Source organism: Synechococcus sp. CCY9201 (genome assembly GCF_034931105.1).
Taxonomy (GTDB): domain Bacteria; phylum Cyanobacteriota; class Cyanobacteriia; order PCC-6307; family Cyanobiaceae; genus CBW1002.
The window spans coordinates 1-57671 of the sequence record NZ_JAYGIC010000022.1; the positions used below are offsets into that span (position 1 = coordinate 1).

Sequence of the window (57671 nt, forward strand, 5' to 3'; positions counted from 1 at the left end):
CGCTGGAACTCAGGCAGAGACAGGCCCTTCTGGAACTGGATGCCGTTGCGCGCCATGGCCAGAACAGTATCTGCGTACCACTCTAGTCGGGACAAATGGCCTGCACGGAGCGAGCTGGGTAATCAAGAGCCATAAAGTCTCCAGTGATGGAAAACAAGTCCACTGTGTTAAGTAATTGCCATGCTCATATGACTAGACTCCGCTCGGAACGACAAGTCGTTGGTGACAAGATAACCACTTTGGACGTCCAGGTTTCCTCTCAGCCTGTTGGATACGCACCTTCTCAGAAGGCAGATCTTGCAGCCTTACTAGATGAGAAGTTGATCATCTCAGAATTCATTACTGAACTTCAGGGAGTGATTGATTTAGTTAAAGCCGATATCCACCGCACGCATTCTAATGACATACCAAGCCTTTCGCTTGGCATATGGCATAAACGCATAGGGTTGATTGGTGCGGTGAGTGAAGTGAATAAGGTGTTTTCTGAATCTCGGGGGAATGACACCTGGATCGTGCCCTTGGTCAAGTGCACCTGAGTGGCCCCACCGGCATCCTTGCGGCAATAGTAATCAATAGCCATCAAGGGTAATCCTGATTCCCGAGTGGACTCTTCGGTAGCGTCTTCCTCCGCTACGGCCTGTGCAGCTAAGGCCGAAGTGCCGATTAATTGATTTGATCAGGAATTGTGCATCTTTCCTGCTGGTTAGCATGTCGCCATGACTATGCAGGAGGCAAAGTCTGCATTGCCATAGCATCTCCGGAAGCTCGGAGTCTGGCGCGCAAAGGATCTCAGGGCACATTGTTGTGGTGCCGCTTGAAGATGAGAGATCCTCGTGAAGGCTGCTTGTTAGGAGGACGCAGTTGTACCCTGGAATTAGTAAGTAGTGATTTGTCTTCGGATGACCCTCTGGCTTGATGAAGTGAGATAGACCATCAAGTCGCGACCCTTCATCGCAAAGCTTTTCTAATACCGTATAGGAAAGTAATAACTTTCCATTTCTCGTGAATCTCACGGGAGGATTTTGTGTGTCGTTCCCTGGGGATAGGATTGAACTCTCGACCGTATTCCTCTTGGACTTAATGGTGGAGGTTGGGCTCGCTGAAGGCCCGATCCTGTGCCTAAGCAGCGGCAGGCAAGATAGATACTGAGTATAGTTTGGTGGATTGCTGAACTGCATTGAAAGTCGAGAATGCCTCAGGACTTCTTCAAGGCAAGTGGCCATGAAGCCGTGATAAGTAAACGATTTAAACTTCGCCGAAGTCTGTATCTCCGATAAAATAATGCTCGAAATCTCATGTGCTAAGCTGTCGTGCTCGCTATGCAGATTATGCTCTGTGAGTGCTCGGAAGTACTGCCTTCTATTCGCTCCGTGCTGAGTGATGAAATTCCGCAGATTCTCTCTGCCTTCCGTTCTGGCTGATATTCTTATGGGAAGGCGAGTTGGCACGGCCAACCCGAGGGTCAGTATCCCAAGATTGAGGTCGTCAAGCTTATCAAGGCAGTCACAGATCTGATGTGCTGACAGAGGGTGTTGTGTGGCACTTGTTGCTGGAGAAAGCAGGGGAGGCTGCTTTGCTCCCATCTTGCTTGCTAGCGCCTCAATAAGACGCTCCTCGCTTGTGATTATGTCTGAGGCAAAGCAAGATTCTTCTTCGGTGCGACCGAAGAACCTCTTAAGACTCTGGCCTCGAGCATTTCGTATCCACTCCGCAGTTGTCTGCCTGCTGGTTGATCCAGCCTTGTATAGGCCACAGGCTTTCGCTGCAGTGGTGGAATGGTGGCAGAAATGGGCCTGAACAATATAGCTTTGTGTTTTCATAAGACGTTCGTGTGGAGGCTTGAGAAAGACTGGTTGGCGGCACTCTGCGCAGATCCAGCCATCCCTGCTCTGAATAGACCCCCAATCCTGTAGTCTATGGACTCGGCTGTATGCCTCATCTGCTGTAATCAATCGCCTGTCTCTATGTCGAGAGCAAATAGCAATAAACATCCTAGTCTTTTAGGCCCAGCTCTTTTCCATGAGCTCCTTGACGCTGATCGGATTCAGTACTGACGAGCAGGTCTCCCAGGCTGCATCTTCTACTTTGCTGTACTTCTTGTCAAAAGGGTTGCGGGTGGCGGTGGTCTGATCGATTAGTTCGGCGATTTCGGCTTCGTCGTTGAGGGCCACCTTCACCCAAACGTCTTCGAGGGTGTCGGGGATCTGGCCGAAGAGTTCGTGGATGGCCTGGAGGCGTTCAGCCAGCACGCGGTGCACCTTGTCTTCCACGGAGTCGCGGTAGCGCAGGTTGGCGATCCACACCTGGTTGCGGGCCTGGCCGATGCGTTGGATCCGCCCCTTGCGTTGCTCCAGGCGGGTGGGGTTCCAGGGAAGGTCGATGTTGATCAGGGTGCCGAGGCGCTGAAGGTTGAGGCCCTCAGAGGCGGCATCGGTGCCGAGCAGCAGCTTGATCTTGCCCTTACGCACCCGGTCTTTGAGCAAGGTGCGGTCGCAGCGTTGGAAACGGCCGCCCAGCCAGAAGCCGGAACGGTTGCTGCCGGCGTAGAGGCCGATGGTCAGATCGCTGGGGATGTCAGGGTGTTTGGCTAGCTGCTCACCAACCCAGCGCACCGTGTCGTAGTACTGCGAGAAGAGGATGCAGCCCCGATCGACCCAACGCTCGGTTGCATTGGGGTTTGTGCCGAGCAGGTAGCCAAGGATGGCTTCGAGCTTGGGATCGCGGTTACCGCCCTGCTTGAGCAGGTTCAGGCAGCGCTCTAGGGACGTGATCTCATCGGTGGAGAAGTTGCGGAACTCGCTGTAGCCCTGCGGCTGCCCCTCGTTCCCGAAGAGGTCTTCGTCGGCGTCGTCCTCGTCTTCGTCGTCGCCGGTGTCTGGTGAAATGTTCAGCAGCTTGCCCACGGTGTTGCGGCCGGCCTCCATGGAGCTGCCCAGGCGGCGCAGCAGCAGGGTCTTGAAGAACCCAGCCCCGCGCATCCGCTTCTGCAACAACTCGCTGAACTTTTCGGCTTCCTCGTACGCCTCCCTGAGGTATCCGCCGAGGTTGATGGCGTCGTTGTCGTCTTCCCCGAAGAGCTTCACCTCCACCTTAGGGAGGTAGTAGCTGCCGGTGGCCGGGTTGATCTCCTGCTCCAGGTAGCTGCGGGTGCGGCGCACGATGCAGCGCAGGAGCGGGTTGAAGCGCTCGCCGTACTCCGGCAGCAGCTTGTTCTTCAGCTGCACACGGCGAATGGCATTGGGGAGCTTGTCGAGCGTTTCAGGGGTGAACTGCCATTGCCTGTCTTTTGCCCGCAGTTGCCGCCGGATCTTTTCGATGGCGGGGTCTTCCGTGGATGCCGGCAGGGGGTCACGCACGAACTCCCAACCCTCCACATCGTTATCGGCTGGCACGGTTTGCTCGCCGGTAGCGACCTGGATGGTGCGGTAAGCGCTGAACCAGCGGCTGGTCTTGGTGATGCCACCCAGCACGCCCTCGTTGCCGTTGGAGAGGATCGAGAGCAGGTCCCATGCCTCCACCGGATGCAACTGCACAGGGGTGGCGGTGGCGAGCAGCATGCTTTTGGTCTTTTCGCCGATCTGGCAAAGGAAGCTCATCAGCTTGTTGGGCTCTGCCTTCTCGTCCACCTCTGGTTGGCCGGCGTCCATCTTGGGGCGGTTGCGGCGCCTCGCCCGGTGGGCTTCGTCGACGATTACGCAGGTGTAGCGCTGGTTCAGCAGCTGGCGGATCGCCTGCGGCATCCCGCGCACGATCAGGCCCTGCGACACCAAGCCGATGCGGCGCGGGCATTTGCTGAGCGAGGTCACCCCTTCCGAGGGGTGCTCCACATCGTTTTCATCCACCCAGCTGCGGCCGTTCCAATAGGCCGACGGCAGCTGCAGGAGCTCCATCAGCTCATCGCGCCATTGCTGCAGCAGAGGCTTGGGCGCCAGCACCAGGATCGGGCCACCCTCCGGGTCTTCCAAGCCCATCAACAGCGCGGCCATGGCCAGCTGGATGGTCTTACCCAGGCCCACCTGATCGGCCAGCACCAGCCGAGCGCCGCCGAGGCGATGGCGTTCCAGTGCCAGGCTGGCGAAGTACTTCTGATGGGGCCAGAGCCCCTGCTCACGCCGGTAGATCGGGGTTTCCACCGCAGCCGCGGCGGCGGCTTCCATCACATCGACCTTTTGCAGGGCCTCAGGTTCCACCACCTGGCGGTGGATGATCCGCTGCACGTCGTTCTGAATGAACGGGCAGTCGGCCAGATCGCGGGCTCGGTGATCGTTCCAAAGGGCATCGAACTCCTCCTGCACCCAGGCGATGGTGTCTGGCTCATCGCTTTCCCAGAGCAGCTCGTAGTTGAGCTTCCAGGCGCTGGCGCTCTCGTTAACGCTGCCGAGAAAGGCAGTGCTGCTCCCGTTGGCGTAACGGATCACGCCGGCCTTGCCGTGGATCAACCCGAAGGCCGTGTCGGGCAACACGCGGATCTCGATCTTGTCGCTGAGCAGGGCGTCGTAGAGCGCCTTGTAGCGGGGAAGGGCATTGGGAGGCGCCAGCTCGGGCTGGCCGGCGCACCAACTGCGTCGGAGTGCTGCCTGGGCTGCAGTGGCGGTGGCCAGGTCATCGGGATCCAGGTCGGAGTTGCAAATGATCCGCACCTTGCCGCTCACCCCAGTGATCGCCTCACCGGCCACCTCCAGCAGGCTGGAGCGGAAGTACCCGGCGATGCGGTCGTAGCTCAACGCCCCTTGCAGGCGGTCGCTGAGAACGCCTTGATCGAGCCGGCTACGACGACTGGAGTGGTGCTTGAGCATCAGGCGTCATCGTTCCTCAGGCGACCGGCAAGGATGCGAGCCGCTTCTGAGTCTTTGGCCCAATCAGCGGTGTCCTCTGAGTTACCGAGGGCGGCGAGCCAATCCAGCAGGCGCACCATTCCTTCCCTGCGCCCCCAGTAGGTCTGCCCGAAGGTGTCTCGCAGGTACTGGCGCCCCTGGTTGGGGTCGTTGTCCGCTGCGGCGGTTTCGCAGACGGCGAACAGTAGGTGGCGCAGAGGGGTTGCAGCAAAGGGATGGGGGCCGCTGCTGCTGACACGGCCTCGCCGGGGCAGGGCAGCCGCCGTTGCAACCGCTCCGTCGATCGGTGCCAGAAGACTGGTCCCGAATCCCGAAGGCGTGTGCACACGGGTTCCGTTGGCCTTGTCGCTCTTGAGCAGCGGCTTGATCTCGGTGACGCCGAAGCCGCGGGCGAGTTCTTCGTACATGCCCTTGCGGCGCTCACCCCGGGATTCGATATCAACGGCGCGGAGGTAGTAGCGCTCGATCAGGTTGAGATCGCGCCAGGAATCGTGAAGACCTTTGGGGATGAGGGCATCGCAGGCGATGGTGATGGCGCGTTCGATGACCTGCTCAAATTCGCTTTTTTCGTTCTTAGAGCGCACGGCGAAGACTTCGTCTGCGACGTTTTTGCCATCTAGTGTCGAATATTGAGTCAGAACTTTCAGCGCTGCCGCGTAGGCGGCTAGTTGGTAGTCAGAATCCCCAAAGTTGGGCTCACCCTGCTCGTCCAGGGCCTGCATAGAGGCTAGTTGCTTGCGAACTTCGTCCTCCACCATTGGATAAATATCAAACAAGAATCCAGGCTCATCTTCGACTCTTTTTCGCAGAACAAGGCACACCGTTCCTTGAACGTAGTTTCCCTTCTTAAGCCCTGCGGCAGTCTCGGTGCTAATGGTCCATGCTGCAGTAGCTTTCAATCCAGAAGCCCAGAGAATCATGCCCAAATCAGCCCAAACTCTTGGATTTTGGTGGGTGAACATGACCACCTGACATCCATTTGCTGGCATTTTCAGTGTCAGATTCTTGTATACCTCCACCATCGACTGACGGAAATCCTTTCCGTCACCTCTTACAGCCAGCTCCGAACGCGAGTCTGCCTGCCACTCGTCAAAACTGGACTTGAGCAGCCTGTCTTGCCAAGCCAGAAAGAAGTCTCCCAGCTCATGGTAATTGACGGCATCTGCATAAGGAGGGTCTGTAACCCAGGCATCGCATTCATGATCAATATCTCTGGCGTCGACTAGCTCTACGGTTCCGGAGAGACGTTGGGCAGATGGGGAGCCAAGAGACAGGCCGGACGTCTTGATTGATGCAATAGATCTTGATTGATAGTTGTACAAGGTATTTAATGCCTGATTGGAGAAGGTCTGAACTCCGCCTCCTATGCCGCCTCCCTGTAGCGTCCCCCAGATGCATAGCTTTGAGTCAAAATTTGCAATGCGACCAAGCGCGAGAAGTGCCGCGGCCCTTTGCTCTCTGGAGCTTGACAGCCTGTTCCAGCACTCGCTAATGAGACCATGCAGAAGCAGTTGTCTTGGCGTAAAAAGATGATGCCAGTGCGTCCATCCGCGCTCTCGAAAGAGTCGATCCGTTTCGGCTCCAGTCTCGGGTATTCTTCTAGAAGGTATAAATCCTTTGTCTTGCCACTCCGCGAATCTCTCACGTAGTAATTGAAGGACCTTTGATTCGCGATCAAGGTCTGCCGTATCTGGCGCTGAGTAACGTCTCTCGCCCCTGCTGTTGATCCAGCGAATACAATAAAGTCGCTCTTGGAGGACATCACTTGGTCTGGGCACCAAGTCTTCGTTGTTCCAATGGCGAAGGCCGTCCGGGCCTCGCAATGCCTCTACAGACCAGGAGCGAGTTGGGTCTAGTGGATCAACAATGCGGCCGTCAACCAGGGAGGCACCTTTCTTGTTTTTATAGAGCTTGAACTCATCATTGCTGACAGATTGAACAGTTGGCATTAGGTGTTCAGAGTTATCAGCTCGCTCCCAGGTGGCAACAATGCGATATTTCTCGGCTATTACCCAGCTTGGCGCGACTGGAATGTAGTAGTCACAGCCCTCGGGCTTGACCTCTATGCAATACAAGTATGCGTCAGCTCTTTCGCCCTTGTCGTTATGTTCGATCCCCCACTCAGAGATTTGTTGATCAGCTTTAGCAAATGCTTTGTCTTGTATTGTATTGACTTCGCGCTGGATTTCCCTTCCCCCTCCGATTAAATTGATGCTGGCCCAGGTGAGCAGACCTGCGACTGGGTTGAGATCAGAGCCGAATGCTTCGCAGCCCATGCGGGCTGCCTCGAAGGGTATCGAGCCGCCCCCACAGAAAGCATCGCCAACTCGTGGAGAATGACCAAAGCTGCGGTTGCCAAGCTCTTCAACAAGCTCCGTCAGGCTTGACGCGCTAGTTCCAAGATGGGTATTGATTGCGTTCCAGGCTAATTCGGTTGGCCCCGATACATTCTCCGGTCGTTCACAGAGGTCAAGCCGCTCGGAATAGGGTAAAGAGTCAAATTCAGCACGATCAGAAACGGCACGCCTTCGCTGATCGTCCAGTTGTTGACGTTGTTGATCGGTGAGGCTCTCCCATATCTCGGCAAGCACAAACTCTTTTTCCTCATCGCTGATGCCGCGTTGAAACCCTCGTGCGCCGAAGTACTTGTCCTGAATCTCAGCGGGAGCGACTTCCCGCCAGGCTTTGACAGGGATTTCACCTTTCTGTCGCTGCCATGTGCCGTCATCATCCATCGTGAGGATCTTGAGGAAAATCTCACGATCTTTCTTGGGATCGTCCGACGCCGGCATCAGCATCCCCAGGATGCACGCACGCACCAGGATCAGCGGCTTACGACCCCACCACTTCCCAAGGCCCGTGAGAGTCTGGCCTGACACCGCCTTGCGCTCTTTGTACGACTCCGCTGAGAGCCGGGCGATGGGGAATTGGGTTTCGATGAAGGCTTTCTGCATCTCAGATCTCCAGAGTCAGTTGCGAGTGTCCAAGCAGTTCACGTCGTGCTTTGGGTGACATCCCCTCGCCCTTCACGAAGGGGTTGTCGGCGATGGCGGCGCGGAGGGCTTTGCGCCATCCCACCCCCTTCTTCATCGCCTGGCCCGTGGTGGCCACCGTCATCGTGTAGAGCCACCAACGCTCCTCGGGGGCCAGGGCTTCCCAGTTGCGCAGGGCGTTGGGGATGTCGTCGATCGAGGCTTCTTCCACCGCCCAGCACAGCACGCACAGTTCCTTCCCCAGCGATGGATGCACGGGGATCGGCTTGGTGGGGCTCTTGATGAGCTTGGCGGTTGCCAGGCCATTGGCCCGTAGCCGCCGGTTGGCCTCCTCCCAGAACGCCGGCGCTAGCGCCGCCCAGCGCCCTCGGTCCAGTGATACCCGCAGCGCAGGGTCCGACGGTGGTGGAGCTGGCAGGGAGGTCACCTCCGCTCCGTTGAAGCGATCGCCGCGGTACTCGCTGATCGAGATCATGTCGCCCTTGGCTGTGCCCTTGGGGATGTGGATCAAAAAGCCATGGCGGCTCTCCTCCGGCACAAAGCCCAGACCGATGCTCTTGCGCGTCGCCATGGGGGTTCTGGCCATGGCTCAGTCCTGGCTCACGTAGCTGAGGTTGAACGGCTCCTTCACCACGTTCAGCCAGTCGATCAGGGCCTGGCCCGTGGGGAAGCCCAGTTCGCCGATCTCCATTCGCAGCGTCCCGTCTTGCACGATGTCCTGGAGCTTGCCAGCCACTGTCTTCAGGTCGGTGCCGCCATAGCCGTTGGCCAACGAGCCGCTGTAGTCCACGATCTGCTCGCCATCGCTGCTCTGGGCTGAGAGCTGCACGTCGTAGGCCAGCACACCTGGGTTCTGCTCCAGCCGGGTGACCAGGTCCCACACCGCGCCAGAGTCATCGAGCTTGCACACCTTCTGCCACCGCGCCGGCCGTGTGGGGTCGATAATGGGTCGCTTATCCCCGCGCTTGGGGATATCTTGCACGATCCCCTGGGAGGTCAGCGAGTAGGCCGGGGCCTGCGCCACGGCGCAGACCTTGCGGCAGTTGCCCGGAACCCGGATCGGTCCGTCGTACACCGCCGCATTGGTGCCGATCGGCGAGGAGCCGTCCGTTGTGTAGTGGATGCTCACGCCATTGACCCGCGGGAAGGCCAGCAGCTCCACCTCGTAGTGATCGCCGCGGTCATGCAGTTGTTTCTTGAGCCTCAGGGTTGCGGTCCAGGTCTTCACCTCGCTTTGCCGCTCAGGGTTCTCGCTGTCGAAAGCCAGGAACTTGTATTGCAGGCCCTTGGCCTCAAACTTGGCCGCGGAGGGCACGGGAGATGAGGCGGTGGTGGGCTCGCTCTCACCGCTCTCGAACACGATGCTGTCGCAATGCAGCGGCACCAGTTGCAGATAGGTGCGGCCATCGCCGTCATCGTCGCGGCTGAGCTCCCGGATCTCGATGTTTGGAGTCGGCGGAGGGAAGGGACCCTTGCGTACGTAGTTGCCCTCAGGCCGCCAGCGATCGCGCTGGATCGCATCAGCCTTCACGTCGTCCAGCGCCGAGGGCTTGTGCAGCGGCCAGTCGGTGCGTGTCGCGGCAGCGCGCTTCACATCGGCCCAGAGCACAACGGCGCTGTCGGCGGAGCCAAAGAGCTTGGCTTCCGCGTAGCTGCGGAACGAGTCCTCGCTGATCTCGGTCGTGAACTTGCGAACAGTGATCAGGGTCTGTTTGACCGTGGCTTCGCCGTTGGTGTTGCCGGCAAAGGCCAGGTCAATGGCACTGGTCCGCAGGGCGGAGTTCACCGACGGATAGACAATCTGATCAAACGTCTCCTTGAGAGCTGATGTGAACTGGAGACCGATCCGATCACGGAGGCTGTCGAGCGCCCGCCACTGCGGATCATCCGGCGGAGTGTTCTCGCCTTTGAGGTCGTCCTCGATGCTCACCAGGGCCCGCGACTGGCGGGCGGCATCGAGGATCTTCATGTAGGTGTCTTTGGAGCCGCTCAGGAACAGCACCCGGTTCTTGAACGGTTGCTGCTGCCACCAGTCCTGCCAGTCCTGCGACACCGGCAGCCCATTGGCCTGGCCGCCGGGGCGGGTGATCACCAGGGTGGTCTTCTCCTGGTCGAGCTGAACCTCATCCGGGGGCGGCAGCACCTTCACCGCTTGGAAGCAGTCGCGCAGGCTGGGTGTGAAGTAGTCCTCCAGGTGCTCCCGCAGCATCCGCTCCACGGTTTCGTTGTGGAGCGACTGGGCCGTAGAGCGCAGCTTGGCCGCCAGGTTCTGCTGGTTCTTGAAGAACAGCCGGCCATCCGGTGAGTTGTGCAGGTACCAGGCCCGCGTCGCCAGCTTGTCGAGAACGTTGGTCTTGAACGCGGAGAGGTCGCGGCCGGGGCGCTGCAGGCAGTCCACCAGTTGGTACTCCCGCATCCCATGGATGGCGCCAGGGGTGGTGGAGAGGGAGGCCACCAGGATCAGCCGGGCGGCATCGGAGGCGTCGGTGTTGCCGTTGGCCTCATCGATCACCTCCACCTCGGCATCGCCGCCATGGGCGATGTCGTGGGCGATCGCTTCGCTGAGGCTGGGGTTGATCGTGCGCACCTCGGAGGCGAGCTCGTCCTGGTTGAGGTCGAGGTCGTAGGGGTGGATCAAATCCAGGCCGCCGGCCTTGCCAGAGTTCCAGAGGTCGGAAACGACCATCTGCATCAACCGGATCACGCCCCGGGTTTGCTGGAAGCCCTCGTTCTCCTTGAACTTGCCCACCAGCTCCCGCAGGTCGGGATGGAAGGGGTAGGAGTCCTGAATCCGGGTGAAGAGGGATTCCGGGGTGGTGGTGGTGAGCCCCATGTTCACGGCGTCGCGCAGCGCTTCCCGGTAAGAGCCGGCCACGCCATCAATGGCACTCGCGGGCGCCACCTCGGCGAACAGGCGCTTGCGCAGGATGTGATAGAGCTCATCGCCATTGGGGTTCACGGGCGTGATCGGCACCGCGATCCGCCGCGATTCCCCGCTCAGCTGCTGAATCGCCTTATCAACCGCCTGGTTGATGTTGTCCTGCCCGCCGGCGTAGTTCGTGCCGCCCAGATCAGAGAGCACCAGGCAGACGTTGGGCATCTCTGTGACGGCCACGAAGAGGTTCGCCAGCGCCGCTGTCGTCACCGTGGCCAGGTTGCCGTTGCCCACCGGCACCGCCACGGCATATTCCAGGTACGGCGGCAGCTCGTCCAGGAAGATCACCAGCGGCTGTTCGCCCAGCAGCTCCTTCCATGCTTCAGGGCCTGGCGCGCTCAGCAGGGGTGAGACGTACTTGGCGAACTGTTCGCCTTTGCCTAGCTGCTCAGCGATCGAACCCCAGATCCCGCCAGCTGCGTCGGTGCTGCGGCCGTTGAAACCCACCACCTGGCAGGCACCCAGGCTTGGGGCTGGATTCCCGCCTTCGATCTGGGTGAAGACCTGCTGACGGAGGTTGGGATCCCGGGCCAGCAGGCCCAGGGAAATCATGCTGTGGGTTTTGCCGCCTCCCATGGCCTGGGAGAGCTGGAACACCGAGGAGCCAGCTCCTGATCCACTGAGGTGCCGGAACGCCCGATCCACCAGGGTGAGCATCCCCCCGGTGAAGTAGTTCTCCTCAAAGAACGCCGCCCCATCGACCGCGCCCTTGAGAAAGGTGTCCAGGCTGAGCACCGTCGCGCGACGATCCGCCGCGAAGACCGACGGGCGTGGGGTGCAAAGACTCCTGAGGGGCATCGACGGCAGGTGATGGGCGACTTCGCGAGGCTGTGATTAACGAGGGGGATGCATGGAACCTGAGTTTACTTGAGTGGCCACTTAGCCGAGATCGACTTTTTTACCACTCTAGTAGAGAACTTCACTGAATGGCATTCCCACTTCAGGCTATCCCTGCGTCAGCCCGTCATGTCTTGGCCTCTTGATTCATAGACATGAGGAGGGGAGGGCATCTCCTCCTTGGATACTGGATCCTGCGCGCAGGGGGCAGCCAAGGCCAGCGCCAAGCAATGCTTTCGTCCAGCCCGTCTTGATTGAGTCCCCACGTTGCTTTTTGGGACTGATCTCTGTGTGACTGGCTGGTACGTCTTGGCTGCCTGAAGCCCCTGGCAATCAATGAAGGCTGAGATGTCGACTCTCGAAGATGTCCATTGGTGCTGGATGAACACCTGGATGGATCCCTCAAATCCTCGCTGATGCTTATCTCGTCGACCTGGATCCGCCTCGTATCTAGTGGTGAGGATCTCAGGAGTTCTGACCTGCTTTCCGCATAATGAAGAACCCGGGACCGAGCACCTTATCCGTAGCACCTTCTTCTCCAATGCCGCTACGTTAAATGGCTCCAGCACGCAGTCCAGACGGCGCAGCACCGTGAACGGCAGGATCACCTTGCCGTAGTCACTCTGCTTGTAGTCACCCCGCAGCAGGTCAGCGACCGACCAGATGAAAGCCGAGAGGTTCTGCTTGCCGGTGGGCTGGGGGCCGAGGGGGGCGGCGGTTGTCACGCTTGAGCGCTGCTGGGTGGAACGGCTGGGATCGGATGCTCTCCCGGCTGGCGTCGGGTGTCCAGTGCCGAGAGCGACTGAGCCTCCTCTGCCCCGACCAGGGACGATCATCCCAGTCGCCACCAGAGCCGCTCGCACTGCGTCATAGGTGCCTTCCTCCCAGCCAAGGAGCTCCAAGAGGCGTCCGTTGCCGGCTGAGCCACCCAGGGCTTCCAGGGCACCCAAGAACTCCTCTTTCAGGGGATCGGACTCGGGGGAGGCGCCCAGGGCGGGGGATGAACTGGCTTGCATGGCGGTGGGAGGTCAGACACAGCATGCCGTGGGCGTGGCTGTATGAGCAAGAACGGTCTGATGACTTCTCAGGATCGTGTCTTCTTGTTTGTAGTGAACGCAAGGGGTGTCGATGTAGTGCCTCCAGTGCCCTCCGAAGGCTCAATACTCAATAGGGAGTGGAATTGACATGCATCCGAGCGGCGATCAACTGATAAGCCATAGGCGCCTTTGCTGTCTACACCCTCATGCATTTGGATGCTAGCAACAACTATCGAGCATAGACTGTACATCTTCGCTAGCAATATCTGCCAAGATTTCCGCCAAAATGACGAGTAACCGCGACACGAATCAAGCAGCGGGCCACATCGCCTAGGTCCTTGTTCCACTGGCGCAGGGGATCTATGTGGTGTCTACGCCTATCAGTTGAATGGCAGCATTCAGCTGACTTGATGACTTGGACTTTGTCGCCAGCTTCCCCCGACTCACGTAATGACCAGCAACGAATCCCCGATTGAAGGCAATAGTGATTCTTCCAGTGACAACACTTCCGACACGGATATCTTCTCCGCTTCTGCTGTCGAGCAGCTCAGAGCGAAGGTCTATCCCGACGACTGGTCGTTCATCCCCGTCGCCGGGAAGGCGACCTACGTCAAGTCCTGGGCTCAACGTCGCATGACGTTCGATGAGCTGATGCAGGAGTACGACAAGGACCACCGGTATCGCGGGCTCGGGGTGATCACAGGCGAAGCCAGCGGCGGCCTGATCGCCTTGGACATCGACGGGCTGACAGCGGCGGCTCGGCTCAAAGCCGCGATCGGCGAGGAGAACTACGAGAAGCGGGGCCGGGAGACCACGATGGCCTGGACATCAGGCAAGCGGGGCCGGCGGCAGATTCTCTGGAAGGTCCCAGCCGCGCTGGTGCCGCAACTGCGGGACTTCAACACGCTGATCCTGCGGGAGACCGGTGACTGGGAGCCGGGGACCGGCGACAAGAACAGGGTCAAGCGGGTTGACGATCAACCGGCCTACGAGGAAGTGGTGCTGCGGTTCAACCGCTGCCAGTCGGTGTTGCCGGGAAGCCCGCGCCCTGGCAGCAACTACAGGCGCTACCGCTGGCTGAGCTACAACGAGGGGCGGCCCGCCGACGCGCCGCGCTGGCTGATCGAGCTGCTGCTACCGCACTGCAAGCCGGTCACCTGGCTGAACAGCGACGACCAGAAGCAGCTCAACGAGACGCACGGCGACACGGCTGTTCCCCCGCCGCAGATCCGGGGCTGGTTCTTCAAGGAGGAGGTCCAGGCCCTGCTGCGGCCGAAGCTCCGCGATCTGATCTACAAGCACCCGGTCTTTGACGAGTACGGCTGGCTCGACAAGGAGGGCGGCGAGGCGCACTGGATGTCGGGCTGCCCCTGGCACAAATCGGAGTCAGGGACTGCGTTCCAGGTCAACAAGAACTCAGGGGTCTGGTACTGCCACGCCTGCGCTGTCGGCGGTGACGTGCTGAAGTTCGTGCATGCGGCCAAGACCAACGACCCGTATGCAGAGAATCCGACAGGGCCGACGCTAGAGGGGTACGTCGCTGAAATTGCAGGAAAATTGGGGTTTACCTATCCAGATGATGTCCTGCCGACGCAACGTGTAGCGAATAAGGTGCCTACGGCGCAGGACTTGGAGGGGTTGTATAAAGAGTGTAGGAAGATCGACAAGGCCACTCCTAACAAGGAACAAGCCCGTCTGTTGATGTGGGCTCACGCCCAGGTCAGCGGTTTCTACCTCTTCAAGAACGGCCGCGAGATCTACGACAGCTACAAGCGCTTCTACATCGGTGAGCTGACCGCTGACATCAAGGTTCAAACGCCTGAGCAGCTTGGCGCCATCACCGAGACCGACTACATCATTCCTGATTTCCTCCGCTGTCCCAGCAGCGTGATGTTCCACGCCCGTGGCGGTCTCGGGAAGACCAAGCTGGCCTTGGCGCTGGCGCGGAAGGTCGGTCACGGGGAGCCCACCCGCATCAGGGGTGCTGACTTCGCACCGACGACCACGGGGAAGGTGCTGCTGCTGGGGAACGACATGACGCCCTCGGGGTACGTGGCCTACCTGAAGCAGCAGGGGATCGACATCCAGGGGAGGGACAGCCACTGGATGAAGGCGGTCTGGAACTGGGATGTGGAGCAGGAGCTGGAGCTGATCGATCTGCTCAATGAGCTGCAGCCAAAGCTGGTGATCATCGACTCGCTGTCATCGGCGAGCAACAACGCGGCGCACTCGGAGAACGACAAGGAGTACGCCAGGACGGTGTACGACATGGCGCGGTTCAACGGGGTGCAGTTTCCGCCGACGTGCTTCCTGTGGATCCACCACAACAAGAAGGACGGGACGACGTTCCGTGGCACTGATGTGCTGCGGAATGCGGTGGATGACACCTGGGAGTTGAAGGAGCTCGAGACCGAGGAGCAGGAAGCGTTCCCTGCGGGAAGCAAGATCCTCCAGATCGGCAAGTCTCGCGGCATGCGGGACGGGGCGCGGTTCCTGGTCTCCGAGAACTTCGAAGAGCTGCTGACGTTCAGTGATCTCACTCCGCTGGAGGAGCGGCGGCAGGGGACCGGCGATGTCACCGGGCCTTCGCTGGTGCTGTCGCTGCTGAAGGCGGCGAGCGAGCCGATGACGGCGACGGAGATCAAGCTCGGGATCGACGCTCGGGTGCAGGGGTCAGGCTCGGGGGACGGGCCAGTCAGCCGGCGCACGGTCCAGCGCTGGATCAAGAAGTGGATCGAGGCGAAGCTGATCGCTGAGGCCGGATGGAGGGAGGCCGAAAGAGCAGGCAGGAAGGAGCCGCAGTACCGCTGGGCCGGGTGCGACGTCGCGTCTCAGACTGAGTCGCAAACGATCAGCTTCCTGGCCCAGGTGTTCGGTGGAGGGGGAGAGGGGCGGCCCCCCGAGAGCGGAAACCCTCTAGAGAGAGATTGTGTCGTCAATTCGGTTTCTGCGGCCTCAGCATCCTCGGAATCCCTTCCAGCGCAAGGGGTTTCGGAGACGAATAATTGGCGACACGGGTCTTCGATTCCAGACGGTTCAGAGGGCAGTGTCGTCAATTATTCGGAGGGTGAAAGCCCGTCTCACGGTCTCGGGGTGGGAACGGGGGGACTATCCGCTGGACTTCCGAAATCTTCCACCAGTTTTGGTGAATCTGGTATCACAGCGATACCGGAAAAGGCCCTGGAATTGGCGACATCAGCCTCAGAATTGACGACACAGGGGGGTGAAACCACCAGTTTGGAGGGCGAAAATGGTATCGAGTTGATACCGAATTCTCAGAAACTGGTGGACGATTTCGACGGTTGTCGTCAATTATCTGAGGGAGAAATCCCTGAGAATCCCTCTGCTGCAAGGGGTTTGGCCGAAAGGGAATTGACGACACAAACGGGTCTCTCCCCCTCTACGCGTGCGCGTGCGCGTGCGGGCGCGAGGGACGAGCAGGAGCAGGAGCCTGAGGAGCTCGACATCGAGGCGATCCTGGCCTTGGAGCCTTGCGCGGACGAGGAGAACGTCGCAGCCTTCTCGGGCCTCGAACCGGAAGCATGTCGGCCAACCCCGTTCCCACACAGGGAAGGGTTGGGAATGGTGGCTTGATGGATGGTCATCCCGTGCAGATAGAACCCCTCCTGTCTCACTGATCGGGGAAGGGGGGGCTCCTGGCCTCCCCTGCCTCCCTCTACCCCCTTTGCTTTGTCAACAACCCTTCCAAATCAAGGCTCCTGAACTCAGTCCAGAAGCCGCAGCGCCGCCTCTTCGTCGGCCTCAGCCACGTCGATGTAGTTCTGAAGCTGACCAAGACTGGCGTGCCCCGTGAATCGCTGAACGGTTCTCAAGCTCGCGCCACGCTGCGCCATCGTCGTGGCCAGGCTTCTGCGGAAGCTATGCAGCGACACCCCTGACGGGAAGTCCGGTCCAAGGGCCGCCACAGCCCGCCGCAGGGCCTTGTCGGCCGCTTGGCGGGTCATGGGTTGGTTCTCGCTCCCAGGACTGAGGAAGAGCAGCGACCCGTTGCGGGCAGGGCGCCGGTGGCGCTCCTCCCAGTGAAGCCGGAACTGGTCCAGCTCCACCCCCAGGCGCGGTGCGATCAGAGGCTCGCGAGTGCGGCGGGTCTTGGTGGTGGCGGCTGCGAACACGATCCGGTCGCTATGGATCGCTCCCCAGTGGAGTCTCAGTGTCTCGGTGGTGCGACTGCCGGTGAACCTCATGACGCTCCACAGGGCTCGGTGCTCGGGGTTGGGCGCCGCCTCAATGAGTTGATCCAGCTGCTCCGGGGAGAGCACCCTGGCCTGGCCGGAGCCACAGGTTTTGGGCATCGCCGCTCTCGGGAGTTGTCCTTTATCATGATACGTCAACCTCCCAGAGCGCGCAACTGATCTCGACACCGGGCTTCCAGCAGGCCCTAGCCGCCTCGCTTCTTGATTCTCAGCTGGAGCCCCTATTGAGAATCCCGAGTTCTCGGCCTCCCCAGGTCGATTCTGTTGCCTTCTGCTGCGGGAAGGCCACCCCTGCCAAGCACCTATTCGTCAACAACAGCAAGTCACAGCTGCCCCTGGTGCAGTACCCCGAGGTCGCGAAGACACTTGCGCCTGCGCTCCTGATCACTCCAGCGACTGAAGTTACTCAGATGTATCCAAATGGCGCGTTCTCGGGTTGCATCAAGCAGCCAACATCCAGGCGCACGACCTCGGCGTGGCAGACCAGGAAGCGAACCACGCCGGTAGATCGGACATACCAGCGGATCAGTCCAAGGCTTGTAGCCAACCCTGTTGCAGTGGGCATACCAGGAGGTCAACCGTCCGATCATGGTTTGGCGAGGGACTCCGACAAGCTCGCAAAACGGTGTGATCGTGAGCCAAGAAGGTTGCTCGTATCCGCAAACGGCCGCCATCCCCTCGAGGTCGGTGATGGCTGCCGCCAAGACCGTTGGGTACACCGTTCCGTGACCGCACTTAGACATTGATCTTCCTGGAATTTCCGATTTCTTCCACGGGCAGAGCGGCGGGGAGCCGGCCATGCCGAGTGACTTCCGTTAATGATAACCATTCTCAATAAGGAGGATGGCTTATGGCTGCCCCCCGAGGCCGTCAATCACCACGCGCGCTGTCTCTCTCGCACTTGCTGGGGTGGGGAGGGGATCCGCGCGCGAGGGGACTGCCGCCTGCCCCAGCAGCAGACGCCGGAGGATCCGCGCGAGGGAGCGCTGATGGTCCGCACCGTGCATGGTCCGTGGCTCCGCCCTCGGGGGACAGACGGGCGGGCCTGGCGGGTCTACTGCGGGCTTCTCCGGCCCAGCCCGGCCCCCAGGAGCCCCAACCCGCGGGAAGACCCGTGCAGACCATCTGAAGGGCGTTCCAGGCGCTCCTGGGGGCGACCAGGGGCTCGAACAGCGGGGGCAGGGCATCCCCCCGAGAGCGGACCCTTCTCGCAGGGGGGGGCTGAGGAGCCTGTCAATCAGACCTCGGACGACTGGCTCAGGCCGACCAGGGAGCCGTGATTTCGTCGCCCAGGCCATGCGGGGCAGCTACTTGTCTGCCAGGAACCCGCATTTACTGGAAGCGATAATCATTCTTTCCTAGAGATCGCTTTACTGGTGCTTCGATTTGGCGCTCTCGGGGGGGTGACTTTTCTCCGCTTGGTGCAGCTGCTTGGATAGAGACGTTGGGGGCTGGAAAGGGATCTCCGGGATGTCGTCAGTGGGCTCACAGCGCGCCCTGGACTGACGTCACCAGCTCTCACCAGCTCTCAAATGCTTTGCCTGTCTCCCGAGATCGACTGCAATCACTGCGTCTTTACTTGTCTCACGCTGTACTCCCAAAGCACCCGCGCTACCAAGCTGCGCCACGCCCCGGTGACGAGACTCTAAACCTCAGCATCTGGCGCCTCAGGTCACGACAGCACCCTTGGATACGACAGCGCTTCCTAATTTTGGGGCCAGCGGCATGGGCGCAGTGGAGCGGGCGACAAGACAGCGCTGGTTCGTGAAGCTCGAGGAGGGCATCGTGGACAAGGCACGCTTCGATGCGGCGGTGCCGGCCCATCGGGGCTGGCTGGCTGAGCTGGAGGCTGCGGGTCATCGCCCCAGCAGCGGCTACTGGAGGGATCGTCAGGGCCTCAGTGGAGCTGGCGGGATGTTGTTGTTCATGGCCAGCGATCGCGACGAGGCCGAACGGCTGGTCTCCTGCGATCCGCTGGTGCGCCAGGGCTGCGTGCGCTGGGTTGTGCACGAGTGGTGCGTGGTGGCAGGCGAGCTCGCTGGTCCCCCTCAGGAGTGGAACAGCAGCACCAGCCCTGAGCTGAGTTGATGGAATTCACGTTCCTCCCGGCTCAGGTCAAGCCCCACCTGGAGACCTTCCTTGAGGGCGTCATCGAACGGAGGAGCCGATGGAGCCTCACCGGCACACCAGAGCGCAGCGATACCGACCGGGGTTGCATGCCAGCTGAAGCAGGGAGTCGTGCCGATGGCAGGTTCCTGCAGGGCGTCTTCGAGCAGTTCGCGGATGGGCATGGTGACCCGTAGCGGGAACTCCCAAGTGGTGGCCCCAGCTTCGACAGCTGACCCAGAGGGGGCAAGGTGCTGAGAGTTTTCGTGATGAAGGCCGCCTAACCTTCCCGCCATGACAGCCCTGCCCACCTCGATCGCGCTGGTGCACGAGTGGTTCACACCCCGGGCGGTGGGGGGGTCGGAGGCCGTGGTCGAGCAGCTCGATGCCCTGCTCCATCCCCAGCTCTTTGCCCTGGTGGATGGGGAGAGTCAGCGACCGGGGAGCTGGCTGCATGGCCGGCGGATTGAGACCTCCTTCATCCAGACGCTGCCGTGGGGCGTCAGCCATGTGCAGCAGTACCTGCCCCTATTGCCCCTGGCGATCGAGCAGCTCGACCTGGGCGGCTACCCGCTGGTGCTGAGCAGCAACCATCTGGTGGCCAAGGGTGTGATCACCGGACCCGATCAGCTGCATGTGAGCTATGTCCATACGCCGGTTCGATACGCCTGGGATCAGATGCATGCCTATCTGGCGCGCTCCGCCCTGGCGCGCAGTCCGCTCGGACCGCTGATCCGCGGCCAGCTGCATCGCCTGCGTCAGTGGGACGTGGTGAGCAGCAGCCGGGTCGACCATCTGATCGCCAATTCCCGCTTCACTGCCCGCCGGATCCAGCGCTGCTGGCGACGCACCGCCACGGTGGTGCATCCGCCGGTCGAGGTGGCTCGATTCCGCTGGGACCAGCCTCGCAGCGACACCTATCTCAGCGTCTGCAGGTTGGTGCCCTACAAGCGGGTCGATCTGGTGGTGGGAGCCTTCAATCGCCTCGGGTTACCGCTGGTGGTGATCGGCGATGGGCCCGAACGACGGCGACTCGAAGCCATGGCCGGTCCCAACGTCCAGTTCCTCGGCCACCGCCCCGCCGACGAGGTGACCACCTGGTTGCAACAGTGCCGTGCCTATGTCTATGCGGGGCTGGAGGATTTCGGGATCGCGCCGGTGGAGGCAATGGCGGCCGGCGCCCCTGTGATCGCGCTGGGGCAGGGCGGCCTGCTGGACAGTGTGCGTTGTCTGGAGAGTGGCGCGGCCCAGCCCACCGGGCTGTTGTTCCCCGATCAATCGGTGGAGAGCCTGGCAGCGGCCCTGGATCACTTTCACACGGAGCGGCTGTGGCGGCGGTTTCCTGCTGACGCTCAGCACGAGTGGGCCCTGCGTTTCTCCCCGGCCTGCTTTCGCCGCCGCATCCAGGAGCGGTTGGAGACCCTGTGGCTAGCCCATCGCCACCGCCTCGCCCATGCCAGGGCCCCTGTGCCTCTGGAGGAGCTGCCACCGATTGATGGGGCGGCCTGACTCCGATTTTTAGATTGCCGCCACCGCCGTGCGGCTTCGCTGCCGTCTGCCGCTACGTTTCTTGCCCCTGCCTCCCGACCTGCCAACGCAGGGTCTGCGACCATCTCCGCCGCACCCTCCCCTGCTTTCTCTGGGGGTGGTTCCCTGGTCGGTGCCTGGACGGCCCCGCCAGGAACCCTGCGGCGGCTGTCCCTGCCCTCCCCGCTCATACTGGTGAAGCGACCCTCCGCCCATCAGCTGATTCGCCTGCAGTCGAGGCGCTCGCGGGTGATCAAGCGCAGCGGCGACATCGTGTTTTCGCTGGCGGTGCTCAGCCTGGGTGCGCCGGTGTTCCTGCTGCTCGCCCTTCTGGTCAGGCTCACCTCCCGCGGGCCGGTGTTCTATGTGCAGCAGCGGGTGGGACGGGGCTATCGCAGCTTTGGCTGCATCAAGTTCCGCACGATGCGGCGCGATGCCGACAGGTTGCTCTCCGCCCTGCTGGCGGAATCGCCCGATCTGGAGGAGGAATACCGCAACGACTTCAAGCTGCGCAAGGATCCACGCATCACCCGCCTCGGCAAATTCCTGCGTCGCTCCAGCCTCGACGAGTTGCCCCAGTTCGTGAATGTGCTGCGCGGTGAGATGAGCGTGGTGGGTCCGCGGCCGATCGTGGAAAAGGAGCTGGATCGCTACGCAGACCGTATGGATGAAGTGTTGGCCGTGCGGCCCGGTCTGACCGGCCTATGGCAGGTCTCCGGCCGCAACAACCTCACCTATGCCAAGCGGGTCAAGTTGGATGTGTCCTACGCGCGGCACCGGAGTTTCTGGATGGACCTGCGCATCATCCTGCGCACCTTCAGTGTGATCCTCGACCCCACGGACCGCGGCGCTTACTGAGTCGACCACGGTGTCACGTCAATGCAACCGCCAAGGGCAAGGGCAATGGCGAGGGCCGACAGCAACCACAGCCCCGTGAGCCGTCTGGTGAGCTGAAGCATGCGGGTCACCGCCAGTGCATCGGCGGGCCTTCCGGCGGCATGGAGCACCGGCTTCAGCTTCGGTAGGCCGCCGTAATGGTTCAGCCCCCCCAGTTGCACATCCGCTGCCAGGGCATAGGCGGCTTGAGAGACGCCTGCATTGGGGGACGGGTCCGGCCTCCCCTGCAACAGAGCCCGGCGACAATTCACCAGGGCTGAACCTGGCCGACCCGCCGCCAACGGCAGGCTCAGGGCCACCAGCCGGCAGGGCAGCCAGGTGAGCAGATCATCGAGGCGGGCGCCGGCGGTGCCGAGCCAACGCAGACGGCCCTGGCGGTAACCGAGCATCGAATCCAGGGTGCTGGCCGCCTTGAAGCTCCAGGCCAGGCAGAGGGGGCCGGGCAGGACGACCAGAGCACGATCAGGCCAGGCGCACCAGAGCAGCGCACCCAGCAGCATCCAGAACAGGGGCGCGAACACACCATCCACCGCGTTCTCGCTGGCGGTTTCCGCGGCAGCCCGCAGGATCTCAGAGCGGCACAGGCCATCCACATCGCGGCCCACGATCCAGGCCAGCCGCTGGCGGGCCAGCTCCAGATCAGCGGGCGAGCGCCCTGACGTGAACGGCGGCAGAGCCGCGACGACGGCCTGGACAGCCTGCTCCAGGCTGCGGCCGGCCAGAGCACTGGCCAGGGCGATCACCAGCAGCGGCAGCGCGACCGGATGCACAAGGGTCAGCCGCTCGACCTGCCAACCAGCCAGGCCGCTCAGACCGACCACCAGCAGGGTGAGGCCGGTGCCAGCCAGGCGCAAGCGTCCGGGCCGATCGCCCGCCCAATCTTCAGCAACCCGACGGAACCATCCGATGCCCCAGCCGATCACCTGCACCGGGTGAAGCCAGCGCTGCGGATCACCCACCAGCCGATCCAGGGCCACGCCCGCCAGAACCGCGAGCATCGGGGCGAGGGGGACCAGACGCAGCAGCGGCGGCAGGACAGAGGCCTCCATCGCTCAGCTGGAGACCGCAGGCCGTGGCGGCCGGCCCAGCAGCAGCGCCATCGCCACAAAGGCGAGCACCTGCAGCGGAATGGCTTGGCCCAGGCCCAGCGACTGGGTGAGCAGGCCCATCGCCAGGCTGCCGGCCAGGCCGCCCACAGCGCCGGAGCGCTGCAAGGTCTGCCAGCGCAGGGGAGCGTCGCCCCGAACGGCCAGGCGATCCACCAAGGCTCCATCAGCGGCGGCAGCCAGAGCCCCGATGGGCACAAACAGCAGCACCGCCCCCCAGCCCGGCAAGGCTTGAACCTGGGTCAGCAGCAGCAAGCCAGCCATCAGCCCATAGCGGGCCCAGGTCGCCAGAACCGGCAGGCGGCCCTGAAGGCTGCGGCCCACGCCGTAGGCCGCCAGCACCATGGCGAAGTCAAAGCAGTTGCCTGCCCCCACGGCCCGCACCCAGAGGGGCAGCAGCGCGAAGAGGCTGCCGAACAGCAGCCCCTGCAGCACACAGTGGCGATCCAGGGGCAGCGGGGCCATCGAGGGCAGGACCGCAGCCGCGGCAGTCGCTTCCGCAGCGCCATCAGCCGAGCCAACCGGAGCCTGCTCCCGCGGCATCAGAGCAGTGGCCCCGAGGGGAAGCAGCAACAACAGAGCCGGCACGAACTGCCTCACGGCCGGAAACAACACGGCCGTGAGCAGGTTGCCCGCCAGGGAGCCGAGGTCACTGCCCTGCCGCAGGCCTTCGATCGAGAGTCCTGGCGAGCGCAGCAGGCGCCGCTGCAACGGCAGCTGGCTCAGTTCTCCGCCGATGCCGAATAGCAAAACCGCCAGCAGGGACGCCATCAGCAGCCCGGTGGCCGGCCAGCCGGAGAGCTTGCCCAGACTCACGCCCAGCAGCAGCATCACGCTGACCAGCTGCAGTCCATAGCCGGAGGCTCGGCGCCGCAGCGGCAACAGCACCGGCAGGGTGCCGAGGGCCGGCAACAGGCTGTTGAGCAGCGGCGACGGCGTCAGGCCGCTCACCATCCAGGCGGTGGAGGCCAGGGTGAGGCTGGTGCCGGCCTGGGCGCTGCCCCAGAGCAGGGAGAGGCGGAGCGAGCGCATGGGGCGGTCACGACAACGGTCCGTGCCGGCAGGGCACGGACCCAGAATGGTGACAGGCGCCGGGTCGGGATCAGGCGGCCTTGAGCCAGCTGAACATCGAACGCAGACCCTTGCCCACCTGCTCGATCGGATGGGCGGCGTCGCGATTGCGGGCCTTGGTCATCTCGGGCTTGCCGGCCTCGCATTCGGCCACGAAGTTGCGGGCGAAGGTACCGTCCTGGATGTCGGCCAGGATGCGCTTCATCTCGGCCTTGGTGTCGGCCGTGATCAGGCGCGGACCGCTCACATAGTCGCCGTATTCGGCGGTGTTGGAGATCGAGTCGCGCATGGCGGTGAGGCCGCCCTTCACCATCAGATCGACGATCAGCTTCACTTCGTGCAGGCACTCGAAGTAGGCCAGCTCCGGCTGGTAGCCGGCCTCCACCAGGGTCTCGAAGCCAGCCTTGACCAGCTCACTGAGGCCACCGCAGAGCACGGCCTGCTCACCGAACAGATCGGTCTCGGTCTCTTCCTTGAAATTGGTCTCGAGAATGCCGGCACGGGTCCCACCGATGCCCTTGGCGTAGGCCATCGCCAGGCCGCGGGCATTGCCGGAGGCGTCCTGGTGGATGGCGAACAGGGCAGGCACGCCCATGCCGTTCTGGTACTCCCAGCGCACCGTGTGCCCAGGGCCCTTGGGGGCGATCATCACCACATCCACATCGGCGGGGGGCTTGATCAGCTCGAAGCGGATATTGAACCCATGGGCGAAGCTCAGCACCTTGCCGGCGCTCAGGTGCGGCGCGATCTCCGCCTCATACACCGCTTTCTGGGCCTCATCGGGCAGCAGCACCATGATCCAGTCGGCCTTGGCGGCCGCATCGGCCACACTCAGCACCTCCAGGCCATCGGCCCTGGCCTTGTCGGCCGAGCGACTGCCCTCATACAGGCCCACCACCACGTTGACGCCGCTGTCCTTGAGGTTGAGGGCATGGGCATGGCCCTGGGAGCCATAGCCGATGATCGCCACCGTCTTGCCGTTCAGCAGGCTGAGATCAGCATCGGAGTCGTAGAAGAGCTGGGCCATCCGGCGGCGGGCAGGGCAAACGGCGAGTGTACGGCTGCGCCCAAGGGGATCCTTCAAGCAGACGTCACCAGGACCGTCTTTCTCGCAATCCATGCCGAAGCAGGTGGACCCAGGGATTCACCCCCGCTGCCTTCACATCAGGATTGACCGTCAGATAGTTCTCAGGAGTGAAGTCGGCCAACCGTGCGATCAGAGCATCGTCTTTCCAGTCGGGGATGGTGACTGGTCTGATCGCACCGGTCGCCGCATCCAGGGGCCTGCGCCAGGCGATTGAGCCCCATGGCCAGTCGCTGTGCAGAGGCGTGTAGTGAAGACAGTTTTCGAAGAAGTAATGGGTGACCTGGCTCCATCGCGTTAGGCCCCGATCCCTGACGGCCGCCCCCCCGTGCAACAGATTGGCCGCCCAGATCAACGCCTGACCCCGCCGAGGCGTGAAGGTCAGCTTCTGCAGTCCTTCACTGCGGACCATGGCCTGCCAGACAGCATGGAAAATCTCCTGAGTGGCTGGGAGGTCGTCCGACACCTGCTTGCCGATATCGCGAAGCTGGAGGTAGGGAAGCCGGTGACTGCATGGGAAGTACTCCAAGGGGCCTGAATCGGAGTGGATGTCTTCCAAGGCAATCCAGACTCCACACATGAATCCGGCTGGCTCACTGTGAAAGTGGACCGCATCACTGTGAAAGTGCTGCTGAGTTCCGACTGGAAAATTGAGGGTCTGAAAGGCAAAGGGTTTGCGCCCATAGACAGTCTCCAGAAGATCGAGGATTTCAGGAAGAAGCGCCAGGTGCCTCACGCTGGCTTCGTTCTTCCAGGCATCCTGGATGCGAAGGGAATGGTGATCCGTCGAGTGGCGCCAAGCAGCAAGATCGAAGCATGGCTTCAGGGAGCTGCAGATAGGTTCCGCAAAGGTTGCAATCGTGGCTTCATCAAGATCCACAATGGCATATCCTTTGTTGTGAAGGGATTCCGCTGCAGCGAGATATTGGCCAAACGCACCCTTGGATCGGAGAGTGGGGAACAACGGTGAATCGACCAGCGGCAGCCCCGGCAGGAGATTCCTGGTGGAATGAGCTGACGCCCCCTGCTCCTGTTCTGAGGATGCCGCTGCATCCTTCACGGCTCAGGCCTCGCTCGGGTGGGCAATCACACGATCAATCAGTCCATAATCCTTGGCCTCAGCGGCGCTGAGGAAATAATCTCGATCGGTGTCCTTCTCGATCTTCTCAAAGGGTTGGCCCGTCATCTCAGCCATGCTGTTATTCAGCATGTCCTTCATGCGCAGGATCTCCTTGGCTTCGATCTCAATGTCCGAGGCCTGTCGCTGACTGGTGCCGCCGAGCGGTTGGTGGATCATGATCCGGCTGTGGGGCAGCGCCAGCCGCTTGCCTTTCGTGCCGGCGGCCAGCAGGAAAGCGCCCATGCTGGCCGCCAGGCCAACACAGATGGTCACCACATCACTCTTGACATACTGCATGGTGTCGAAGATCGCCAAGCCGGCGGTCACCGATCCACCAGGAGAGTTGATGTAGAGATAAATCGGCTTGGAGTTATCATCAGAATCCAGATACAGCATCTGGGCCACCAGGGCATTGGCCACGGCATCGGTCACCTCGGAGCCAAGAAACAGGATGCGCTCCACCCCAAGGCGGGTATAGATGTCGACCCAGCGCTCGTACTGGCTGCCGGGCAAGCGGTAGGGAACGCTGGGGGTGCCGATGGGCATGACGACGTGCGAGTGGCGGAGGGGAACTGGGGGATGGCGGCCGGGGCCGCACTGGAACGAAACTGATCGGCTCAGCTGATGCCGGCCGCCTTGGCGGGGCCGGGCAGATCCTTCTGGCTGGTGAGCACCCGGTCAATCAGGCCATACTCCACAGCTTCCTCGGCCGTGAGGTAAGTCATGCGGTCGGAGTCGCGCGAGAGCTGCTCGACGCTCTTGCCGGTGTTGGCGGCCAGCATCTCGAGCATGGTCTGCTTGTTGTGCAGCACTTCCTTGGCCCGGATCTGGATGTCGGTGGCCTGGCCACGGGCGCCGCTGCGGGGCTGATGCAGCACGATCGAGGCATGACGCAGGGCGGCTCGGTGGCCTTTCGTGCCGGCCGACAGGATCATGGCGGCCGTGCCCATGGCCTGGCCGATGCAGATGGTGTGGACCGGCGGCTTCACATAGCGGAGCGTGTCGGCGATGGCGAAGGCCTCGGTCTCGAAGCCGATGGCATCACCCGAATACCAGCTGGTGCCGGTGGAGTTGATGTAGAAGAAGATCGGCTTCTCCGGATTGTCGAACTCCAGGTAGAGCAACTGGGCAATGATCAGCTCAGTCACGTCGATGCCCATCTGCCGCTTGGCATCGTCGTCGCTGAACAGGGGCAGACCGAGATAGACGATCCGCTCCTTCAGCAGGAGGCTGGGCAGGTCCGGCGGCGGCGTGCGCAGGACGGCTGAATCGCCGTAGTAGGGGGCCGACACCGACATCCGCTGAGCACCTGAGGCTTGGCCAGGAGCCTAGCGGGGGTTGGTCTGGCTGCCGCGAGGGGCTGTGGGGGTCGGCTTTCCGCCCGTCTTGCCGCCAGAGGGCTGCGGTTCGCAGCGGGCAAAGACCATGCGACCGGAGGGAGTCTGGAGAGCCCCGGTCACCACCACCGGCAGGCGTTCGCCGATGCGACCGCTGGCGTCTTCCACCACCACCATGGTGCCGTCTTCCAGGTAGCCCACCCCCTGGGCCGCCTCCTTGCCCTCGCGCACGATCTTCAGCTGCAGGCCGTCGCCGGGCTGCACCTCGGGACGCAGGGCGATCACCAGCTCGCTGAGGTTGAGCACCCGCAGCTGCTTCACCTGGGCCACCTGGGCCAGGTTGTAGTCGGCGGTCAACAGAGTGCCGCCGGTGTCTGCGGTGAGGGCGAGCAGCTTGTCGTCGGCGCCGGCGCCCTCGTAGCGGGTGCTGTTCACCACCAGCCGCCGGCCGTAGTCGGTGCGCAGTTCGGTGAGCAGCTTGAGGCCGCGGCGCCCCTTGCCGCGCTTCTCGGCATTGCCGGAGTCGGCCAGGGCCTGGAGCTCGTCGATCACGGCCTGGGCCACGATCACCTGGCCTTCCAGCAGCCCCGAATCCAGCAGGCCACGGATGCGGCCGTCAATGATCACACTGGTGTCGAGAATCTTGGCCGTGGCGGGCTGCAACACGCCATCGGCCACCAGCATCGCTTCGGTGCTGGACGGATTGAACAGGCGCAACAGGGTGCGGCCATGCACCTCGGCCAGGTTGTAGCCGGACACACCGAAGAACACGTTGCTGAGCACTGCCGCCAATGGCTTCACCAGCACCACTTCCCACGGCAGGGGCAGCAGCAGAATCGGAGCCAATAACAGGTTGGCCACCAGCAGACCGAGGATGAGCCCCACCGCCCGGCTGACCAGCAGATCGGTGGGCATGCTGCGCACCTGGGCCATCAGGCGGCGGCGCAGCTGGCCGAAGAAGATACCGGCGATCAGCCCGAAGAAGGCGCCGAAGCCCCCCATCACCCAGCGCAGACCTTCCAGGTTGGTGACCTGCAGCAGCAGCGGTTCGGGCAGCAGATCAACGCCCAGCCAGCCGGTGGCGGCGCCGGAGATCAGGAACAGGATCAGGATGAGGGTGTCCAGCATCCGCCCGGTGGGGCTCAATGTGCAGGTGCGGGCAGCATGCCGGATCCCCGCCTGTTTGGCTGCGCCAGGTAACCGCCCATGACGGCCCCATGGCCATGGCCACCGCGCAGTGCCTATCTGCACATTCCCTTCTGCCATCGCCGTTGCTTCTACTGCGACTTCCCGGTGGTACCCCTGGGGGATCGGGCCGATGGCAGCCGCTCACCCTCGATTCCCGCCTATCTGGCCCTGCTGGAGGCGGAGATCGCCGCGTCGCCCCCGGGGCCATCCCTCTCCACCGTGTACCTGGGCGGCGGCACACCGTCGCTGCTGACGCCGGAGCAGGTGGAGGGGCTGCTGGCGTCGCTGCAGAGGCGCTATGGGCTGGCGGCAGGCGCCGAACTCAGCCTGGAGCTCGATCCGGCCAGTTTCGATCAGACGCGGCTGGAGGGCTATTTGTCGGCCGGCATCAACCGGGTCAGCCTGGGGGGCCAGAGCTTCGACGACACCGTGCTGGCGGGCCTGGGGCGGCGGCACCGCCGTTCTGATCTGCTGGAGGCCTGCGGCTGGCTGGCCGCCGCCCGACGACGCGGCAGCCTGCGCAGCTGGAGCCTGGATCTGATCCAGGGTCTGCCCCTGATGCTGGCGGCCCCAGAGGCCTCAGAGACCGCTGCTGGGGCCGCTGAGGCGGTGCAACGCCACTGGCGGGCCCAGTTGGAGGCGGCGGTGGCCCAGGAGCCTCCCCACCTGTCGATTTATGACCTGATCGTGGAGCCGGGCACGGTGTTCGCCCGTCGCCTGGAGCAGGGGAATCTGGATCTGCCGGACGGGGATCTTGGTGCGGATCTGATGGAGCTCACCTGGGAGCGGCTTCAGGCTGCCGGCTACGGCCATTACGAGATCTCCAACTACGCCCGACCTGGCCATGCCTCGCGCCACAACCGCGTCTACTGGAGCGGAGGCGGCTGGTGGGGCTTTGGCATGGGGGCCACCAGCGCTCCCGATGGCGCGCGGCTGGCCCGCCCTCGCACCCGCGAGGCTTATGCCACCTGGCTGGCCGCGGCAGCCGATCCGAACAACGCCGATGCCGCAGGGGCCAGCCAGAGCATGGGGATGCCGCTGGATGAGCGCCTGCTGGTGGGGTTACGGCGGCGGGAGGGGGTGAATCTGGCCGCACTGGCCCGCTCCCATGGGCTGGCGGCAGCTGATCTGATCGCGTTGCAAGAGCGACTGCAGTCCTTCCTGGAGGGCGGGCAGCTGCTGATCGAGGGCCCCCGCTGGCGCCTGAGCGATCCCAAGGGGCTTGCCCTCAGCAATGCGGTGCTGCGGGAGCTGCTGGACTGGTATCAGGGGTGGGAGGAGCGGCAGGCGAAGCGTTCAGCCCCGCGACCCAGCCCCGAAGAGCTTCCACACTGAGGCCGCGGCCATCGATCAGCGGCGGGCTGAAGGGTGGCTGGCGGTGGGTCAGACCAAGCAGATCGGCGGTGACCCGCACCTGGCCATCGCAGCCATCGCCGGCGCCGATGCCGATCACCGGCAGCAGCAGCTGCCGACTGAGTTCCGTGGCCAGATCCGATGGCACATGTTCCAGCACCAGGGCAAAGCAGCCGACCTCCTGCAGCTGCCTGGCACGCCGCTTCAGCTGCTCCTGGCTGGCTGGATCGTTTGCCTGCTGGCGATAGCCCAGCTGGTGCACGGCCTGGGGGGTGAGCCCGAGATGCCCCATCACCGGGATACCATGACGCACCAACCGGTCCATCACGGCCAGGGTCTCCGGTTCGGCCCCCTCCAGCTTCACAGCGGCGGCCGGACTGTCCTTCAGCACCCGGCCGGCCGCCGCCATCGCCTGATCGGGACCGCACTGATAGCTGAGAAATGGCAGATCGCAGATCAGCAGCGGCTGATGGGCCGGCGGCCGCCGCAGACCCCGCCCCACCGCCCGGCAGTGGTGCAGCATCTCCTCCAGCGTCACCGGCAGGGTGGTGGGATGCCCCAGCACCACCATGGCCAGGGAGTCGCCGACCAGCACGGCATCGGCCCCCGCCTCCTCAACCATGGCCGCGGAGAGGGCATCCCAGGCGGTGAGGATGGCGATCGGCAGGCCGGCTTGCTTGCGGCTCAGCAGATCACCGGGGCGCAGGGGCACGGCGGAACGGCAGCGAAGGGCCCATTGCTAGCATTGCCTCGACTCGGACCCACGCGGCCCTGACGCCTAAATCTGGTCAGGACCGGAAGGGAGCAGCCACACGGGATGCTCAGAGCAGGCGTGGACTCCGGGTCACCCATTCGATTGCAACAGTCCTCCGGATAAGTCATCGGAGGGGAAACAGGAGAGTGAAGTCCGGCAACTTTTGGAGCGAGAGACTCCTCCAGCCGGAGTGATGATCCCTTCACTCAGTACCTGGCCTCTCAGACATTGCTCCGCTCAAGCGGTAGCAACCAGGAAACCAGGGAGGTTCCTGACAGCTGCCTGTTGAACAACTGCTGTCTGGACTGGAAGAGAACTCGTCTCAACCACTGGTTCAAGCGGATATCTAGGTTGTGAAAATTCTTCCCTGATCGCCTTCTGGCAGCAGGAACTCAGTCGGCGCGAGTCTGGCGCTTGAGCAGGAAAGCGGGGATATTGGCGCCTTGGTCTGAACTGTCGGCATTGAGAGTCTCGGCAGGGGTGAACTGGGTCACCGCCGGGCGCTCCACGCGGTAGGGACCGCCACTGTCGAAGCCTGTGGCGATCACGGTCACGTGAATCTCGCCCTCCATGGCTTCGTCCACCACGGCGCCGACGATGATGTTGGCATCAGGGTCGACCACGTCGTAAATCACCTCAGAGGCGGTGGTCATGTCCTCGAGGGTCATGTCCCGACCCCCACTGATGTTGATCACACAGCCGCGGGCTCCGTCGATGCGGGCCGCCTCCAGCAGGGGGCTGCTCATGGCGGCCTGGGCGGCTTCGATGGCGCGGGAGCGACCCGACCCCACACCAATGCCCAGCAGAGCAGTGCCGGCCTCGGACATGACCGAGCGCACGTCGGCGAAATCGACGTTGACCAGGCCAGGGCGGGTGATGATGTCACTGATGCCTTTGACGCCCATCCGGAGCACGTCGTCGGCGGCGCGGAAGGCCTCCTGCAGAGGAGCCCCGGCGATGGCTTCGCGCAGCCGGTCGTTGGGGATCACGATCAGGGTGTCCACATGTTCGGCCAGGCGGGCGATGCCCTCCTCCGCCTGACGCATGCGCTTGCGACCCTCGAAACTGAAGGGCTTGGTGACGATGCCCACCGTGAGGGCTCCGCATTCCTTGGCCACCTCGGCCAGGATCGGCGCCGCCCCGGTGCCGGTGCCGCCGCCCATGCCAGCGGCGATGAAGATCAGGTCCGAACCCTGAAGCGACTCCAGCAGCTCATTGCGCGACTCCTCGGCGGCCTTCTGGCCGATCACAGGATTGCCGCCTGCTCCAAGGCCGCGGGTGAGTTTCTGGCCAAGCTGCACCCGTTGCTGAGCCGCAGATTGAAGCAGCGCCTGGGCGTCGGTATTGAGAACCCGGTAGCCGACCCCTTGGAGGTCTGAGGCAATCATGCGGTTGACGGCATTGCTTCCGCCTCCACCCACACCGATCACCTCAATGCGGGCGGACTGACTGGGGACGATGCCGTTGCTGCTCACGAGTGTCTGTCTCAAGTCGGCGTCGACCTGTAGTCCAGCATGGCCGGAATGGGCCGGCAGGTGCAACTGTCGGTCCTGGTCATGCTGCATCGGAGGGCATGTGCCGTTGGTCTGCGGCTGCATTATGTCGGCGGAAGGCGTCCAGCACCGAATCGAGGTGAACAGATTCCTGTTGAAACCCTGAAATGACAAGGCCCTGTGTGGGTGTGCTGGCCAAAACCAGCCCGGGAAACCGCCGTAGGCCTCTCACTGGGCACCGATCGGTACCGGCGCCGGTGCCCCCGGAGCATTGGCGGCCGACGCACCACGGGCTGGAGCCGGCAGGCCCAGTTCCGGTTGGTTCGGATCGCTCAGATCAATCGATTGCACCCGTCGGCCCTTCACCTGGGCCGGCAGCTCCTCTTTCAGGTGGCGCAGCACCGCCAGGCGGCGCTCCAACTGTCCGTCCATCGGACCCAGGCGGATGCGGCCAAGACTGGCCGTATCCAGCCAGAGGGAGCCATCCGGCTCGAAACGGATCTGGCGCAGATCTGGCCCAATCGCCTGGCGATTCTCCAGCAGCTGCGTCAGGGAGCCACGATGGCGTTCGTTCCATCCCACCACCTTGAGGCCCATCACCTCGGCCGACGGGACGCCGATCTTCTGGCGGGCACTCATCCAGTTCCCAAGACGATCCACGTAACCCTGCTCCAGGCCCTTGGGCGTGCGGCGTTCGGCCCGGGCGACGGCCTGGCGATCCACCAGGTTGATGCGGAGTCGTGGCGGCAGCATCAGGCGACTCACCTGCACCTTCTCCACCGGCAGGGCCGCCGCAAGCCTCTCCATCAGGGCGTGGGGATGGACCGCCAGCAACGGCTGTGGGAAGCGCAGGCCGGCGGCCTGGATGGCCTGCTCGCGGCTCACCTGACGGCTGCCCAGTACCTCCACCTGATCAGGCCGGGTGAGGGTCCAGCCCTGGCGCAACAGGACGTAGCCCAGGCCGGCGGTGAGGCCGCTGAGCACCAACAGGCGCCAGGTGTTCCGGAGGCGTTCTTGGCGACGCTGGCGCCGCAGCTCACGCCGCCGTTCCACCCCCGGTTGCAGGGAGCCTGCCTTCACAGGTCGCAACGGGAGCGCGCCATCAGTTCATCCATCCAGCGGCGGGCCCGATCGGCATCGGAGAAGGGCAGATCCATCTGCCGGCCATCGCCCACCAGCCGCAGCCGGCAACTGCCATGGCTCTCATCGGTGAGCGGCGCTTCACCGGAATGGAGCGACAGCAGCTCCACCAGTTCGAGCTGCTTGATCGGGAAGGCATCCGCCTGCTTGAGGGTGCCGGCTTCAAAACGGCTCCAGCTCAGCACCCCCTCTTTGAGCCGTGCGGCACCACAGCCATCCAGCTTGGCCAGTTCCGAACCGGCGGCCCAGGTGCGGAAGAGGTGCTGGCGACGCCGCTCCAGCCAGCCAAGGGCCGGCAGGAGAATGAAGATCAGCAGCAGGGGAAGCCAGAGCAGGCCGTGCGTCATGGGGTTGGGTCTCCAGCTGCCGATGCCATAGCCCATTCTCTCGCGCCCTGCACCAGCTGATGCAACAACTCCTCAAGCGGTAAGCCGCTGGCCTGCCACAGCATCGGGTACATGCTCTGGGAGGTGAAGCCCGGCAGGGTGTTGATCTCATTGAGCAGCAGCTCAGCACCAGCCTCGTCGTAGAAAAAATCCACCCGGGCCAGGCCTGTGGCCCCAACGGCGCGGCAGGCGGCGATGGCGAGGTTGCGGATCCGCTCACTCACCTCGGGTGCCAACTCGGCTGGGATCACAGTGTGGCTGAGACCTTCGCTGTATTTGGCGGTGTAGTCGTACCAGTCGGCATCAAAGCGGATCTCGCCCACGACCGATGCCTGCAACGGCCTGGCTCCACCCCCCAGCACGGCACATTCCAGTTCCCTGGCCACCACGCCCTGCTCCACCACGAGCCGGTGATCCAGGGCGGCGGCCTGGCGCAGGCCCTCGATCAGGCTTGGCCTGTCGACCGCCTTGCTGATTCCCACCGAGGAGCCCATGTTGGCGGGCTTGACGAAGCAGGGATAGCCGAGCTGCTGCTCCAGGCGGGTCCAGAGGGCCTCGGAGTTCTCAGCGAGTTCGGCGGCATCGACGCAGGCGTAGGGCACCTGGGGCAGGGCGGCGGCGGCAAAGGCGGCCTTCATCGCCTGTTTGTCCATGCCCACGGCGGAACCCAGCACGCCGGAGCCCACGAAGGGAACGCCCATCAGGGTGAATAGGCCCTGGATGGTGCCGTCCTCCCCATTCGGGCCATGCAACACGGGGATCCACACCTCCACCTCCAGAGCACCCGGTGGAAAGCCCTGGAAGCCTGGGCGGGAGGGCGCCTGGGGCAGGTCGCCGGGTTCGGCAGGTGTTCCCTTGGCCAGCACGGCTTCGGCCACGTCCGGCGGCCACCAGCGGCCCTGGGGATCGATGTAAAAGCAGCTGAGCCGATAGCGCTCGGCGTTGGCACCGCGGCGCAGAGCCGACACCACGGTGTTGGCGGAGCGGATCGACACGGCGTGCTCACCGGAGGCCCCCCCGAACACCAGGCCGAGGTGGGTGGGCGCGACGACCATCGAGGCAGAGAAGAGGGGCCAAAGGTATCAGCGATCGCTTCAGAGCACGGCGCCGCTGAGTGAAAAGGCACGCACCTGATCGATCCGCACCGAGACCAGATCACCAGGAGCGATCACGCTGCCATCAGGCCGGCTGGACGGGAAGAACGTCAGCCGGTTGGTGCGGGTGCGCCCCATCATCTGAGCCGGATCCCTGGGATTGGAGCCCTCCACCAGGATCTCTTCGCAGCGGCCGGCGTAGCGCGCACTCCGCTGTTTCGCCTGGGTCTCGACCAGGGCGTTGAGCTCCTGCAGGCGCTCCACCTTGACTGCTTCGCTCAGCTGGTCCGGCCAGGCGGCGGCGGGGGTGTTGGGTCGGGGGGAATAGGCGGCGGTGTTGACCGCATCGAAGCCCACCTCCTCCACCAGATCGAGGGTGCGCCGGTACTGGGCATCGGTCTCACCGGGGAAACCCACGATCACATCGGCGCTGATCGCGGCATCGGGCATGCGCTCCCGGATCCGGTCGAGGATGCGCCGGTAGCGCTCCACCGTGTAGCCGCGGGCCATGGCCCGCAGGACGTCGTTGTCGCCGCTCTGAAAGGGGATGTGGAAGTGTTCGCACACCTTCTCCAGGTCGGCGCAGGTGTCGATCAGGCGGTCGGTGAAATAGCGGGGATGGCTGGTGGCGAAGCGAATCCGCTCAAGGCCCCGCACGTCGTGCACGAAGCGGAGCAGATCCGTGAGGGTGTGCTGACGGCGCCCCTCGGGGGTGATGCCGGGCAGATCGCGGCCATAGGCGTCGATGTTCTGGCCCAGCAGCGTCACTTCCCGGTAACCCCGCGCCGCCAGCCCTTCCATCTCCAGGCGGATCGCCTCGGGGCGGCGCGACTGCTCAACGCCCCGAACCGAAGGCACCACGCAGTAGGTGCAGCGCTCGTTGCAGCCATAGATCACGTTCACCCAGGCGCAGACCGCACTGTCCCGCCGGGCCGTGGTGATGTCCTCCAGGATGTGGTGATCGCCGGTGGCCACCACCTGCTGGCCGCTCTCCACCTGGCTCAGCAGGGTGTCGAGCCGGTTGGCGTGCTGCGGACCCATCACCAGATCCAGTTCCGGCACCCGGCGCAGCAGCGCTTCCCCCTCCTGCTGGGCGACGCAGCCCGCCACCACCAGGGTGAGATGGGGGTTGGCGCGTTTGCGCTGGGCCTGACGGCCCAGGTAGCTGTAGACCTTCTGCTCGGCGTTGTCGCGAATCGTGCAGGTGTTGTAGAGCACCAGATCGGCCGTGTGTTCATCACGGCCGGGGGCGTAGCCCATCGCTTCGAGGATCCCTGCCATCCGCTCGGAATCCGCCTTGTTCATCTGGCAGCCAAAGGTGGTGATCCAGTAGCTGCCGCGTTGCTGTGGCTTTGCCGGATCCAGCACAGGAGCAGAGAGCGGCTCTGCGGGGACGGGGTGTTGGGGGCGGGAGGGGGCCTGCATGACGCCAGTTTCGGACATCAACCGCCGTGGGGCTCTGGAAGGCTCAGCGCTGCTCCAGCAGCGAGAGCTGCTGGTTGGCACGCTGGAGCTTCAGGGCTAGATCCCCGTGCAGGGCCAGCAGGATCTCGATCACCAAATCCGGCCGCTCCTCATGCAACCGGTCAAAGGCCTCGCGCTGGAGCACCAGGCAGCTGCCATCTTCCTCGGCCACCATGTCCGCGGTGCGGGGTGTGCCATTGAGAAAGGCAATCTCCCCCACACTCACGCCGGTGCTGAATGTGGCAAAACGGATGCGTTTACCGGGTTGGAGTTCTTCACCGGCACTGAAGCAACCCGCCTCGATCAGGAACAGCTCCTGGCCGGCATCACCACGGCGGAACACCAGCTCACCCTTGGTGAAGGATCGCCGTTCCAGCAATGGTTCCAGGACCGCCCGACTGGCCTCCGGCAAAACCTCGAGCAGGTGGATCGTGTTGGACTCCAGGGCGTTTGGCGCGTCTTCCAGCCGCAGCTTCTCAAGGAGCAGGTTTTCCGCTGTTTCCAGGGCCGTGTCGAGGCTCGTGAACCAGTCGGGGGGAAGGGTGTCTGACTCCCCTGGCCAGAAACCCTCGAGATGCTCGCCCCGGCAGAGCAGGCAGCGGATGCCGCGCTGGGCCAGCAGCTCCAGTTGGTTCAGCACCAGGCCGGCGCTGATCGACGGCAGGCCCACCACCTGGGCCAGATCCATCACCACAAACGACTCGGAGATGACACTGGCCTCCAGGTGAGACAACAGTTCCTCCACCGCGGCGAAATCGAGCACCCCCTGCACCTGCAGCACCCGGATGCGCTCCCCATGACGATCGAGATGGCCGAATTCGGCGGCGCTCCGCCATCGGCGCGAGTAGCGGTTCTTGCCGGTGGCCGAGGAGCGGATCGTGGTGCCGCTGCGGGCGGGTTGGTCGAACAGATGGAGTTCCAGCCGATGGGAGAGCTCCTCACACACGGCGATGCCGCGGCTGGAGTTGCCGAAGGAATCGAGGGGCGGCGAGTAGACGGCCAGGCCCACCCGTCCGGGCACCACCGCCATCACACCGCCGCCCACACCACTTTTGGCCGGCATGCCCACGTTGTACAGCCACTGGCCGGTGTAGTCGTACATGCCGCAGCTGCCCATCACCGCCAGCACATTGGTGGTGATCGCCGGGTCCAGGGTGACCACACCGGTGCGTGGGTTGCGGCCCTGGCAGGCCAGGGTGGCCGCCATCACCGCCAGGTCCTGGCAGGTGACCTTCACCGCGCACTGGCGGAAATAGAGCTGCAGGCCGGGCTCCGGCGAGGCATTGATCACATCGAAGTTGCGCAGCAGATGGCCGATGGCCCGGTTGCGGTGCCCCGTGTCCCGCTCGGAACGGAATACCGCCTCATCCACCTCCAGGCGATGGCCGGCCATGTCCGAAAGGAAATCGAGCAGCATCGATTCGGCCCGCTCCGGATCGTGGGCCCAGATCTGGGCCGTGGTGGCAATGGCGCCGGCATTGATCATCGGGTTGCGGGGAATTCCGCTGACCGGATGGAGGCTGATGGCGTTGAAGGCGTCGCCGGAGGGCTCCACGCCCACCTTCGTCTGCATGTGATCGGCCGAGAGCAATTTCAGGGCCAGGCCGTAGGCGAACGGCTTCGAGATCGACTGGATCGTGAACAGTTTGCGGGTCTGTCCCACCTCGTAGACCCGGCCATCGGTGGTGGCGATCACGATGCCGAAGTCATCGGGATCAGCCTTGGCCAGCTCCGGGATGTAGTCAGCTGGAGCGCCGTCACGCAGGTTCAGGAAGCGGGCGTGTACCTCCTCCAGGATTTGCTGAATAGCCGAGGCGGTCGCATCGCTATGGGGCATGGAGTGAACAGGGCCGCAAAGGTGCGGATCGCAGGGGTCTGGATTGCCGTGATCTGAGGCCACCTCGGCCCGCGAATCTGTGCTTCCTGTTACCGATGTGGTGCCTCGTCGGTGATTGTGTCAGCGTGACTCCAATCTGACTGTCCTGACGGGCTGTTGGCTGGCATGCGCTGCCTGTTACACCGCTTCACCCTCACCAAGGCGGTGCCGCTGGCGATCAGCCGCGGCACTACGGCGGCGGTGCAGCACCTGCTGCTGGAGATCGAACATGAGGGCGTGATCGGTCGTGGGGAGACCGGCGGGTTCGACACCGGCCACCGCTGTTTCGAGACCGAGACACTGGCGGTAGAACTCGCGGCGTTCCTGCCCCGGATCGAGCCTCTGGCCCCCCAGCCGATGCAGGCCTTGCAGCCCCTGCTGGCAGACCTCTCACCGCCGGCGCGCTGCGCCGTCGACCTGGCCCTTTGGGATTGGTGGGGGCAGCGGCTGGGCCAGCCCCTCTGGCGCCTCTGGGGTCTGGACCGCCAGGCCGGCGAGCCCACCAGCGTGACCCTTGGCCTGGGAACGGTGGCGGCGGTGCTGGCACGGCTGGAGCGCTGGTGGGAGGCGATGCCGGCCAGCCGCATCAAGCTCAAGCTCGGCAGCCCCGATGGGCCGGATCACGACCGGCAGCTGGTGGAGGCGGTGGCAGTGGCCCTGGAGCGCCGCCGCCAGGTCACGGGGCAGCCCTGTGAGCTGCAGGTGGATGCCAACGGTGGCTGGGGCCTCGAAACGGCCCGGTCGCTGCTGCCCTGGCTGGAGCACCAGGGCGTGGTGCTGGTGGAGCAGCCCCTGGGGCCGCTCAGCGATCCGGAGGCGGACACGGCTGGCTTCGCCGCCCTGGAGCTCGACTGTCCGATGGCGCTGGTGGCCGATGAGAGCTGCTGGAATGTGGAGGATCTGCTGCGGCTGGCCCCCTACGTGGACGGCATCAACATCAAGCTGCTCAAGAGTGGTGGTCTGAGCGAGGCCCTGCTGATGGCCCGCACAGCCGAGCGGCTTGGACTGGGGGTGATGCTCGGCTGCTATTCCGATGCGGCCCTGCTCAACGGCGCCGCGTCCCAGCTGCTGCCACTGGTGCGCTGGCCCGATCTGGACAGCCACCTCAACCTTGTCGACGATCCCTTCCTGGGGCCAGAGCTTGATGGAGACCAGCTGCGGCCGTCCGATCGCCCGGGGATTGGGGTGGACGGAGGGCTTGCCGAAACCTCGCTAGGGGACCTGCCGTGCTGACGGACGACGCACCGATCGTGCTGCTGCAGCACGGCGGGCTCACGGATCTGGGCGGCAAGACCGGCCTGGCGATGCTGCGCTACCGCCATGGGCCGATCGTGGCGGTGATTGACCCGGAGAACGCCGGTCGCCGCGTTCAGGAGCTGACAGGAATCCCCCGGGATCTGCCGGTTCTGGCCAGCCTCCGTGAGGCGTTGCCGCTCGGACCTCGCGTGGCGGTGGTGGGTCTGGCCCCCGCCGGCGGCAAGTTGCCGCCGGCACTCTGGGGGGATGTGGCCGCGGCCCTGGAGGCGGGCCTGTGCGTGGCCAGTGGCCTGCACAGTCGCCTTGGCGACGATCCGGAGCTGGCGGCGCGGCTGCAGCCCGGCCAGTGGATCTGGGATCTGCGGCAGGAGCCACCCGGCCTGGTGGTGGGATCGGCCCGGGCGGCGACCCTGCCCTGCCGGCGGGTGCTGGCGGTGGGCAGTGACATGGCGGTCGGGAAGATGAGTGCCTGCCTGGAGCTGGTCGCCGCCGCAGGTAGGAGGAGTCTGCCGGCCCGGTTCGTGGGCACCGGTCAGGCCGGCATCCTGATCAGCGGCCGTGGCATTCCCCTTGATGCGGTGCGGGTGGACTACGCCGCCGGGGCGGTGGAGCAGGCCGTGCTGACAGCGGCGGATGGCCTGGACAGCCAGGGACTGCTTGTTGTGGAAGGGCAGGGATCCCTCTGCCACCCCGGCTCCACCGCCACCCTGCCCCTGCTGCGTGGCAGCCAGCCCACGGCCTTGCTGCTGGTGCATCGGGCCGGCCAGACCACGATCCAGCGCCACCCCAGCATTGCCCTGCCCGCGCTGGCCGAGCTGATCGCCACCCTGGAAGCGGTGGCTGCCCTGGGACGTCCGGGGCTCACACCCCCGCCTCGGGTGGCGGCGATTGCTCTGAACACCGCCCATCTCAGCGCCGATCAGGCCGCTGCGGCCATGGTGGCCGTGGAGCAGGAGACCGGGCTGGTCTGCGCTGATCCGGTGCGGGATTGGCCGGGTGCCGATCGGCTCCTGGATGTCCTGGGGGGCCAGCATCAGGAGACAGAGGCTTCCTGATCAGGACTTCGGGGCTGGTCCAACCGGCCCATGCACGATGCGTCTCAGACACGCTCCATGGCACAGGAATCGCCTGGTCCACCGAAGCCGGAGACGGAAAGCGAAACGACAAGGCACCCCTGCAGCGCTTGCGACTCGATCACGCTTCAGAGCAAAAAACCGGTGGACAAGCCACCGGTCTGAAAGAGGGCGAGCGAGGGGACTCGAACCCCCGAATAGCGGCGCCACAAGCCGCTGCCTTAACCACTTGGCGACGCCCGCCGTGGGTAGGCAGAACTTACATCAGCACAGGCTGCACCACAGCGCATGACCACCCTGCCGGGATGGCGTGCCGGCAGGGTGCCCTGGGACGAGTCAACCCATCGCCCGGCTCGGGCTCTAGCGTCCATGCCGATCCAATGCAGGTTTAGACCGCGTGGCTGCCGGTCGCTTCCCCTCCCCTGACCCACCCCCTGCCGGAGACGGTCTGGTCGCGAGACCCTTCCGCCTGGTCACGCCCTTGCTGGCCCTGTCCCTGCTGCTGAGCAGCTGTGCCCTGGCAGGGGTTGGGGTGAGTGAGGCTGGCCGGCAGCGTTGCCGCAACCTGGCCGCTGCTTCGGGACCTCCCCTGCTGGGGCCCTGGCGCGAGCTGCGCTGCCTGCCCGGTGTGGACAAGCGCCTGGCCTCAGAGGCAGCCCAGGAACGGCGGCGACGGGAGCAGGCTCAGCAACGGCTGCAGGCCGATCTGGCCCGCTGCCGTCAGCAGCGCCAGCCCATGCTCGCCTTGGTGACGGAGCTGCGCCGCACCCGGCAGACCCTCGCCGATCAGCGCCTGGAGGCTTACACCCCCGCACCACGACCACAGCCCCCTGATGAGGAGCTTGAGGCTCGCTATCGGCCTGAAGACCAGGAACTCGATCGGGAGCGTTACGAGGCGGCTCTCGCGGCCTGGAGGGAGGCGGAGTCGCAGCGGCGGCGACGCTGGGAGGCTCGCCACCGGGCGCGGCGGATGGTGCTGGAAGCCCAGCAGCAGCAACAGCTGGCCGAGCTGCGCCGCCGCAATCCCGCTCTCCTGAAAGGCGATGCGCTCCAGGAGCAGGCCGTTTCCCGCTACAGCCAGTGCCGAGCTCAGGACTTTCTCAAGGCCGATGCACCACCGGTTCCAGCCGGAGCCGCAGCGCCGGTCCCTCCCCAGAGCTGAACTTTGCGAACCTGTGCACCCGCGTCATCACCTCGCTTGCCCTCCCGATCGCTGACACCCTGGCTCGTGGGCCTGCCCGTGGTGCTCCTGGGGGTCGCTGGCCTGGCGGCCACCAACCCCGGCCCCGACGAGTTCGAACGGTTTGCCGGCGATCGGCTGGCGGCGATGGCTTCCGAAGAGCTCTGCAGCGAGAAGGGATTGCCGCTGATGATCCGACTGGTGATCAGTGATTGCCATGGCCTGGTCAGGGCCCAGCACGGAGTGCTCGGCCAGCTGGCCCGCAGCCAGAGTCGCCGCATCGATTTCGGAGTGGGCAGTCTCTACAGCACCGAGATCGGTGGCCAGCAGCTCCTGCCCAACTGGCGGCTGCCCCACTACACCGTCTCGACCCTGGCCATGGCTGGACACTTCTGGGTGCTTGAGGCCGGTGAAGAACGCCGCCCAGACCCGAAGGGTCAGGAGAAGGAGGCCAGGCGTTGAATCCCGAAGCCGGCCCTGACCAGACAGCCCCACCTAGCGCCCTGGACCTGCAGCTGCCGCGCCAGCTTCTCGATCCGGGCCTGACGGGCCTGCCCGCAGCGGATGCCGATGGACTGGTGGCCGTCCGTCTGCGTTGTGTCGATGGGCGTATCGCGGCCATCGAGGCCTGGCCAGGCTGCCCCCACCACGGGCTCGATCCCGCCGCCCTGCCCCTGGCCCTCACACCCCTGGTGGAACCCCACGCCCACCTCGATAAAGCCTTCAGTTGGGCGCGCCATGCCAACCGGTCCGGGACGATCGCCGGTGCCATGGCAGCCAATCGCAACGAGGCCAACGAACGCACCCAGGAGCAGATTCACGGGCGGGGCGAACGGGCCCTGGAGCGGGGCTGGCGGCAGGGCCTGCGGGCGATGCGCAGCCACATCGACAGCCTCGGTGCCTGGTGGGAGCCCAGCTGGCAGGCCCTGGAGGCGCTTCGCCTCCGCTGGGCCGATCGGCTGGAGCTGGAGCTGGTGGCCCTGGTGCCCCTGGCTCACTGGGGCACTCCGGCTGGCGAGGCCCTGGCGGCAAGGGTCGCAGCGACGGGTGGACTGCTCGGTGGTGTGCTCGGCCCGCCCTATCGCCCCAGCCGCGACGACCAGCGGGCCCTGGAGGCTTTGCTGAGGCTGGCGGAGCGCCACGGCTGCGGCATCGATCTGCACATCGACGAAAGCGACCAGGGTCAGGCCCGCGGCGTGCGGATGCTGCTCCAGGCACTGCGCCACCAGCCCTGTTCCGTGCCGATCACCTGCAGCCACGCCAGCAGCCTGGCGCTGCTGCCGGAACGGCAACTGAGGCCCCTGCTCGATCAGCTCGCCGCCGCTGGTGTGGCCGTGGTGGCCTTGCCGGGCACCAACCACTGGTTGCTGGATCGCAGGCCGGGCTGCACACCGCGGCTGCGGCCCCAGGCGCCGGTGCGCCAACTGCAGGCCGCCGGGGTGCTGGTGGCCATCGGCGGCGACAACGTGCAGGATCCCTGGTTCCCCGGCGGCGATTTCGATCCGATCGAGGTGCTGCGCTTCAGCGTGGCCGCCAGCCATCAGGCCCCCTGGCTGCGCCAGGGGCTGGCTCCTTTCAGCACCGAAGCGGCGCGGCTGCTGCGCCTCCCCTGGGACGGGGTGCTGCGCCAGGGGGGGCCGGCGGACCTGGTCGTGCTGGCGGCCTGCTCCTGGAGCGAGGTGCTGGCACGCTCACCGCAGCGACGGGTGCTGCGAGGCGGTCACTGGTTGCCACCACCGCTGTCGCAGCAGCCGGCGGCCGTTCTGGCCAGTGTGGGGGGCATGACCGCCCATCCCAGCCCCTGAGCTGATCACCTCCCTGCATGCCCTCGACAGACTCGCCGCAACCCAGCGCCCAGGCTCCTAGCCCAGCCGCCCACAGCATCTACGACGCCGCGGCCCTGCTGGCGGCAGCGGGACACTGTTCCGTCGACACAGTGCGTGCCCTCGCCGAAGACCTGGCGCGGCATCACCCCGATCTGCCGCTGGTGGGCCCCCTGCCATCGGCCAGCGGTGATCAGGGGCCGCAGCAGGCGGACCAGACGGCTGCCATGGCCCGTGAGCTCCGGCGGCGCTCCAGCGACTATCACGACTACTCGCCGGTGCTGGTTCCGCTGCTCCAGAACCACAGCGCCCAGCTGGCGGTCAGCGCTAACTCCACCGATCAGGTGATGGTGGTGGCGGCAGCCTGTGCCCGCCATGCCGTGCCACTGACGCTGCGGGGTGCCGGCACCGGGAATTACGGCCAGTGCGTCCCCCTGGCTGGTGGGGTGGTGCTCGATCTCTCCGGCCTGAACCGCTTGCGACGGGTCGATCCCCACAGCGGGGTGATCACGGCGGAGGCCGGTTGCCTGCTGGCCCCCCTGGATCAGCAGCTGGCCGGCCATGGGCGGGCGCTGCGCCTGGCGCCCAGTACCTACCGCACCTCCAGCCTGGGTGGTTTCATCGCCGGTGGCTCCGGTGGTATCGGATCGCTGCGCTGGGGCTTTCTGCGGGATCCAGGCCATCTGCTCGGGCTCGAGATCGTGACCCTGGAGCCGGAACCGCGGCTGCTGCAGCTGGATGCGGAGGCCAGCCGCCCGCTCAACCACGCGTACGGCACCAATGGCATCCTCACCGCCCTGACCCTGGCGACCACCGAAGCGGTGGCGTGGCAGGAGCTGGTGGTGGGGTTCTCCCACTGGCAGGACGCCCTGGCCGTGGCCCAGGAGTTGCCAACCACGGCGCTGCTGCTCAATGCCCTCTGCCTGCTGGAGGCACCGATCGCCGAACGCTCCCCCTGGCCGCAGGGGTGTCCGTCGCCGCAGGCGGGAGAGCATCGGCTGCTGCTGCTGGCCGCCCCCGACAGCCTTGATCTGCTGCCGCACTGGCTGGCCCAGCGAGGTGGCAGTGTCTGCTGGCAGGCGCCCCAGGGTCAGAGCCGTGGACTGCCCCTGCGGGAGCTCACCTGGAACCACACCACCCTGCACTGGCGGGCCCATACCCCTGGCTGGACCTACCTGCAGATGCTCCTGCCCCAGCCGGAGGGGCCAGCGCTGGAGGCCTTGCGAGACAGCTGGGGCGGCGATGTGCTCTGGCACCTGGAGGCCGTGCGGCAGTCCGGCGCGGCGCGGCTGGCAGGGCTGCCGCTGCTGCGCTGGCACGACAACGAACGGCTGCAAGCCCTGATGGACCATTGCCGCAGCCTTGGAGCGCTGATCTTCAATCCGCACGTGATCAGCGTCGAGGATGGCGGCCTTGGCGTGGTCGATACCGATCAGGTGGCGGCCAAGGCCCTCTACGACCCTGCCGGCCTGCTCAATCCCGGCAAGCTGCGCGGCTGGTATCTGGATGCGGCCCGATCAACGGGCGCCTCCAACGCCGCCTGATCATGAAAGCGCTGACCGGTCAGTCGTTAGGGGTTCAGCCGCAGTCCAGGCTGAGGCGGGTGTCGACCCCAGTGATCGGGTTGGTGCCCTCGGCGCTGCGGCAGAGCTGTTTCTGATCAGAGCGGTCCAGCAGGGCGTCGCTGAAGTCGGCATCGGTCACATTGGCACCAGCGAAACTGCTGCCGGAGGCGATCGCGCCGCGCAGCACCGCGCCCCGGAAATCGACACCGCTGAAATCGCCCCGGTCCATCAGGGAATCACTGAGGTCGGCGCCGCTGAAATCAGCGTCGGCAAAGGCGCCCTGGGTGAGAATGGACCCATGCAGGTCGGCGCCGTGGAAATTGGCCTGACGCCCCACCACTCCAGCAAAGGAGGAGCTGGCCAGGTCCTGGCCGCTGAAGTCCTGGCCGCTCTGGTTGGTCAGGGTGTAGTCGACCCTCTCCTGGAACAGGGCCCGCTCCTGCAATCCAACCCCCGCGGCGGTGTCGAGGGCGGCAGCTGGCGGCAAACCGGCCGGCAGCAGCAGGAGCAGCAGGGTGCAGGCCAACAGCCCACCCAACAGTCCCCTGAGTCCGCTGACGAGATCCAGTCGCTTCAGCCCGCTGCGACAGCCCGTTGAGGCCCCCCGCGACCTCCGGGGCGTCGTGGCCGCGGGCTGGCGGAGCACCGGAAGCTGAACGACAGGCATCACGGTGCTGGCGGCGTCTGGCTTCACTCTGTCGCAGCGACGGCGAGAAGGCTGCCGATCAGATACAGGGAACCCGCCACGATCAGCGGGGTCGTTCCAGCAGGCGGCAGGGTGTTCAGGGCCGAGGCCCAATCCGCCGCCGCCTGCAGCTGGCTGGCCAGCTCCGGGCAGGCCTCTGCCAGCTGGTCCTGGCTCCAGCAGGAATGGCCGCTGACCGGCACGATCCAGGCCCGATCGCCCGGGGCCAGCAGAGCCCGCAGCATCGCCGGCCCCTGCTTGTTGGCCAGGATGCCGAGCAACCAGATCCGTTCCCCTGCCGCCGCGATCGTTCCCTGGGCAGCCCGCTGGTCGAGCTCAGCGCGCAGGGCTTCGGCGGCCGGCAGATTGTGGGCCCCATCCAGCAGCAGGGAGCGGCCCTGCCAGTGCACGGGTTGCAGCCGGCCGGGCCAGCGGGCCGCCGCGAATCCCGCCGCGATCGCCTCCTCGCTGATCGGCCAGCCGCCTTCGATCAGCGCCCGCAGCATCCCCAGGGCCACGGCGCTGTTGTGCCGCTGCACCGCTCCACTCAGGCCGCAGCGGTAGGTGAGTCCATCGCTGTGGAGCCAGTCGTCACCCCGATCTGCCGCCACGGCTGGCTCGATCCAGCGCAACTCCGCCCCGACCGTCTCGGCCCGCTCCTGCAACACCGCCGCCACGGCTGGGCTCTGGGGGCCGCTGATCGCCACAGAACCCGGCCGCAACACGCCGGCCTTCTCCGCGGCAATCTGGCCGGGATCCGATCCGAGAAATTCGGCGTGATCCATGCCGATCGCGGCAAAGCCGATCACCTCGCGCCGGGGATGCACCGTGGTGGCATCAAGTCGCCCCCCCAGCCCCACTTCCAGCACCACCAGCTCCAGGTCTGCCTCGGCAAAGGCACAGAAGGCGGCGGCGGTGACCAGTTCGAACGGGGTGAGCCGGTGCCGCTGCCCCACCCTCTGCAGCGCCTCAAGCTGGCGGCGCAGCTCCGGGGCGGGAATCGGCGCTGCGCCGAGCCGGATCCGCTCGCACCAGCTCACCAGGTGGGGAGAGGTGTAGAGCCCGCAGCGAATCCCGGCCTGCAACAGGGCCGCGTGGACCAGGGTGGCGATCGATCCCTTGCCGTTGGTTCCAGCCACCTGCACGGTGCGGAAGCGGCCTTCCGGATGGCCGAGGTCCGCCAGGGCGCACGTCAATCGCTCCAGACCGAGGTCGACACCGCGCCGCTGGAAGGGCTCGATCAGGTCGGCGAAGGCATCGAGGGCCACCCCGTCAGGCCAGGCTGAGCAGGGCCTTCTCCAGGCGCTTCACCGCCTTGTGCAGGTGACGCGCCTGGATCACCAGCGGCGGCACGAAGCGCACCACCTGGGGGCCGGCGGGCACCAGCAGCAGCCCCTGGGCCATGGCCGCCTTGACGATCTCGGGAGCGGTGGGGGCCTCCGGACGCAGCACCAGTCCCTGGAGCAGGCCCCAGCCTCGGCATCCCTCCAGCAGGTGGGGATGGCGGCGAACCAGCTCCTCGAGCAGCTGCCGCAGCACCTGCCCCATCTGCTCCACATGGGGCAGGAGCGAACGCCGATCGATCTCGCGCAGCACCGTGAGGCCGGCCCGGCAGGCCAGTGGGTTGCCGCCAAAAGTGCTGGCGTGCTCGCCGGGACGGAAGTGGTCAACGGCCGCCTTCACCGCCAGGGCGCCGATCGGCACGCCACCCCCCAGCCCCTTGGCCAGGGTGATGGCGTCGGGTTCGACACCGAGGGTTTCATAGCCCCACATCCGACCGCTGCGGCCCACGCCGATCTGCACTTCGTCAAAGATCAGCAGGATCTGCTTCTCGTCGCAGAGCTGGCGCAACCGAGCAAAAAAAACTGGATCACCGGGGATGACACCGCCCTCACCCTGGATCGGCTCAATCAGCACGGCCGCCACCGTCGGCCCCTCGGCCTCGCAGTCGGCCAGCAGGGCCTCGAACGCGGCGATGTCGTTGTAGGGGAAGTAGCGGAAGCCCTGCACCATGGGCTCGAACCCCTGGTGATACTTGGGCTGACCGGTGGCGGTGACGGCTGCCAGGGTGCGGCCGTGAAAGCTGGCCTGGGCCGTGAGGATCAGGGGCTGGGTGATGCCCCGCGTCCCATGACCATGCTTGCGGGCCAGCTTGATGGCGGCCTCGTTGGCCTCGGCGCCGGAATTGCAGAAGAAGACCCGATCGGTGCAGCTGCGGGCGGTGATGGCGGCCGCCAGCTGTTCCTGCTCCGGGATCCGGTAGAGGTTGGAGACATGCTGCAGCTTGCCCAGCTGGCGGCAGAGGGCCCGCTTCAACACCCGGTCGCTATGGCCAAGGGTGCAGACGGCGATGCCGGCGACACAGTCGAGATAGCGGTCGCCCTGGCTGTCCCAGACATGCACCCCCTTGCCTTTGACCAGCTCCAGGGGGAAGCGGGCATAGGTGTCCATCACCGGGGAAAGGGGCGCCGGAGGGATGGACACGATGGCTGAAGCGGATGGTGGAACGCTGGGGCGAGATGGGAGCGGTGGGACTTGAACCCACATGCCCGAAGGCGCTCGATTTTGAGTCGAGTCCGTCTACCAATTCCGGCACGCTCCCATGCCTCAGATCCTACGTGGGGCCCCTTCCTGGGCTGGCGTCATCAGCCGGCGCTGGTGCGCCGAATCGCCGCGCCGGCACCATTGAGCTTGCCCTCAAGGTCGGCGTAGCCGCGATCGAGGTACTCGAGGCCCTGCACGGTGGTGATGCCCTCGGCGGCCAGACCGGCCAGCACCATCGCCGCCGAGGCCCGCAGATCCGTGCCCTGCACCGGTGCACCGCTCAGCCGGGAGACGCCCTCCACGAAGGCGGTATTGCCCTTCATGCGGATCGAAGCACCCATGCGCTGCAGCTCAGCCACGTGCTGCAGCCGATTCTCGAAGATGTTTTCGGTGATCACGCTGGTGCCCTCCGCCGTGGCGAGCAGGCTCATGAACGGAGCCTGCAGGTCGGTGGGGAAGCCGGGGAAAGGCTGGGTGCGCAGATCAACCGCCCGAACGTTGTCCGCCCGCAGGGTGAGGCCGATGCCGTCGTTCTCAATGCGACAGCCGGCTTCCTCGAGCTTGGTGATCACGGCGCCGAGGTGCTCGGGGATCACGGGGGCGACCCGCAGATGGGAGCGGGTGATCGCCGCCGCCAGCAGGTAGGTGCCGGCTTCGATCCGATCGGGGATCACGGCGTAGTCGGTGCCGTGCAGGCGGTCGACACCCACGATCGTGATCGTCTGGGTGCCGGCGCCACGCACCCGGGCTCCCATGGCGATCAGCAGGCCCGCCAGATCCACCACTTCGGGTTCCTGGGCGGCGTTGTCGATCGTGGTCTCGCCCTCGGCCAGGGCGGCCGCCATCATCAGGGTCTCGGTGGCCCCGACGCTCGGGCAATCGAGATGGATGCGACCGCCCCGCAGACGGTGTCCCTGACCGGGCACGACCGCCGTGACGACGCCATGGTCAATCGTGACCTGGGCACCCAGGGCCTTGAGCCCCTTGACGTGCTCCACCACCGGCCGCGATCCGATCTGGCAGCCACCGGGCAGGGGCATCTTCGCCATGCCGGTGCGGGCCAGCAGGGGGCCAATGCAGAAGAAGCTGGCCCGCAGGCTGTTGACCAGCTCATAGGGAGCGGTGGACTGGTTGATGTGATCACCGTTCAGCTCAATCGCCTCTCCCTGACGGATCACCTGCACTCCAAGAGCCGCCAGGATCTCTCCCATGGCGGTGATGTCGGTGAGGGGCGGGATATTGCGGAGCCTGATCGGATCACGGGTCAGCAGGCAGGCCGCCATCAGCACGAGGGCGGAATTCTTGGCACCGCTGACGCGGATTTCGCCGGAAAGGGCATGACCGCCGGCAATTTCCAGCTGGGGATTGAGAATTTTCTGGGGCGGGACAATGGTGTAGGTCATGGCTGCGGCTGTCCCGTCTTCGGTTGCGGCATCTTGACAATGATCGGTGTGACCGTCTAGACGGCCGCCCCTTGAACTGTCTCGTCCCGAGTCCCTTGCCTAGCCACGATCCGCTGCCGGCGTCAGCCCAGTCAGCCCACGCCGATGGCGAGCATTCCCGGAGGCGGTATTGGAGGGAGGGCGGACCATGCCGTATGGTCTTCCAGTCGCAACGAGCGGCGCGCCAGCGGATGTGGCGGAATTGGTAGACGCGCTAGTTTCAGGTACTAGTGGCAGCAATGTCGTGGGAGTTCAAGTCTCCCCATCCGCACTTTTCTCATGATCGTCCTCAAGATCACCAACGCCTCCGAGGTCGTTGCTTCCAAAGTCGGTAAGTTTCTTGAGAGACTTACACCTGATTCCTTTGATCAGTCCACGGTTGAAGACATCGTCATCAAGAAGTTGATCGAGAACCTCGAGGCCGAAGGCCTCCAAGGTGAAGTCGCTGTGGTCAATGGTCTTGACATCGGTGATGGGTCCGTCCTCGTTCGCGATCACATGCATGTCCGGCGCCACCAGAGCTTCTGATTCGGGCGTGGATCGCCCTGGACAGCAGCCCGACGAGGAAGGGCTGAGCAGCGAGGAAAGCCTGAGCAGCGACGAGGGTCTGATCCGCAGCCGCCGCAACCCCTTGGTGCGGAACCTGCGCCAGTTGCACCATTCTCGAGGCCGCCGTGATGCAGGCCTGATGCTGCTTGAGGGCACGCACCTGCTGCAGGAAGTCCTGCGGCTGAGGCTGCAGCCCTGTGATCTGCTGCTCACGACCCGTTGGGAAGGGAGCCACCCCGAGCTGGTTGCGGCCCTGCCTGCCAGCACGCGCCTGCACCGGGTGAGCGACGAAGTGCTGGCCGCTGCCGCCACCACCGAGCACCCCGATGGGGTGGTGCTCACCCTGCCGCTGCCCCTCTGCGTCAATGGCACGCTGCCCGCATTCCTGCTGGTCCTTGACCGGCTGCAGGACCCCGGCAATCTGGGAACCCTGATGCGCACGGCTCTGGCGGCGGGGGTGGAGCGGCTCTGGCTTGCCGGCGGTGCCGATCCATTCCAGCCCAAGGTGCTGCGAGCCTCCGCCGGATCCGCCCTGGAGCTGCCGCTGGAGCGCCTCGAGGAGGAGGAGCTGCGGCTGCGGTTGCGCCAGGCCCGGGAGGCTGGTTATCAGGTGGTGGCCTCCATGGCGCCATCGGCGCTGGAGGCGGAGGAGGCCCCGATCGCTTACTGGCAGCTGGACTGGCGCCGGCCCACGATCCTGCTGCTGGGCAACGAAGGCGGAGGCATCAGCAGCGACCTCCTGACTCTCGCCAGCCATCGGGTCACCATTCCCCACAGCCCAGCGGTGGAATCCCTGAACGTGGCGGTGGCGGCAGCGCCGCTGCTGCTCGAACGCTGGCGGCAGGGGATCCTGCAACGCGGGAGCCAGCCACAGGAGAGAATGCCGCATCAGTGATGCAGCGGCCCCGGTGAGCGACGCGACCTTCGACTACGACGTGATCGTGATCGGCGCCGGCTACGGCGGTTTCGATGCGGCCAAACATGCCGCAGAGCATGGTCTGAGCGTCGCCATCGTCGAATCCCGCGACATGGGTGGCACCTGCGTGAATCGCGGCTGTGTGCCCTCCAAAGCTCTGCTGGCCGCCAGCGGCAGGGTGCGCGAGCTGGCCGATGCCGAGCATCTGGCCGGCTTCGGCATCCATGCGGCGCCGGTGCGCTTCGAGCGCCAGAAAATCGCCGACCACGCCAACCAGCTGGTGGCCACGATCCGCGGCAATCTCACCAAGTCCCTGGAGCGGGCCGGCGCCACCATCCTGCGGGGCAAGGGCCGCCTGGATGGGGTGCAGCGCGTGGTGGTGCGGGAGAGCGGCAGTGGCCTCGAGCGCCCCTACACCGCCCGCGAGGTGATCCTCGCCACCGGTTCGGAACCCTTCGTGCCACCTGGCATCGAGACCGACGGCCGCACCGTGTTCACCAGCGACGAAGCGGTGAGCCTGGAGTGGCTGCCCCGCTGGCTGGCGATCATCGGCAGTGGCTACATCGGACTGGAGTTTGCCGATGTCTACACAGCCCTGGGCTGTGAAGTCACGATGATTGAAGCCCTGGATCGGGTGATGCCCACCTTCGATCCCGACATCGCCAAGATCGCGGCCCGCAAGCTGATCGACGGCCGCGACATCGATGCTCGATCGGGCCTGCTGGCGCGCAAGGTGACACCGGGCTGCCCGGTCATGATTGAACTGGCCGACATGAAGAGCCGCGAGTTGGTCGAAACCCTGGAGGTCGATGCGGTCCTGGTGGCCACCGGCCGGGTTCCCAGCAGCAAGGACCTCAACCTGGCCTCCGTGGGAGTGGAGACCAACCGCGGCTTCATCCCGGTGGATGACCGGATGCGCGTGCTCGTGCATGGAGAACCGGTTCCCCACCTCTGGGCCGTGGGCGATGTGACCGGCAAGATGATGCTCGCCCACACCGCCGCCGCCCAGGGCACCGTGGCCATCGACAACATCCTGGGCCATGGCCGGGAGATTGATTACCGCTCCATTCCGGCGGCCACCTTCACCCACCCCGAGATCAGTTCGGTGGGTCTGAGCGAAGCCGACGCCAGGGCGCTGGCGGCCCGTGACGGCTTCGAGCTGGGCATGGTGCGCAGCTATTTCAAGGCCAACTCCAAGGCCCTGGCTGAGCTGGAGAGCGATGGTCTGATGAAGCTGCTGTTCAACAAGAGCAGTGGCGAAGTGCTCGGCGCCCACATCTACGGCCTGCACGCCGCTGATCTGATCCAGGAGATCGCCAACGCCGTGGCCCGCCGCCAGAACGTCCAGCAGCTGGCCAGCGAAGTGCACACCCATCCCACCCTCAGCGAGGTGGTCGAGGTGGCCTACAAGCAGGCCGCCATGGCCGTGGGCTGAGGGGTCACCCCACTGGACCACCCCCGTCTCCTTTTCCTTTCCCCGTTCTGAACCCGCATGGAGATCCGCCGCCGCCCGCCCAATCCCCCCGTGAAGGTGGCCCACCTCACCTACGGCATTCCCCATCCGGAGGCTGAACCCCGCCACATCCTCGAGAAGATCGTCTGGGAAAAAGACCGGGAGGTGGCGGTCGCGCGGGAGCGGGTGAGCCTGGAGCAGCTCAAGGCTCAGGTGGTCGACCTGCCGGCCCCGCGGGACTTCGTGGCGGCCCTGCGGGCCAGTTGCCGTAAGCCCGCCGTGATCGCCGAGGTGAAGAAGGCCAGCCCCAGCAAGGGTGTGATCCGCGAAGACTTCGACCCCGAAGCCATTGCCGCCGGCTACGCGGCCGGTGGCGCCAGCTGCCTGTCGGTGCTCACCGACAAGACCTTTTTCCAGGGCGGCTTCGAGGTGCTGGTGCAGGTGCGCCAGGTGGTGGCCCTGCCGCTGCTCTGCAAAGACTTCATCCTCAGCCCCTATCAGCTGTACCAGGCCCGTGCGGCCGGCGCCGACGCGGCCCTGCTGATCGCCGCCATCCTCACCGATCAAGACCTGGGCTACCTGCTCAAGGTGGCCCGCAGTCTGGGGTTGGCGGTGCTGGTGGAAGTGCACGATGCCGCCGAGATGGAGCGGGTGCTGGCCCTCGACGGGGTGACGCTGATCGGCATCAACAACCGTGATCTGAGCACCTTCCACACCGATCTGGCCACCACCGAGCAGCTGATGCAGCGCTACGGAGCCCAGGTGCGCGCCAAGGGGGCCCTGCTGGTGAGCGAATCGGGCCTGTTCAACCGCGACGACCTCGACCGGGTGCAGAGCGCCGGCGCCGATGCGGTGCTGGTGGGCGAAGCGCTGATGCGGCAGCCCGATGTGACCGCTGCTCTGGAGACGCTGATCGAAGGTGCGTAGACGACCGCTAACTGGACGAAAGCCTGAGGCGGGGCACGGCTCAGCAGTGAGCACCCTGCTCGAACAAGGGGTGACGGGTCGAATAGGGGAGGTACGGGCGAAGAGCTGCCACGAAAAAACTTCTCAAAAAGACTGACCTCAACAAAGCCCCCCACAGAAAAGCCCTCGCCGTAAGGCGAGGGCCTGACGCCATATCGAGCTGCTGAAGGCAGCCGGATGGCGACCTCAGACTTTGCGGGAGTAGAACTCAACCACCAGGAGTTCGTTGATCTCCAGAGCCACCCATTCGCGCTCGATCTTGCCACCCACCTTGACGGTGAGCTTGGCCTTGTCGAACTCAAGATGGGGGGGAATGTTGGACAGACCCGGGAAGGCAAGGTTGGCTTCAGCCAGGAGCTTGCTCTGCTTGCGTTCACGGATGGCGATCACATCACCGGCCCGGCACTGGTAGCTGGGGATATCCACGACGCGGCCGTTCACGGTCACGTGGCCATGGTTCACCAGCTGGCGGGCACCAGGCACCGTGGGACCAAAGCCCACGCGGAAACAAAGATTGTCAAGGCGGTTCTCGAGCAGCTTCAGCAGGTTGGTTCCTGTGGAACCCTCCTGGGCGCGCGCCTTCTTGACGTAGCGCACGAGCTGGCGCTCGGAGATGCCGTAGTTGAAGCGAAGCTTCTGCTTCTCTTCCAGGCGGATGGCGTATTCGGAGCGCTTGCGACGGGCTTGGCCGTGCTGACCGGGGGGATAAGACCGCTTGGCGGCCTTACGGGTGAGACCGGGGAGGTCTCCCAAGCGCCGCGTGATCCTCAGACGAGGGCCGCGGTAGCGAGACATGAAGGTTGGATCGTGGGACGGAAATCCCCCAGGACAGGGGGAGCGGCGACCGCGTCATGGAGCAAGCTGGACGCTGTCCTGCAGGCCCTTGTCTTGGAGCGCCAACGATCGATCCTATCGGTTGGCCCTGAAGCCCTTGGTCTGGCCCCGAGCCCGGGGCTGGAGACCCTGCTCCCAACCGGTGATCCGCTGGCTGCCCCCCGCCAGGGTGGTTGGGCAACGCGCTGGCTGACCCTGCTGCTGCTCGGACTGATCAGCCTCTACCGCCGTTGGATCTCGCCGCTTCTCGGACCCCGTTGCCGCTTCATCCCCAGCTGCAGCGCCTATGGCCTTGAGGCGATCCGCCGTCATGGACCCTGGCGTGGCAGCTGGCTCACCGCGGGACGGCTGCTGCGTTGCCATCCCTTCACCCCCTGCGGCTGCGATCCCGTTCCCGACTGAAGCGCTCCCGACTGCCCCCGCATAAGCCATGGCTGAGCTGATCCTCTACACCCGCCAGGACTGCTGCCTGTGCCAAGGCCTGGAAGAGCGGTTGCGGGCCCTGCAGCCAGCCCTGCCACTGCAGTGCCTGGATGTGGATGGCGATCCCGCCCTCAAGGCCCGCTACGACCTGACGGTGCCGGTGCTGGCGATCGAGCAGGACGGCACGCGGCGCGAGTTGCCGCGGGTCTCGCCGCGCCTGGCCGGCCCCCGTCTCCGGACTTGGTTGCAGGAGAACGGATTTCCCGGTCCAGGCGTCTAGAAAGGCTTCCGTCTCCAGCTCCGGCGCTGCCGATGCATCCGCTGCCTGATCCGCTGCTCCACCCGCTGCTGCTTCGTGCCGGCCTGGCGGTGCCGCCGGCCTGTGCCAACGCCGAGGTGCTGGGCATCCATTGCGATTCCCGCCGGGTCGAGCCGGGCACTCTTTTCGTGGGACTGCCCGGTGCCCAGGTGGATGGCGGAACCTTCTGGCCCGAGGCCCTGGCCGCCGGTGCAGTGGCCGCCGTGATCGGCCCGGAAGCCGCAGTCGCCAGGCCACCAGGCGAAGACGACCCGGTGGTGGTGGTGAGTGATCCCGTCGCCCACTGGGCCGGTCGGCTGGCTGCCGATTTCTGGCAGCAACCCAGCCAGCGCCTGGCCCTGATCGGGGTCACCGGCACCAATGGCAAAACCACCACCACCCATCTGATCGAGCATCTGGCCAGCGAGGCCGGTCAGCCGGCGGCCCTGTTCGGCACCCTCGCGAACCGCTGGCCCGGTCACAGCGTGACGGCGCAGCACACCACGGCGTTCGCCGATGTGCTCCAGGCCCAGCTGGCCCAGGCCGTGGAGGCCGGTGCCCGGATCGGCGCCATGGAAGTGAGTTCCCATGCCCTCGACCAGGAGCGGGTCAGCGGCTGCCGCTTCGCCGGGGCGGTGTTCACCAACCTCACCCAGGACCACCTCGACTACCACGCCTCGATGGAGGCCTACTTCGCGGCCAAGTGTCGGCTGTTCGAAGAGCCGCTGCTGGCCGGCGGCGCCGTGGTGAACGTGGATGATCCCTGGGGACACCGCCTCGCCCAGCACCTGCGTCAGCAGCGGGGGGATCTCTGCTGGCGCAGCTCCCTCGAGGATCCCACCATGGAACTCACGATCACCGATCTGGTGATGGACGCCACCGGTGTGCGCGGCACCCTGGTGACGCCCAGGGGATCAGGAGCCTTCCGCTCGCCATTGGTGGGCCGCTTCAATCTGATGAATCTGCTGCAGGCGGTCGGGGTGTTGGTGCAGCAGAACATTCCAGTGCCGCAGCTGCTGGAGGGGCTGGCAAGCTTCCGCGGAGTGCCCGGCCGGATGGAGCGGGTGAGCCTGGCCGGTGGGCCACCGGCTCCGGCGGTGCTGGTGGACTACGCCCACACCCCCGATGGTCTGGAGAGCGCCCTGCTGGCCTGCCGGCCCTTCTGTCGCGGCCGTCTGATCTGCGTGTTCGGCTGCGGCGGCGACCGCGACCGCACCAAGCGGCCCCTGATGGGCGCGATCGCGGCTCGCCTGGCCGATCAGGTGGTGGTGACCTCCGACAACCCCCGCACCGAGAATCCCCAGGCGATCCTTGAGGACGTGCTGGCCGGCATCCCGGTCAGCACGTCCATGGACGTGGAGGTGGATCGGGCCCGGGCCATCGCTGGCGCCATTGCCCTGGCCGGCCCGCAGGACCTGGTGCTGATCGCGGGCAAGGGCCACGAGGATTACCAGATTCTCGGCACCACCAAGATCCACTTCGATGACCGTGAAGAAGCCGAGAAGGCGCTGCGGGCCATGGCGTCCTGAGATCACCTGATCTTTGTGACAGTCCGCAGGTCAATGCTGCTGTCGCTCCCTATCTTGCGAACGCGATACCTTCACTGATGGCCCAAGACATTCCCGTGTCGAAGAAGTTTCTGGCGGAACTGATCGGCACCTTCTGGCTCGTGCTCGGCGGTTGTGGCAGTGCGGTGCTCGCGGCCAATTTCCCCTACGACAACGCTGCCGCCAATCCCCTGGGGCTGGGATTCCTCGGCGTTTCCCTGGCCTTCGGACTGACGCTGCTGACGATGGCCTATGCCATCGGACACATCTCCGGCTGCCACATCAACCCAGCCGTGAGCTTCGGCCTCTGGGCCGGCGGTCGCTTCCGCGGCTCTCTGCTGCTGCCCTACATCGCCGCCCAGGTGATCGGTGCGGTGATCGCCGGCGGCCTGATTCTGCTGGTGGCTTCGGGCCGTGCCGGCTTTGAGCTGGCCGGCAGCAATCCCCTCGCTACCAATGGCTTCGGGGCGCACTCTCCTGGTGGCTATGGCTTTGTTGCCGCCCTGGTGATCGAGGTGGTGCTCACCTTCATCTTCCTGCTGGTGATCCTCGGCACCACCGACAAGCTCGCCCCCGTGGGCTTCGCGGGTCTGCCGATCGGTCTGTCGCTCACCCTGATCCACCTGATCAGCATCCCCGTCACCAACACCTCGGTCAATCCGGCGCGCAGCACCGGTGTGGCTCTCTGGGTGGGCGGCGAGGCCCTGGGTCAGCTGTGGCTGTTCTGGGTGGCCCCGATCGCCGGTGCCCTGCTGGCCGGCTGGGTCTACAGCAACCTGCTCACCCACGAGACCGCCGTCGACGGAACGATTCCGTCGGAGCCCATCTGAGGGTCGCGCCGCGCCATCGCGACCTCACCTTCAGGGTTTGGAGGTCAGCTCACGCTGGCCTCCCCGGCCAAAATCTCCGCGAGGCAATGGAGCAACAGCTCCACCTCCGCCTCGGTGGTGGTGATGTGGGTGCAGGCCCGCAGGCAGATCGGATCATCAAGGCTGCGGATCCACACGCCCCTCTGGCCAAGGGCCTTGACCAACGCAGTGGCACGGGCGGCATCACCGCCGCTGGCCCCGGCCTGGGCCGCATCCAGCTGAAAGCTCACCAGCCCGGCCGGCGGCGGAGCCGTGAGCAGGGGCTGAATTCCTGGCAACGTTCCCAACCCATGCCAGAGCTGCAGGCTCAGGTGCTGGATTCGGGCCAGTCGCTGCTCCGCACTGCCCTGGGCCTCCAGCAGCCGCAGGGAGCACGTCAGCCCGGCCATGAGTGGTGTAC

Annotated in this window: 47 protein-coding genes, 3 tRNA genes and 1 other RNA gene (1 of these 51 running past the window's edge); 22 read left to right on the forward strand and 29 right to left on the reverse strand. The window is 65.0% G+C overall.

Annotated features, from left to right (window positions below):
- Positions 1 to 146: 146 nt before the first annotated feature.
- Positions 147 to 536, forward strand: coding sequence for a hypothetical protein (locus VB716_RS01845; protein ID WP_323269577.1), 390 nt, complete (start codon positions 147 to 149; stop codon positions 534 to 536).
- 1464 nt (positions 537 to 2000) lie between these two features.
- On the opposite strand, the gene VB716_RS01850 is transcribed toward VB716_RS01845, so the two are convergent.
- The 5 genes from VB716_RS01850 to VB716_RS01870 all read right to left on the reverse strand — a co-directional run bounded on the left by VB716_RS01850 (position 2001) and on the right by VB716_RS01870 (position 12325).
- Complete coding sequence (locus tag VB716_RS01850; RefSeq protein WP_323269578.1) at positions 2001 to 4796, reverse strand: phospholipase D-like domain-containing anti-phage protein; 2796 nt, start codon at positions 4794 to 4796, stop codon at positions 2001 to 2003.
- Positions 4796 to 7789, reverse strand: a complete 2994-nt coding sequence (locus VB716_RS01855; protein WP_323269579.1) for an anti-phage-associated DUF1156 domain-containing protein — start codon at positions 7787 to 7789, stop codon at positions 4796 to 4798. The genes VB716_RS01850 and VB716_RS01855 overlap by 1 nt, the downstream gene beginning before the upstream one ends.
- 1 nt (position 7790) lies before the next feature.
- Positions 7791 to 8414 (reverse strand): DUF3780 domain-containing protein, encoded by a 624-nt coding sequence (locus tag VB716_RS01860; RefSeq protein WP_323269580.1) that lies wholly within the window; start codon positions 8412 to 8414, stop codon positions 7791 to 7793.
- Between the two features lie 3 nt (positions 8415 to 8417).
- Positions 8418 to 11561 (reverse strand): DUF499 domain-containing protein, encoded by a 3144-nt coding sequence (locus VB716_RS01865; RefSeq protein ID WP_323269581.1) that lies wholly within the window; start codon positions 11559 to 11561, stop codon positions 8418 to 8420.
- Between the two features lie 158 nt (positions 11562 to 11719).
- Positions 11720 to 12325, reverse strand: coding sequence for a type I restriction-modification system subunit M N-terminal domain-containing protein (locus VB716_RS01870; protein WP_323269582.1), 606 nt, complete (start codon positions 12323 to 12325; stop codon positions 11720 to 11722).
- A gap of 762 nt (positions 12326 to 13087) precedes the next feature.
- Between VB716_RS01870 and VB716_RS01875 the strand changes: the two genes are divergently transcribed.
- On the forward strand, positions 13088 to 16231 hold the full coding sequence (locus VB716_RS01875) for a bifunctional DNA primase/polymerase (protein WP_323269583.1): 3144 nt from the start codon (positions 13088 to 13090) through the stop codon (positions 16229 to 16231).
- Between the two features lie 131 nt (positions 16232 to 16362).
- On the opposite strand, the gene VB716_RS01880 is transcribed toward VB716_RS01875, so the two are convergent.
- Entirely contained in the window at positions 16363 to 16950 is a 588-nt protein-coding gene (locus VB716_RS01880; protein ID WP_323269584.1) for a tyrosine-type recombinase/integrase, read from the reverse strand.
- A 1626-nt stretch (positions 16951 to 18576) separates the two neighbouring features.
- Here VB716_RS01880 and VB716_RS01885 point away from each other — a divergent pair.
- Positions 18577 to 18939 (forward strand): YciI family protein, encoded by a 363-nt coding sequence (locus tag VB716_RS01885; protein WP_197153762.1) that lies wholly within the window; start codon positions 18577 to 18579, stop codon positions 18937 to 18939.
- Here the strand turns inward: VB716_RS01885 and VB716_RS01890 are convergent.
- The gene (locus VB716_RS01890) at positions 18900 to 19142 is read right to left on the reverse strand and encodes a hypothetical protein (protein ID WP_197153763.1); all 243 of its coding nucleotides are present in this window, start codon (positions 19140 to 19142) and stop codon (positions 18900 to 18902) included. The two genes, VB716_RS01885 and VB716_RS01890, sit on opposite strands and share 40 nt — an antisense overlap.
- A 109-nt stretch (positions 19143 to 19251) precedes the next feature.
- On the opposite strand from VB716_RS01890, the gene VB716_RS01895 reads away from it, so the two are divergent.
- Positions 19252 to 20466 carry a glycosyltransferase gene (locus VB716_RS01895; protein ID WP_323269585.1) on the forward strand — a complete coding sequence of 405 codons (1215 nt, stop codon included), beginning with the start codon at positions 19252 to 19254 and terminating at the stop codon, positions 20464 to 20466.
- A 177-nt stretch (positions 20467 to 20643) separates the two neighbouring features.
- Positions 20644 to 21342, forward strand: coding sequence for a sugar transferase (locus VB716_RS01900; protein WP_370594701.1), 699 nt, complete (start codon positions 20644 to 20646; stop codon positions 21340 to 21342).
- Here the strand turns inward: VB716_RS01900 and cbiB are convergent.
- The 7 genes from cbiB to VB716_RS01935 all read right to left on the reverse strand — a co-directional run bounded on the left by cbiB (position 21336) and on the right by VB716_RS01935 (position 28227).
- Positions 21336 to 22430, reverse strand: coding sequence for an adenosylcobinamide-phosphate synthase CbiB (cbiB, locus tag VB716_RS01905; RefSeq protein WP_322757544.1), 1095 nt, complete (start codon positions 22428 to 22430; stop codon positions 21336 to 21338). The genes VB716_RS01900 and cbiB overlap by 7 nt on opposite strands.
- A 3-nt stretch (positions 22431 to 22433) precedes the next feature.
- Positions 22434 to 23519 carry a hypothetical protein gene (locus tag VB716_RS01910; protein ID WP_322757543.1) on the reverse strand — a complete coding sequence of 362 codons (1086 nt, stop codon included), beginning with the start codon at positions 23517 to 23519 and terminating at the stop codon, positions 22434 to 22436.
- A 70-nt stretch (positions 23520 to 23589) separates the two neighbouring features.
- The gene (ilvC, locus tag VB716_RS01915; RefSeq protein ID WP_197153766.1) at positions 23590 to 24585 is read right to left on the reverse strand and encodes a ketol-acid reductoisomerase; all 996 of its coding nucleotides are present in this window, start codon (positions 24583 to 24585) and stop codon (positions 23590 to 23592) included.
- A 64-nt stretch (positions 24586 to 24649) separates the two neighbouring features.
- Positions 24650 to 25702: a phytanoyl-CoA dioxygenase family protein gene (locus VB716_RS01920; protein WP_197153767.1), complete on the reverse strand. Its 1053-nt coding sequence runs from the start codon at positions 25700 to 25702 to the stop codon at positions 24650 to 24652.
- Positions 25703 to 25705: 3 nt separating this feature from the next.
- Positions 25706 to 26308, reverse strand: a complete 603-nt coding sequence (locus tag VB716_RS01925) for an ATP-dependent Clp protease proteolytic subunit (protein WP_197153768.1) — start codon at positions 26306 to 26308, stop codon at positions 25706 to 25708.
- Positions 26309 to 26379: 71 nt separating this feature from the next.
- Positions 26380 to 27060, reverse strand: a complete 681-nt coding sequence (locus VB716_RS01930; RefSeq protein ID WP_197153769.1) for an ATP-dependent Clp protease proteolytic subunit — start codon at positions 27058 to 27060, stop codon at positions 26380 to 26382.
- Between the two features lie 30 nt (positions 27061 to 27090).
- Complete coding sequence (locus VB716_RS01935; protein ID WP_197153770.1) at positions 27091 to 28227, reverse strand: PIN/TRAM domain-containing protein; 1137 nt, start codon at positions 28225 to 28227, stop codon at positions 27091 to 27093.
- Positions 28228 to 28305: 78 nt separating this feature from the next.
- On the opposite strand from VB716_RS01935, the gene VB716_RS01940 reads away from it, so the two are divergent.
- Positions 28306 to 29622, forward strand: coding sequence for a coproporphyrinogen-III oxidase family protein (locus VB716_RS01940; RefSeq protein WP_323269586.1), 1317 nt, complete (start codon positions 28306 to 28308; stop codon positions 29620 to 29622).
- Here the strand turns inward: VB716_RS01940 and panB are convergent.
- Positions 29516 to 30346, reverse strand: coding sequence for a 3-methyl-2-oxobutanoate hydroxymethyltransferase (gene panB, locus VB716_RS01945; RefSeq protein WP_323269593.1), 831 nt, complete (start codon positions 30344 to 30346; stop codon positions 29516 to 29518). The genes VB716_RS01940 and panB overlap by 107 nt on opposite strands.
- A 46-nt stretch (positions 30347 to 30392) precedes the next feature.
- Here panB and ffs point away from each other — a divergent pair.
- Positions 30393 to 30489, forward strand: an RNA gene (gene ffs, locus VB716_RS01950) — signal recognition particle sRNA small type.
- Between the two features lie 297 nt (positions 30490 to 30786).
- Here the strand turns inward: ffs and ftsZ are convergent.
- The 6 genes from ftsZ to glsA all read right to left on the reverse strand — a co-directional run bounded on the left by ftsZ (position 30787) and on the right by glsA (position 37808).
- Entirely contained in the window at positions 30787 to 31884 is a 1098-nt protein-coding gene (gene ftsZ, locus VB716_RS01955) for a cell division protein FtsZ (RefSeq protein WP_231605119.1), read from the reverse strand.
- 231 nt (positions 31885 to 32115) lie between these two features.
- On the reverse strand, positions 32116 to 32967 hold the full coding sequence (locus VB716_RS01960) for a cell division protein FtsQ/DivIB (RefSeq protein ID WP_323269587.1): 852 nt from the start codon (positions 32965 to 32967) through the stop codon (positions 32116 to 32118).
- Entirely contained in the window at positions 32964 to 33374 is a 411-nt protein-coding gene (locus tag VB716_RS01965; RefSeq protein ID WP_197153774.1) for a hypothetical protein, read from the reverse strand. Before VB716_RS01965 ends, VB716_RS01960 begins: the two co-directional genes overlap by 4 nt.
- Entirely contained in the window at positions 33371 to 34468 is a 1098-nt protein-coding gene (locus tag VB716_RS01970; protein WP_197153775.1) for a D-alanine--D-alanine ligase family protein, read from the reverse strand. The genes VB716_RS01965 and VB716_RS01970 overlap by 4 nt, the downstream gene beginning before the upstream one ends.
- A gap of 39 nt (positions 34469 to 34507) precedes the next feature.
- On the reverse strand, positions 34508 to 35932 hold the full coding sequence (miaB, locus tag VB716_RS01975) for a tRNA (N6-isopentenyl adenosine(37)-C2)-methylthiotransferase MiaB (RefSeq protein ID WP_197153776.1): 1425 nt from the start codon (positions 35930 to 35932) through the stop codon (positions 34508 to 34510).
- A gap of 43 nt (positions 35933 to 35975) precedes the next feature.
- Positions 35976 to 37808: a glutaminase A gene (gene glsA, locus VB716_RS01980; RefSeq protein ID WP_323247058.1), complete on the reverse strand. Its 1833-nt coding sequence runs from the start codon at positions 37806 to 37808 to the stop codon at positions 35976 to 35978.
- Between the two features lie 165 nt (positions 37809 to 37973).
- Between glsA and VB716_RS01985 the strand changes: the two genes are divergently transcribed.
- Together VB716_RS01985 and VB716_RS01990 are read left to right on the forward strand one after the other, a co-directional pair.
- Complete coding sequence (locus VB716_RS01985; protein WP_323269588.1) at positions 37974 to 39080, forward strand: dipeptide epimerase; 1107 nt, start codon at positions 37974 to 37976, stop codon at positions 39078 to 39080.
- Positions 39074 to 40159 carry a DUF1611 domain-containing protein gene (locus VB716_RS01990; RefSeq protein ID WP_323247062.1) on the forward strand — a complete coding sequence of 362 codons (1086 nt, stop codon included), beginning with the start codon at positions 39074 to 39076 and terminating at the stop codon, positions 40157 to 40159. The genes VB716_RS01985 and VB716_RS01990 overlap by 7 nt, the downstream gene beginning before the upstream one ends.
- 188 nt (positions 40160 to 40347) lie before the next feature.
- Here VB716_RS01990 and VB716_RS01995 read toward each other — a convergent pair.
- Positions 40348 to 40420, reverse strand: a tRNA-His gene (locus VB716_RS01995).
- Between the two features lie 154 nt (positions 40421 to 40574).
- Here VB716_RS01995 and VB716_RS02000 point away from each other — a divergent pair.
- Genes VB716_RS02000 through VB716_RS02015 form a run of 4 tightly spaced genes read left to right on the forward strand, consistent with a single transcriptional unit; the run spans position 40575 to position 44724 of the window.
- Positions 40575 to 41339: a hypothetical protein gene (locus VB716_RS02000; RefSeq protein WP_197153779.1), complete on the forward strand. Its 765-nt coding sequence runs from the start codon at positions 40575 to 40577 to the stop codon at positions 41337 to 41339.
- Between the two features lie 36 nt (positions 41340 to 41375).
- Entirely contained in the window at positions 41376 to 41819 is a 444-nt protein-coding gene (locus VB716_RS02005) for a DUF4359 domain-containing protein (RefSeq protein WP_231597710.1), read from the forward strand.
- Complete coding sequence (locus VB716_RS02010; RefSeq protein WP_323269589.1) at positions 41816 to 43162, forward strand: amidohydrolase family protein; 1347 nt, start codon at positions 41816 to 41818, stop codon at positions 43160 to 43162. The genes VB716_RS02005 and VB716_RS02010 overlap by 4 nt, the downstream gene beginning before the upstream one ends.
- Before the next feature lie 17 nt (positions 43163 to 43179).
- Positions 43180 to 44724, forward strand: coding sequence for an FAD-binding oxidoreductase (locus VB716_RS02015; protein ID WP_322757536.1), 1545 nt, complete (start codon positions 43180 to 43182; stop codon positions 44722 to 44724).
- A gap of 34 nt (positions 44725 to 44758) precedes the next feature.
- On the opposite strand, the gene VB716_RS02020 is transcribed toward VB716_RS02015, so the two are convergent.
- From VB716_RS02020 to murA, 5 genes are all read right to left on the reverse strand, one after another.
- Entirely contained in the window at positions 44759 to 45271 is a 513-nt protein-coding gene (locus VB716_RS02020) for a pentapeptide repeat-containing protein (RefSeq protein ID WP_231597714.1), read from the reverse strand.
- 164 nt (positions 45272 to 45435) lie between these two features.
- Complete coding sequence (locus tag VB716_RS02025) at positions 45436 to 46698, reverse strand: bifunctional folylpolyglutamate synthase/dihydrofolate synthase (protein WP_197153782.1); 1263 nt, start codon at positions 46696 to 46698, stop codon at positions 45436 to 45438.
- Between the two features lie 4 nt (positions 46699 to 46702).
- Positions 46703 to 47977 (reverse strand): aspartate aminotransferase family protein, encoded by a 1275-nt coding sequence (locus tag VB716_RS02030; RefSeq protein WP_370594606.1) that lies wholly within the window; start codon positions 47975 to 47977, stop codon positions 46703 to 46705.
- A tRNA-Leu gene (locus VB716_RS02035) sits at positions 47951 to 48032 on the reverse strand. Before VB716_RS02035 ends, VB716_RS02030 begins: the two co-directional genes overlap by 27 nt.
- A 43-nt stretch (positions 48033 to 48075) precedes the next feature.
- Entirely contained in the window at positions 48076 to 49377 is a 1302-nt protein-coding gene (gene murA / locus VB716_RS02040; protein WP_322757535.1) for a UDP-N-acetylglucosamine 1-carboxyvinyltransferase, read from the reverse strand.
- Between the two features lie 226 nt (positions 49378 to 49603).
- Here murA and VB716_RS02045 point away from each other — a divergent pair.
- The 5 genes from VB716_RS02045 (at position 49604) to trpC (ending at position 53261) form a co-directional block, all read left to right on the forward strand.
- A tRNA-Leu gene (locus tag VB716_RS02045) sits at positions 49604 to 49687 on the forward strand.
- Positions 49688 to 49695: 8 nt separating this feature from the next.
- Positions 49696 to 49944 carry a hypothetical protein gene (locus VB716_RS02050; RefSeq protein WP_231597723.1) on the forward strand — a complete coding sequence of 83 codons (249 nt, stop codon included), beginning with the start codon at positions 49696 to 49698 and terminating at the stop codon, positions 49942 to 49944.
- A gap of 79 nt (positions 49945 to 50023) precedes the next feature.
- Complete coding sequence (locus tag VB716_RS02055) at positions 50024 to 50860, forward strand: RNA methyltransferase (RefSeq protein ID WP_322758866.1); 837 nt, start codon at positions 50024 to 50026, stop codon at positions 50858 to 50860.
- A gap of 13 nt (positions 50861 to 50873) precedes the next feature.
- Positions 50874 to 52316 carry a dihydrolipoyl dehydrogenase gene (locus VB716_RS02060; RefSeq protein ID WP_197153786.1) on the forward strand — a complete coding sequence of 481 codons (1443 nt, stop codon included), beginning with the start codon at positions 50874 to 50876 and terminating at the stop codon, positions 52314 to 52316.
- A gap of 57 nt (positions 52317 to 52373) precedes the next feature.
- Complete coding sequence (gene trpC, locus VB716_RS02065; RefSeq protein ID WP_322757534.1) at positions 52374 to 53261, forward strand: indole-3-glycerol phosphate synthase TrpC; 888 nt, start codon at positions 52374 to 52376, stop codon at positions 53259 to 53261.
- 225 nt (positions 53262 to 53486) lie between these two features.
- Here trpC and rpsD read toward each other — a convergent pair whose 3' ends face one another.
- The gene (rpsD, locus tag VB716_RS02070; protein ID WP_197153788.1) at positions 53487 to 54095 is read right to left on the reverse strand and encodes a 30S ribosomal protein S4; all 609 of its coding nucleotides are present in this window, start codon (positions 54093 to 54095) and stop codon (positions 53487 to 53489) included.
- 189 nt (positions 54096 to 54284) lie between these two features.
- On the opposite strand from rpsD, the gene yidD reads away from it, so the two are divergent.
- From yidD to aqpZ, 4 genes are all read left to right on the forward strand, one after another.
- Positions 54285 to 54536 carry a membrane protein insertion efficiency factor YidD gene (yidD, locus tag VB716_RS02075; protein ID WP_197172206.1) on the forward strand — a complete coding sequence of 84 codons (252 nt, stop codon included), beginning with the start codon at positions 54285 to 54287 and terminating at the stop codon, positions 54534 to 54536.
- Positions 54537 to 54564: 28 nt separating this feature from the next.
- On the forward strand, positions 54565 to 54837 hold the full coding sequence (locus tag VB716_RS02080) for a glutaredoxin family protein (protein ID WP_197153789.1): 273 nt from the start codon (positions 54565 to 54567) through the stop codon (positions 54835 to 54837).
- 32 nt (positions 54838 to 54869) lie between these two features.
- Complete coding sequence (locus VB716_RS02085) at positions 54870 to 56384, forward strand: UDP-N-acetylmuramoyl-L-alanyl-D-glutamate--2,6-diaminopimelate ligase (RefSeq protein ID WP_197169616.1); 1515 nt, start codon at positions 54870 to 54872, stop codon at positions 56382 to 56384.
- A 77-nt stretch (positions 56385 to 56461) separates the two neighbouring features.
- Positions 56462 to 57232 (forward strand): aquaporin Z, encoded by a 771-nt coding sequence (aqpZ, locus tag VB716_RS02090; protein WP_197153791.1) that lies wholly within the window; start codon positions 56462 to 56464, stop codon positions 57230 to 57232.
- Between the two features lie 44 nt (positions 57233 to 57276).
- On the opposite strand, the gene VB716_RS02095 is transcribed toward aqpZ, so the two are convergent.
- Positions 57277 to 57671, reverse strand: partial view of an aminotransferase class V-fold PLP-dependent enzyme gene (locus tag VB716_RS02095; RefSeq protein WP_323269594.1) — the final stretch only. The gene runs 847 nt beyond the window's last position; only the last 395 of its 1242 coding nucleotides appear in the window; its start codon lies off the right edge, out of view — the gene reads right to left on this strand; the stop codon is at positions 57277 to 57279.

What these genes read in the sequence shown, in the direction of transcription:
- VB716_RS01930 (WP_197153769.1), bottom strand. Translation starts at nt 27,060, where the DNA reads ATGTCGGTGTCGGCCCCCTACTACGGCGATTCAGCCGTCCTGCGCACG.
- glsA (WP_323247058.1), bottom strand. Translation starts at nt 37,808, where the DNA reads ATGCCCCATAGCGATGCGACCGCCTCGGCTATTCAGCAAATCCTGGAG.
- miaB (WP_197153776.1), bottom strand. Translation starts at nt 35,932, where the DNA reads ATGCAGGCCCCCTCCCGCCCCCAACACCCCGTCCCCGCAGAGCCGCTC.
- VB716_RS02080 (WP_197153789.1), top strand. Translation starts at nt 54,565, where the DNA reads ATGGCTGAGCTGATCCTCTACACCCGCCAGGACTGCTGCCTGTGCCAA.
- VB716_RS01855 (WP_323269579.1), bottom strand. Translation starts at nt 7,789, where the DNA reads ATGCAGAAAGCCTTCATCGAAACCCAATTCCCCATCGCCCGGCTCTCA.
- VB716_RS01845 (WP_323269577.1), top strand. Translation starts at nt 147, where the DNA reads ATGGAAAACAAGTCCACTGTGTTAAGTAATTGCCATGCTCATATGACT.
- VB716_RS02085 (WP_197169616.1), top strand. Translation starts at nt 54,870, where the DNA reads ATGCATCCGCTGCCTGATCCGCTGCTCCACCCGCTGCTGCTTCGTGCC.
- cbiB (WP_322757544.1), bottom strand. Translation starts at nt 22,430, where the DNA reads ATGGAGGCCTCTGTCCTGCCGCCGCTGCTGCGTCTGGTCCCCCTCGCC.
- VB716_RS01885 (WP_197153762.1), top strand. Translation starts at nt 18,577, where the DNA reads ATGGGCGCAGTGGAGCGGGCGACAAGACAGCGCTGGTTCGTGAAGCTC.
- VB716_RS01925 (WP_197153768.1), bottom strand. Translation starts at nt 26,308, where the DNA reads ATGCCCATCGGCACCCCCAGCGTTCCCTACCGCTTGCCCGGCAGCCAG.
- VB716_RS01965 (WP_197153774.1), bottom strand. Translation starts at nt 33,374, where the DNA reads ATGACGCACGGCCTGCTCTGGCTTCCCCTGCTGCTGATCTTCATTCTC.
- VB716_RS01985 (WP_323269588.1), top strand. Translation starts at nt 37,974, where the DNA reads ATGCGCTGCCTGTTACACCGCTTCACCCTCACCAAGGCGGTGCCGCTG.
- VB716_RS01860 (WP_323269580.1), bottom strand. Translation starts at nt 8,414, where the DNA reads ATGGCCAGAACCCCCATGGCGACGCGCAAGAGCATCGGTCTGGGCTTT.
- VB716_RS01850 (WP_323269578.1), bottom strand. Translation starts at nt 4,796, where the DNA reads ATGCTCAAGCACCACTCCAGTCGTCGTAGCCGGCTCGATCAAGGCGTT.
- VB716_RS01910 (WP_322757543.1), bottom strand. Translation starts at nt 23,519, where the DNA reads ATGCGCTCGCTCCGCCTCTCCCTGCTCTGGGGCAGCGCCCAGGCCGGC.
- ilvC (WP_197153766.1), bottom strand. Translation starts at nt 24,585, where the DNA reads ATGGCCCAGCTCTTCTACGACTCCGATGCTGATCTCAGCCTGCTGAAC.
- VB716_RS02050 (WP_231597723.1), top strand. Translation starts at nt 49,696, where the DNA reads ATGATCGTCCTCAAGATCACCAACGCCTCCGAGGTCGTTGCTTCCAAA.
- VB716_RS01880 (WP_323269584.1), bottom strand. Translation starts at nt 16,950, where the DNA reads ATGCCCAAAACCTGTGGCTCCGGCCAGGCCAGGGTGCTCTCCCCGGAG.
- VB716_RS01875 (WP_323269583.1), top strand. Translation starts at nt 13,088, where the DNA reads ATGACCAGCAACGAATCCCCGATTGAAGGCAATAGTGATTCTTCCAGT.
- trpC (WP_322757534.1), top strand. Translation starts at nt 52,374, where the DNA reads ATGGAGATCCGCCGCCGCCCGCCCAATCCCCCCGTGAAGGTGGCCCAC.
- murA (WP_322757535.1), bottom strand. Translation starts at nt 49,377, where the DNA reads ATGACCTACACCATTGTCCCGCCCCAGAAAATTCTCAATCCCCAGCTG.
- VB716_RS02015 (WP_322757536.1), top strand. Translation starts at nt 43,180, where the DNA reads ATGCCCTCGACAGACTCGCCGCAACCCAGCGCCCAGGCTCCTAGCCCA.
- VB716_RS02030 (WP_370594606.1), bottom strand. Translation starts at nt 47,977, where the DNA reads ATGTGGGTTCAAGTCCCACCGCTCCCATCTCGCCCCAGCGTTCCACCA.
- rpsD (WP_197153788.1), bottom strand. Translation starts at nt 54,095, where the DNA reads ATGTCTCGCTACCGCGGCCCTCGTCTGAGGATCACGCGGCGCTTGGGA.
- VB716_RS01940 (WP_323269586.1), top strand. Translation starts at nt 28,306, where the DNA reads ATGACGGCCCCATGGCCATGGCCACCGCGCAGTGCCTATCTGCACATT.
- VB716_RS01890 (WP_197153763.1), bottom strand. Translation starts at nt 19,142, where the DNA reads ATGCCCATCCGCGAACTGCTCGAAGACGCCCTGCAGGAACCTGCCATC.
- VB716_RS01865 (WP_323269581.1), bottom strand. Translation starts at nt 11,561, where the DNA reads ATGCCCCTCAGGAGTCTTTGCACCCCACGCCCGTCGGTCTTCGCGGCG.
- VB716_RS01895 (WP_323269585.1), top strand. Translation starts at nt 19,252, where the DNA reads ATGACAGCCCTGCCCACCTCGATCGCGCTGGTGCACGAGTGGTTCACA.
- VB716_RS01970 (WP_197153775.1), bottom strand. Translation starts at nt 34,468, where the DNA reads ATGGTCGTCGCGCCCACCCACCTCGGCCTGGTGTTCGGGGGGGCCTCC.
- aqpZ (WP_197153791.1), top strand. Translation starts at nt 56,462, where the DNA reads ATGGCCCAAGACATTCCCGTGTCGAAGAAGTTTCTGGCGGAACTGATC.
- VB716_RS01935 (WP_197153770.1), bottom strand. Translation starts at nt 28,227, where the DNA reads ATGCTGGACACCCTCATCCTGATCCTGTTCCTGATCTCCGGCGCCGCC.